General features: G+C 48.6%; 27 protein-coding genes (1 of these 27 only partly in view). 13 read left to right on the forward strand and 14 right to left on the reverse strand.

What is annotated here, in order from left to right; genetic code table 11:
- Both SH678x_RS02750 and SH678x_RS02755 read left to right on the forward strand, forming a co-directional pair.
- On the forward strand, nucleotides 1-833 hold the final stretch of the coding sequence (locus SH678x_RS02750) for a hypothetical protein (protein WP_496921353.1). The gene continues 1276 nt to the left of window position 1, outside the view; only the last 833 of its 2109 coding nucleotides appear in the window; its start codon lies off the left edge, out of view; the stop codon is at nucleotides 831-833.
- A gap of 21 nt (nucleotides 834-854) precedes the next feature.
- Nucleotides 855-1064 carry a hypothetical protein gene (locus tag SH678x_RS02755; protein WP_496921354.1) on the forward strand — a complete coding sequence of 70 codons (210 nt, stop codon included), beginning with the start codon at nucleotides 855-857 and terminating at the stop codon, nucleotides 1062-1064.
- A gap of 19 nt (nucleotides 1065-1083) precedes the next feature.
- Here SH678x_RS02755 and SH678x_RS02760 read toward each other — a convergent pair whose 3' ends face one another.
- Nucleotides 1084-1155, reverse strand: a complete 72-nt coding sequence (locus SH678x_RS02760) for a PEP-CTERM sorting domain-containing protein (RefSeq protein ID WP_496923052.1) — start codon at nucleotides 1153-1155, stop codon at nucleotides 1084-1086.
- A 711-nt stretch (nucleotides 1156-1866) separates the two neighbouring features.
- Between SH678x_RS02760 and SH678x_RS02765 the strand changes: the two genes are divergently transcribed.
- Nucleotides 1867-2598 carry a laminin B domain-containing protein gene (locus SH678x_RS02765; RefSeq protein WP_496921355.1) on the forward strand — a complete coding sequence of 244 codons (732 nt, stop codon included), beginning with the start codon at nucleotides 1867-1869 and terminating at the stop codon, nucleotides 2596-2598.
- 744 nt (nucleotides 2599-3342) lie between these two features.
- On the opposite strand, the gene SH678x_RS02770 is transcribed toward SH678x_RS02765, so the two are convergent.
- The 13 genes from SH678x_RS02770 to SH678x_RS02830 all read right to left on the reverse strand — a co-directional run bounded on the left by SH678x_RS02770 (nucleotide 3343) and on the right by SH678x_RS02830 (nucleotide 23339).
- Nucleotides 3343-4509: a C45 family autoproteolytic acyltransferase/hydrolase gene (locus SH678x_RS02770; protein WP_496921356.1), complete on the reverse strand. Its 1167-nt coding sequence runs from the start codon at nucleotides 4507-4509 to the stop codon at nucleotides 3343-3345.
- Between the two features lie 181 nt (nucleotides 4510-4690).
- Nucleotides 4691-5521 carry a phosphoenolpyruvate hydrolase family protein gene (locus tag SH678x_RS02775; protein ID WP_496921357.1) on the reverse strand — a complete coding sequence of 277 codons (831 nt, stop codon included), beginning with the start codon at nucleotides 5519-5521 and terminating at the stop codon, nucleotides 4691-4693.
- Between the two features lie 83 nt (nucleotides 5522-5604).
- Nucleotides 5605-6834, reverse strand: coding sequence for a Tm-1-like ATP-binding domain-containing protein (locus SH678x_RS02780; protein ID WP_496921358.1), 1230 nt, complete (start codon nucleotides 6832-6834; stop codon nucleotides 5605-5607).
- A gap of 388 nt (nucleotides 6835-7222) precedes the next feature.
- Complete coding sequence (locus SH678x_RS02785) at nucleotides 7223-9415, reverse strand: alpha-L-arabinofuranosidase family protein (RefSeq protein ID WP_496921359.1); 2193 nt, start codon at nucleotides 9413-9415, stop codon at nucleotides 7223-7225.
- Between the two features lie 62 nt (nucleotides 9416-9477).
- A complete protein-coding gene (locus SH678x_RS02790; protein WP_496921360.1) occupies nucleotides 9478-12879 on the reverse strand; it encodes a right-handed parallel beta-helix repeat-containing protein in 3402 nt (1133 codons plus the stop codon).
- A gap of 119 nt (nucleotides 12880-12998) precedes the next feature.
- A complete protein-coding gene (locus SH678x_RS02795) occupies nucleotides 12999-15299 on the reverse strand; it encodes a CehA/McbA family metallohydrolase (protein ID WP_496921361.1) in 2301 nt (766 codons plus the stop codon).
- Between the two features lie 27 nt (nucleotides 15300-15326).
- Nucleotides 15327-16715, reverse strand: coding sequence for an SGNH/GDSL hydrolase family protein (locus SH678x_RS02800; protein WP_496921362.1), 1389 nt, complete (start codon nucleotides 16713-16715; stop codon nucleotides 15327-15329).
- Nucleotides 16716-16729: 14 nt separating this feature from the next.
- On the reverse strand, nucleotides 16730-17242 hold the full coding sequence (locus tag SH678x_RS02805; RefSeq protein WP_496921363.1) for a peptidase associated/transthyretin-like domain-containing protein: 513 nt from the start codon (nucleotides 17240-17242) through the stop codon (nucleotides 16730-16732).
- 62 nt (nucleotides 17243-17304) lie between these two features.
- Nucleotides 17305-18369, reverse strand: coding sequence for a DUF1559 domain-containing protein (locus tag SH678x_RS02810; protein ID WP_496921364.1), 1065 nt, complete (start codon nucleotides 18367-18369; stop codon nucleotides 17305-17307).
- Nucleotides 18370-18517: 148 nt separating this feature from the next.
- Nucleotides 18518-19654 (reverse strand): hypothetical protein, encoded by a 1137-nt coding sequence (locus SH678x_RS02815; protein ID WP_496921365.1) that lies wholly within the window; start codon nucleotides 19652-19654, stop codon nucleotides 18518-18520.
- A gap of 174 nt (nucleotides 19655-19828) precedes the next feature.
- Nucleotides 19829-20728: a hypothetical protein gene (locus SH678x_RS02820; RefSeq protein ID WP_496921366.1), complete on the reverse strand. Its 900-nt coding sequence runs from the start codon at nucleotides 20726-20728 to the stop codon at nucleotides 19829-19831.
- A 158-nt stretch (nucleotides 20729-20886) separates the two neighbouring features.
- Complete coding sequence (locus SH678x_RS02825; protein WP_496921367.1) at nucleotides 20887-22818, reverse strand: lectin-like protein; 1932 nt, start codon at nucleotides 22816-22818, stop codon at nucleotides 20887-20889.
- A complete protein-coding gene (locus SH678x_RS02830; RefSeq protein WP_496921368.1) occupies nucleotides 22815-23339 on the reverse strand; it encodes a sigma-70 family RNA polymerase sigma factor in 525 nt (174 codons plus the stop codon). Before SH678x_RS02830 ends, SH678x_RS02825 begins: the two co-directional genes overlap by 4 nt.
- 453 nt (nucleotides 23340-23792) lie before the next feature.
- Here SH678x_RS02830 and SH678x_RS02835 point away from each other — a divergent pair, with 453 nt between their 5' ends.
- From SH678x_RS02835 to SH678x_RS02880, 10 genes are all read left to right on the forward strand, one after another.
- Nucleotides 23793-31031 carry a PQQ-dependent sugar dehydrogenase gene (locus tag SH678x_RS02835; RefSeq protein WP_496921369.1) on the forward strand — a complete coding sequence of 2413 codons (7239 nt, stop codon included), beginning with the start codon at nucleotides 23793-23795 and terminating at the stop codon, nucleotides 31029-31031.
- Nucleotides 31032-31035: 4 nt separating this feature from the next.
- Nucleotides 31036-34629: a PSD1 and planctomycete cytochrome C domain-containing protein gene (locus tag SH678x_RS02840; protein WP_496921370.1), complete on the forward strand. Its 3594-nt coding sequence runs from the start codon at nucleotides 31036-31038 to the stop codon at nucleotides 34627-34629.
- A gap of 24 nt (nucleotides 34630-34653) precedes the next feature.
- Nucleotides 34654-36096 carry a DUF1501 domain-containing protein gene (locus SH678x_RS02845; RefSeq protein WP_496921371.1) on the forward strand — a complete coding sequence of 481 codons (1443 nt, stop codon included), beginning with the start codon at nucleotides 34654-34656 and terminating at the stop codon, nucleotides 36094-36096.
- A 51-nt stretch (nucleotides 36097-36147) separates the two neighbouring features.
- Nucleotides 36148-41763 (forward strand): CehA/McbA family metallohydrolase, encoded by a 5616-nt coding sequence (locus SH678x_RS02850; protein ID WP_496921372.1) that lies wholly within the window; start codon nucleotides 36148-36150, stop codon nucleotides 41761-41763.
- A gap of 4 nt (nucleotides 41764-41767) precedes the next feature.
- On the forward strand, nucleotides 41768-44956 hold the full coding sequence (locus SH678x_RS02855; protein ID WP_496921373.1) for a CehA/McbA family metallohydrolase: 3189 nt from the start codon (nucleotides 41768-41770) through the stop codon (nucleotides 44954-44956).
- Nucleotides 44953-47727 (forward strand): glycoside hydrolase, encoded by a 2775-nt coding sequence (locus tag SH678x_RS02860; RefSeq protein WP_496921374.1) that lies wholly within the window; start codon nucleotides 44953-44955, stop codon nucleotides 47725-47727. The genes SH678x_RS02855 and SH678x_RS02860 overlap by 4 nt, the downstream gene beginning before the upstream one ends.
- 50 nt (nucleotides 47728-47777) lie before the next feature.
- Entirely contained in the window at nucleotides 47778-50939 is a 3162-nt protein-coding gene (locus tag SH678x_RS02865) for a 3-keto-alpha-glucoside-1,2-lyase-like domain-containing protein (protein ID WP_496921375.1), read from the forward strand.
- A 133-nt stretch (nucleotides 50940-51072) separates the two neighbouring features.
- Nucleotides 51073-52323 carry a Gfo/Idh/MocA family protein gene (locus SH678x_RS02870; RefSeq protein ID WP_496921376.1) on the forward strand — a complete coding sequence of 417 codons (1251 nt, stop codon included), beginning with the start codon at nucleotides 51073-51075 and terminating at the stop codon, nucleotides 52321-52323.
- A 30-nt stretch (nucleotides 52324-52353) separates the two neighbouring features.
- Entirely contained in the window at nucleotides 52354-55596 is a 3243-nt protein-coding gene (locus SH678x_RS02875) for an alpha-L-rhamnosidase (protein WP_496921377.1), read from the forward strand.
- A complete protein-coding gene (locus SH678x_RS02880; protein ID WP_496921378.1) occupies nucleotides 55593-57497 on the forward strand; it encodes a right-handed parallel beta-helix repeat-containing protein in 1905 nt (634 codons plus the stop codon). Before SH678x_RS02875 ends, SH678x_RS02880 begins: the two co-directional genes overlap by 4 nt.
- Nucleotides 57498-57671 lie beyond the last annotated feature (174 nt).

A 57671-nucleotide genomic window follows, 5' to 3' on the forward strand; every position in this document is an offset into this window, starting at 1 on the left:
ATTTTGTTGAGGATCACCCTCAATTGCTCGATTTCCTGTGTCATTTTCTTCGCTATGCCAAGAAGCACGGAGTCCCCACTGAGGGTGGTTGGAACGTCTATGTGACTGCCGCCAAGGTCATGCGTAAGTGGCCCGGCTGCAGCGGTTCCGGCTACAAAATCCGCCGTGACATTCTCGAAAGAATGGGATTGATCGTGCCCATCGAAAAAGAGTGGAAAACGAGGACTAAGCAAGGGCATTCGAGGCGTTATTTTCTGGCATGTTCTCCAGACTTGGCTCGGCAGGCCGATCAGCCGACTAAACAAACGGGAACATCTCAGCCTCACAGAGGTAGACAAGAAAGTATCAGTTCCAACAACTTACAGAGCGTGTCTCTGAATAATGACAGCTATAGAAGAAGGGATGAGAGAACATCCACAAGAAGAAGTGATCTGGAAGTGGAACAAAGAGAAAAATATGTAATTCAAACGCTTAGAACACAGGGTGATGCTAGTAACTCGTTCAGATCTGAATCGGATTCGTCTGAAACGACGTTGACTTATCATAGGTCAACTTGTTCCTCTCAATACGAGGAGTATCGACAGGCTCGACGCATGGCTTTGGGCATTGAACGACTGAACAGCGTTGCCGCAAGCAAGAGATCGTGTCCGAAAGCAGTTCCAGATTACGGCGAAGTCGATGTCGAAGGATTGAAGAAGACCAATTTAAGCCAGAAAGCCCAAGACTATTTTCAAGCACGGGGAAACCGGCCTGTGCAGACCGGCCTACCCCGTTGGGTTCAGCAAGAAATGGCCAAAGCGGGCGTTTCCCTGTGCTACCACGATCCCCCTTAATGCAGTGAGGTTTCAATCTTGATGTCTTATCAATCGAATTCCGTTCAAATGCAAGATCAAAATCCAAACGACGTTCCCGTGCCACAGCAGCGATGGATCAAGATTAACGTCGACGAGGAAGTGTTTCACCACGTGCACATTGTCGCTGCCCAATCTCGCATGCGGTTGGCTCGCTTCCTGAGGAAGTATCTGGCCGATGCAAAGCCGTATCCGACTCCTATCATTCCGTGAGTGCTCAGACTTAAAATGGCTAACGTATAGTTCGCCAAAATACAATCACAGTGCACAGAGATAACAACGCCAGTGATGTTGGCTCGGGAATGGTTGTGACCTGTCCCCGGTTATGAGCAGCAAATCAACCGCGAATGTAAAGAGGCTTCGCCAAGCAAGCTGCCGCCAAATCGCACCGCTGCATTTGAGTGACCCTGGAAATCCGGAATCAATGTCGCCGAGATCAATATCAAGATTCGTTGGCTGGCAGGCGAGATCCGATTTGCGATTAAAACCTGTAATACCTTTAGCCGTTCCTCGAAACTCCTCTTGACGCCCGTGCTAGCCTGAGGGTTTCCCTGCGAAAACTCAGGAGTACGAACGATGGCCAAGCGAGCGCGACCTCTATGTCAGAGCCCGAGGTATTCTGACGGCGACAATTCAATGTCCGGCGGCAGCCTATGGGTGAGACTTCCTGGTCCAGCTATCTCGCCATGCACCACCCGCCGCTGCGCTGCTTCCGGTCGATGGGAGCGATACTCCCTTCGGTGAATCTGGTATCAAATGTCGGTTCGTCCTGTGGGCCGAGGCCAAATCGAACACCCACGCGTCCGTGTCCGACAGGGCCCTAAAGCACGTTCAAATCACCTAACGAAGGCCGGGGCCCCCGTGCCCGTCAGTGGGGATTCGCATGGATCAACAGTCGATTTTTCCGGAAATTGATCGGTTTTGCATTGATAATCCTGTTGGGGCAGGATAGCCTCAAAGTCTATATCGCTTTGGATAACAAAGTAAAGTTTCTGCCAAAAGTGAGGTCACGCTTATGAACGCTCTTTTCGGGACTGGCCTCCGCGGAGCGGCTGCCGCCGCCATTATTACGACTTACTTCATGGGCACCTGTGCCAACGCCGACGTTACCAGCACATTTGACACCGACAAGGACGGCTGGACGGTCTTTCAGAACACCGCGACGGATTTCGATTGGATTGCCGTCGGAGGCAATCCGGCCGGACACATCGGCGCAACGGATAACACGGCCGATTGGGCGTACGTGCAGTCGCCGTCGAAGTACCTCATTCCCGCAGAATACGACGGGACGTTTTCGTTCGATCTTCGGGTCGATAACCTCAATCAGCCCGCCGGTTTTCCGGGTATCTTCAATGTGCGGGTCGGATTGCAGGGGGCCGGATTCACGCTCATCAATGAAGGCGCATTGCCAACAACATCCTGGACGAACTACAGCTTCACCCTGAACGAAACCTCTGCCGCCGGATGGCGTAAGTTTTCAAACCTCTCGCAAAACTATTCTCCTGCAGCGCCGCAGGCAACACATGCCGAAATGCATTCAGTGCTCGACGACCTGACACGCATCGTTATTGCGACCGATTACACCCTCGCCTCGTCGGACAGCAATGTTCCCGAAGTCGACCGGACGTACATTGACAACGTGCGACTCTCCACGATCCCCGAACCCGCAACACTCCTCCTCGTTTCCGTAGCGTTAGTCGCCTCATCGCTCATAGTTCGCAAGCGACAGCCATGTAGGATGGGTTGACTGCGCAGCGGCAACGCATCAAGTGGGTGAGCATCAACGGCGACGGGGTTTTTGCTCCGCGACCAAACCCATTCTACATCGCTCTTCTTGACCAGCCCCCTAACCCTGCCTTCGCGGATTGCACCATCGTCGGCGCGAGCTTGCCGAGATGGCGTGTGCTACTGTGCTTGCTCGCCGCGGTTGAACGTCTATCGGACTGGGCGTCGTGCGAGATATTACTCAAGGACAAGTCAATTGCTGTAGCAGTTCAGATCTGTAGCCGACGCGACCGCACAAGTCGCATCAAACCTTCGTTTGCCGGCACTGGTCATTGTAAGCCTCGAAACCGACATATCTTCGAATACCTTCGTTGCAAAACTGATTCTGAAAATCAAAACGCCATCAAACGTCGTTTCTGCCTCAGCTCAACGGGGCCTGGCGGCAAGTTGCTGGAGTCGCACTTCGAAGCTGCTACTCCTTTGGCGATTAACTGCCTAATGTGGGCGTGACCGGTGTAGCGATGTCACTGGCACTTGGCCGGATTCTCAAGAACTGCTCCATGGGTTATGAGAATCTGGAGGTGAAGACTAGCCATAGAATTTTAGGAGACTTAGGCCATGAAGAAGAGTCATTTAACAGATCAGCAGATAGCGTTTGCCGTGCAGCAAGCAGAGGCAGGTGTGGGGGTGGAATAGCTTTGCAAGGACTGGTAAAAAGTCCATGTGTAAGGGGAATTTCAAATTACACCGTGCCAGTCAGTCACGCTTAGGGTTTTCGGGCGAGTAAGTCCTTCAAGTTAAACGCGTGATACGGTTGTTCTGCCGCGGGCTGCCTGTCGTGGGTTGCGTTGGCCACCCAGAAACTTGTCGACCGCGGTTCAAACAGCGCGTTATGGAGATTGGATTTCATAGCTACCGGGCAATTCATCAGTCCAATCGCCTCGGCGGAGGTGATGTCGCCGTGAAGTTGTTCAATGCGATCGACGAGCCGATGGTAGCGGTCACCCGCTGAGAGAATGACAGCGTCTGCGATAGGTCTCGGCAAGCGAACATCGGCTTGTCCAGGGCGAATCGTGGCGAATGTGTTCCAGGAGGCCTCCAGGGCAACCGCTTCGTTTGTTTCGCCATCGGCGATCACGTAGAAATATTCACAGGTTCGCGGTTGGTCGCGAAATATTGCAATTGCGTCGTCAAGGTCGTCCGCAGATTCCAGGACCTGCCGTACGAGCAGGGCCATCGGTATACCATCCCAATGTCCCAAACCTTGCCCACCCATTTCTCCGATTGAGATCTGCTGCGAATTCATCCCTGTGACTGAGCCAACAAACCCTGCATAGGATACGTTCACAAACGGAATGCCCCCAGTTGGTTCGGCCACGATCAGGACAGCGTGTTCCTGCAGGCGCCAGTTGGTGGCGTAGTCGAGTACCCTCCCATGGTACAGTTTGCCCTCAGATGTGGCGGAGTTCATCACCGCGAACCCACTGCAGTGCATCAATTCTGGTATAAAGTTTCCGACTTCAAGATCTTGCAGGTCCAATCCTGAGCCTTCAGCGAGCCCTGCGAGTTCTTGGATGTATTTTTGGGGAACATGCTTCCGTTGAAATTCAACGATGCCACGGATGGTCGAATAGGGGGTAAAGTGGAAGGGACCCCACGCGTAGATGTGCTCTTCCTTCACGAGCTTCATCATATGAGCCATATTCTCTCGCACATGTTGTTTCAGCAACGTGCCGTGCTGATATCCCATCTCGTAGGGTGTCCCTTTGAGATGCAAGACGAAATAACCGTCGATTTCTTCCAACCAACCTTGGCCGCAATGCGCGAGAGTTTTGGCATGCGACCCTTCCATGGTGAATGCGAGTAGACAAAAGCCCCAGACCACAATCAGGAGAAAGTGAAATCGACTGTGGCGAAGTTGGTAGATTGACAAGGTTAGACTCCTCCAGAAGACGTCACTTCACTCCAGGAAATCTGGAGACAATTTAGTATCAGAATAGTATTTGATCAGACAGATTATCGAGATGAAATGCAAGCGATAACTATTATTGGTTTTGAGAAATTCATCATATCGGAATATGAAGCCCGTGTTAGTAATCGGAAGGTATGGACAACTACTTCGAAAGTTTTAACTTCATGAAGTCAACCACTTGCTTCTTGATTGCCTGCTCCGTTGGTAGTCGCTCCATGGAACTAGCACCGTAGAAGCCGTGGATATCGCAATGATCTAAGATATATTGAGCGTCTTGTGGCATGGCGATCGGCCCCCCATGACACAGTATGATCACATCGGAACGAATAGAGCGCCCAGCAGAGACGATGGCATTGATCCGATCCACGCAATCATTCAACTGCAGAGCCGACTCAGCACCAATGGCACCACCGGTGGTGAGACCCATATGAGCGACCAAGATATCGGCTCCCGCCCTGGTCATCGCCACGGCTTGTTCTTGGTCGAAAACATAGGGTGTTGTAAGCATGCCTAGTTGATGTGCAGCCGCGACACAGTCCACTTCTAACCCGTATCCCATCCCAGTCTCTTCCAGATTGGCTCGAAACTTTCCGTCGATCAACCCGACGGTTGGAAAGTTTTGGATTCCGGAGAACCCTAAATCAATTAATTCTTTAAGAAAATGATCGCGGAGCATAAACGGATCCACTGCACACACCCCCGCAATGACAGGCGTATGAGTCACAGTCGTAAGGACTTCGCGAGCCATCTCCTTAACAATTTCGTTGGCATTACCAAATGGGAGGAGACCTGATAGCGATCCTCGTCCCGCCATGCGATAGCGACCGGAGTTGTAAATCACGATCAAATCGATGCCACCTGCCTCTTCGCATTTTGCACTAATTCCAGTTCCAGCACCTCCACCCACAATCGGTTCCTTCCGGGCAATTTTAGAGCGTAAGCGGTTCAGAGTGAATTCACGAGAATTTCGCATATGTATCCTGTTCAATTTACGTGGAGCAGGGGACTAAATGTCGCACATCACTTTAGAGACCCCGAGTGCTTAACTTGATTGCTTTACGACAAACAGCTATTAATTTCCAAAAAATGCTCGACTAAAGCTTTTGAAAATTCAATGGAATTGATGTGATAAGGAAGCCGAATTAATTGACGATTTGAACTGATTTGAAGTCGTCGCTCTAACTCATGGAACAGAGCCTTGTCAACCTGAGGATCATAAAAGGGCTGGCCAGGGGCATCAAGCAATGAAACTCCTCCCTCTGGAATTAGCACACGCAAGGGAGTTGTAGAAGAATTCAATTTCTCCGCGATGAACGCCGCTATCCTAAGGTTTTCTTCAACGGTGGTCCTCATGAGTGTGACTTGAGCGTTATGAACATGAAGTTGTCGTTCGCGAAACTGAGACGGCACCGTTTCTATGGATCCGAAGTTCACCATATCCAAGGCCCCCAGACTAAGCACCAAGGGAATTTTGGCTTTGATTAACATCTCAAAGCGAAATGGACCACTGGGGAAAACGCCACCGACAATTTCGTCAGCGACTTCCGTCGTAGTGATATCTAGTACGCCTGTAATTAGTCCCGAAGCCACCAACTGCTCCATTGCCCGCCCCCCCGAACCTGTCGCATGAAAGACCAAGCAATCATAACCCTCCGATTCCAATTGCTTTCGGACTTGGTCGACACATGGCGTTGTAACACCAAACATAGTCATTCCAAGGGTTGGGCGGCTACGGGGTCGGGAATGGGGGCGCCGAGCCATACCGACCATCGCGTGGGCAGCATTGGCTAGCACAGTTTCAGATACCGAATTGAGTCCAGCCACATCGACCACAGAATGCATCATGATAATATCGCTACTGTCCACATAGGGGGCTACATTGCCGCTCGCTACCGTGGAGACCATCAGTTTTGGCAGACCAATGGGGAGAGCCCGCATGGCAGTAGTTATAAGTGAGGTTCCACCGCTGCCTCCCAAGCCAAGCACGCCGGACAACTTACCACTTGCCGATTCCTTCAGCAAAAATGATTTCAGTGCATTCGCCATCCTTGTAATTGCTTGTGCGCGATCTGTGTTTAATTCGGTTACAGCTGCCGTTTCTGCCAATTCTTCTCCCACAGCGAGGACCTCTTCGCGCGAGACGTCGGACTGAATTACAGGTGGATTCAGTGTACCCACGTCGACAGTCCTAACAGACACTCCAGCATCACATAACTGATCCCGAACAAAGGCTAATTCCGAGCCTTTGGTATCCATGGTACCTACAACATAGACACTTGCTGACATTTGGAAAGAGTCCTCACACTCAAAGCAGATCATCCGAGTTTGTGGTCAGACAGTTATGGATAGATGCTGGAAATGGGTTGAGACGATCTTGAGTTTTTGTGAAGTAATGCGATTTTATTGATAATTAAAAACTAATTATCAGTTCGCTCATGGTTGCGGAATAGATCGAGTCAGACGTAGGGAACTTCCGTTCATTTGAGGACATGCATTACAATTAGAATCTTACAATGAGCACTCATCCACCCTGTTGAATTTACAATCCCTGCATGGTAGTTGGGTCATGTCTTACCCTCATCAAAAGGCTAGAGGCCATGTCTTCAATTAGGAATTGCGATGTAATCTAGGAATTTTTGAGACTTGGACCGTAGCCTTTATTCTCGCAAAGTCTTTACTTGCAACTTAGTATCACCTGAGTGAATGACCACGGACCGACTTCCAACAAGTATGACTTGGCAGATTCCAGACCCACCTTCTCCAGGTCCCGCCTAATTTCCGTTGGCTGAGTAAGTGTATTCATTTCGAACGGCCCCGAGGCTGAGAGAGTCGTCTTCTCACCTTTGGAAAAGTCTCGCTTGAGCTGTTGCAAGTCAAAGTTTGACTTTTGTGAGTCTTGAGTACGATTGAGCACATAAATTACTAAGTGCTTTTGCTCACGATCCCAGGCAGCAGAGACCTGGAAATTGTCATCGAATCGGGCCTTGTAGCCTTTGAACTGCAAGGGCCAAGCCGCTGGAGAATGTGAAAGCTCGCGCATTGCCACTCCTGCCGCTGTTAAAAATACTCCCTCTTTTGGAGTTTCGAACACGCATTGGCTATGTGTGTTTGCGAGATTATTGAAGATCACAAAATCGATCTCGCCGCCAAGTCGCTGATAGGCCATGTAATCCATTAGGACCTTCATAGCGTAGTACCACTTGCTGAACATATAAGACTTCGTAAAACCACTTTCAGATTGAATGCGGTTCTGAACATCGGGAAACTGCTCGTAAAATAGCTTTTCCGTTTCGCAGTACACCAGCGATGTTCCGTGGGTGGCATTGAAACTTCGGAGATGCCCAATCATTCGTTCAAGATAAGAAAATTCGCTGGGGCCACGATCAGCGAGAAAATCAATATGCTCACCAGCAATCTCCAACATCTGGGGCACATAGTCCTGGAAATGTAAGCGGGGACTACCGTCCTGGTTTAATCTTTCACCGTAGGTGACTAGCCCCAACTTGATCGTCGGGTCCACCTTCTTCATGGCTTGGCTATAAGTGACGGCAGCACGTGCATACTCTTCTGGCTCAAACCAGCGATGCACCTCGTTATCAAGTTCCCAATACTTGATTCCAAAAGGTTCCTGATAGCCATGCGAAGCACGGAGATCAGCCAGCGGATGCTCGCCGGCGGTCAGATTACAATAAGCGACCAACTCAGCGGCACGGTTTGCACCTTCCTGTACGTCGCGAAATAATTGAAAGTTGTACCCGTGCTTTCCAGGAGGCGCCCCGTTTTCTCCAAAATACCATTCATAATCGGGCTTGTTAGGATGATGTACGTTAACGCAGTACATCATCTCAGCGCCAATTCTTTGAGACAGCATCGCTAACTCGGCTGTCCCTACATCGTTGTAATTCTGCCCACCCCAAAAATAAGACGGCTGCGGCTTTCGCTCGCCAGCTGGGCCAACACCGTCACGCCAATTGTAAAAGGAAGCAAAACAGCCACCGGGAAATCGCATCACACCAGGCCGTATGTCTGCGAGTGGAGCCAAAATGTCAGTGCGCCAACCATGAAAATTTTCTACTGGCATGAAAGAAAAATCGTCGACCTCCAGCGAGCTACTCGGCGGTAACCAAATCGCGAGCGTTGCCCAGCCGTCAAATGATCTATTCGTGAGCGATACAGTTTTTTCCGTCCAGTCTGATGAGATCTCTCCCAGCGGTATTTGTATGATAGGCCTGTCCCATTTGCCCGTCGCATAAAGCCGTAACTCTGCGCCCATCAACTTTTTTGAGCAGCGAAACTTGCCTCGGAATTTGTAAGTTGTGCCAGGTCGAAGTAATTTCCCTTCTTGAGCAAGTCCCCCCGAAGCTGAAGTCTGACGATTCTCGACAAGTAGGTATTGGCTACCATGCCCTGAGCCACCCGCGTGAGTAGTCAGTTGGACATCGCCCGTGGAATTTTCTTGAACGAGAAAGCTCGACTGATCATCAATCGGCAAAATACCCCCAATACCAGGCGCGGCGAACCAGGGATTATGCTCGTAGCCGGAGTGGTACCAATCCTCGCCACGCCAATCTGTCTTGTAACCTTGAGCCGGATCGCCTGGCTTGTTCCATAGATCGAACCATTCCACACTGATAGATTTGTAAGGCGTGAATGGTTCGAAGCTGCGATTAAAGAGCATCTCGCTCCACATAGGTTCGACTTGCAGGCCGTATCCTAACTCGATGAAATTCCCGTAGAGACGTGGGCTGATCGGCTTTGGAGCCAGAAGCTCATCCGTAACTACGAATTCGTGGGATGCTCCCCAGATGCAAACAGGAATACCCCAACCGACATACAAGAAGAGTAGGATTGAGAATCGAGATAACATGCGGAGAACCTTCCGGTTCAGAATTGTGGTCAAAATCTCGGGGCCTGCATCAGTCAATACTTTTAGACAAGCTTAACATCAAAGGCCGCGTCCAATATTTCCAAAGAATCTGAATCTTCAATAGCAAACTGATCGATCACAGAATCACTAGCCGAGAAGTTTGTCTCTGACGCAAACGCTAGTTGACTAGAATCGTTTCTCGATATGTTTGTTGCAGCCATTACGGCAGCATCATCACGATCTAGTTCCTCAAATAGGACATCACTGCTTTCTAACGCATGCCGTTGTCCAGTGGAGAAGCTCAGAAAGACGCTGGAAGAGAGACTGGTGTTTGTGCTCTCCTCGCCGGCAAGAAGCGTTGCTGCAGGGGGTGGGAGCTCATCGCTCGTAATTGCAGATAGCGGAGGGGTTGTGGAGTATTGATTCTGCCAAATGATAAGATCAGCGCTATCGACGTTTCCATCATTGTCTGCATCGCCGGTAGCCTTGGTTCCTGTCCCTACCGCTCCATACCCTCGCTGCCAAGTCAGGAAATCGCGGCCATCGATATCTCCGTCCGAATCGAAATCGGCTGAGTCCGGCTCCGGGGCTGGGATTATGTATTGAATTGTCAAAGTCGGTCGAAATGCAGCAGTAGAGTGATTCGAGGTCGCATAAGACATGTAGTCCGCGACGCCATCGTTGTCGTCGTCATTCTGGTAGCGAATACGGAACTGTGTCTTGCCCGTGAGATTGATGAAATCGTTGTCAGGGCTTTCCAATCGACTATAGATCGTCTGTTGATCGGAATATGCGGGCCAGGCAAACTTCGAAACTGCCAACTTGGTGGCTGACGCTTCCCAATCGGTTGAGACGAGCGCGTCAGTACCAAAGCCGGGAGTGGCAAGGTCGACCAAAATGTCGCCGAACTGCGAGTTTGCTACACCGATGGGTATGCTCCCCGATGGGTTGCCGATGCGCGTGATGCCTATGGTAGCCTGGGTAACGATTGCATTGTCGGGTAGCGACGAAGTATCGAAAGACAGGAACTGACGATAAGCTCGATTACTGGAATCGTCGCCTAGCCGGAAGGTCGTGCTGCTGGAGCTGATGGTCCCACCGACACCACTATTTTGGGCAGATTCAAGAATATGGCCATCCTCCGCGGAAATCGATGTGTAAACTACTTCGGTGGGATCAGGGGATGGCCCCGGTGGAGGCGATTGATTGATATCATCGCTGTCCGTCAACCGAATAAAATCAATTGCCATGCTAGAACCAGCGACCACGGTCGGGTCGATGCGAACTTGTGTAATTATTCCCTTAGCACCCGCTTCATCCAGATTCACGAAGTAATCATGCATGTTGCCGTCGGGCGTAATTGGCACATACACGCTTTTGGCTTCGTTCCAGACACCGTCAGTCTCAGTGACCCAGAAGACCTGGGCGAAGCTGCCAGCGGTTTGGCTCATGCGAACCCAAAAATAGGGAGTCTGGGTGCTGTTGACCCAAGTAGGAGGCGATTGCACGTACGGGTCCGAATTCGCGCTCTGTCCCATCAAGGCACCACCTGTCACTTGAGGGTTACTCCAGTGATTGAAGCCGTTCCAACCTTCCAGATCACCGTTGGTGTTGAAATTCCACCAAGTAGGCCGATTCTTGACGGCTGCATAGTCTAGCTGGCGATTATTCGTAATCGTGAATCCATTCCAGTTTGAATTGGTGGCAGAGAGAAAGCCGATATCAGAGTCGCCACGATAGATACCGTTATTGGAAATCGTTCCTGTATTAGCAGCAAGACTGCCTTGAATTTCGCTATTGATCGTATTGTTCCAAGGGTCGCGGGCGTTGTTATAAAAGACGTTATCTGTAATTGTGAGATTCGTATTCGGTCCATCCGTGCTCAGGATGAGTAGGGCGGCCCCGTCATTGGTATGAATCGTGTTGTGACGGAAGATAATGTTCTCGTTGTTGCCTTCAAAATCCATACCGCTTCCATCGCCGGCTTGTCCTCTATCAAGAAGAGAAAACTCACAATCCTCAATCACTAAGTTCTTCGATGATTGAGCAAAACCCATCGTCAATCCAGACCATGTGTCCTTTCCGCCGCCCCCGATAGCATGGACACGTCTCACTATCCCACCGTCGACATAGAAGAGTTGAAAGCTACCATTAAGACAATTCGTAGCAAGGCAATCTTCCATCAGAAAATTAGTGATGCGACTCTTGTATATTCCTGGGTAATACCACCCAGTACCGAATAGAACGCCAATATTGTCGGCTGTTATGTTACGAACTGTTAGATTGTTGAGACGCGTTGCAAACTCAGCTGAGTTCCACGGTTGCCCACCCACCCATATTCCAGCCGACCAGGAGAATTCAAAGTTATGCATGCTGGGATCGAGTGTCGCGTCGGGAAAATCGCGAAAGTTACAGTTTTCAACTGTCACATTAGTGCTACCAGAATCGGTCCACTCGTAACGCAGGTAGATGCCCAGCTTGGATTGCTCTACATCAATATTGTTGATGTTGACGAAACTTGCGTTGTTCCAGGTCACCCCTACGCCATTGACAATATCGTTCGGTCGAATTATTGGATTTGCACCAGCACCGTAGCTACTGAGAACGATAGGTGTCAAAGATGTGCCTTTACCACGTATGTTGAGTTGCTCAGTAAAAGTGTCACCGGCCTTCAGCAAGACCCGCTCTCCAGGCAGGAGAGATTTGTAAGCCGCGAGACTGCTAAAATCACTCCAGGGAGTCTCTGCGGAAAACCCATCGTTCGAGTCGCTGCCGCCAGAACTACTAATGTAAAAATCGTGGACCGTATCGTCGATGGTAAGACGCACATTGTCGATAGCTAGTCGAGAACCACCGATGTAAATTTGGGTACCCCGTCCAACAAAGGAAGCAAATTCCGCGCTATTAAATGAGACGGTCACAGTCGACCATTGACCTGCTGGCAACTCGAAATCTTCCCGGCTCGCGTTCCAGCTAGGGTGATATACAGCGGTTCCCAAGTTGGTAAAGCCAATAGATTCTTGAAGATAAATTTCCGCTCGATTTGTTCCTGACGCAAGCGGAAATAAATCAAGAGTCAAGAAATACCGCGTGTTAGCGGCAATTGTGGGCCCAGCGCGGAACATGGTCCAGTTATCAAGATCAGCCCAAGCAAATTGTTCTCCTTCGGGAGCCGGCGAGGCAGGAACCCAAGGGGCCTCGAACGTGGTTCCAATACCTCCTGTTTGCCCCCAATTATTTATACCGGCAAAAAAGCTATTGGCCTCCGAAAGTTCCGGTGACTCGAACCCAGCATTCGTCATTGGATAATTGACGATCGCTAAGAGTCGCCTATCTTCCAACATTTCAAAAAATGAGAATTTTCTTAGTTGCAGAGCTTTATTAGAGCCGCGAGATGATATCTCGATAGATGAATTTTCTTTGAAAAGATCGATGAGCTTGAGCAGGAACTGTTTGCGCGACATGGTATCCCTTAGTTTGTCGAGAATCTCGGTTGATTGTCTGGTGTCAATTAATATCTTGGTGCGTTCTCGCAACGAATACATTTTCTTTAGTTAATGCCACAACTTAGCTGATTAGGGAACTACTTAACTTGACTTGGGATGGCCTCTGAGGCATCGAGTTGAATGTGGTGGTCGGCATGATTTCGTTTCATTCTTTCGGTGCTGAGAGTCTGTGACAATCTCGCATAATAATTTCTGGCGTTCGCAATGCGCTCTCTAACTGGACCTGCCTGTCGAGCATTCAGGGCGTTCCAATAATCCAAAGGATTTGGACTGTTACTCATGACTGCTTCCGAATCGCTCAGGGCCTGTTCGATCTCATCGAGTGAAGCCACTTGTTCAGCAATTAATCGTTCTGCGAGTTCTGGATCCCAATGTCGATAACCAGGGCGTGAGACATAAATTGGTGTTGTGTGCGCTTCGGAGCCATCTCGACCAACAGCATGGGCTGCGAGCCAGCAGCCATAACCGGGCTCAAGCATAGTATTAATTTCTAATTCTGTTTGGTTAGAACTATCTGCTATGACTTCTTGATACGTTTCTCCGAATCGCACTAATCGCAAACGCACGGGAGCCGATGCACCAGTAAGTCCGTCCGCTTTTACAGATACTTGCAATGGGGCATCGCTATCGCCCACGTCAATTTCCTCGCCTGGGAGAGCATCGTTCACTCGAAAATCCAACATTGGACCGGTAGTAACAAAAGACTTACCGGCTCGTAAACTTTCGAACCAGTTGTCTGGATTGAACGAGTCTTGAGTACCAGTGTAGGCGTAAACGCGTACTGCTCCGATAGTGCCGCCGTAGGGCGTATCCGCACCTGCAGAGGCCGTCATTCGAAAACCCAAATTGAGCATATCGTAATAGAGATCTGTCCCTAGGTTAGCCTGCATGATGCTGTTGAAATCAACGATTTCAAGCGGTGTGAAGAGCGCCATTTGGCGATTGACAAAACATGCGTTAGCACCCATATGTGTGTGGCCGTACAGACCTCCTTGGCTGTGGATCTCGTTGGCAACCCAATCGTTCTGCAAATACTGATTCAAGTCGCGGACCCGACTTTTTAGGTTCAGGCCGATCACATGGCCTAGCACGGAGCGAGGATCTTCTTGGCCAGGAACCAGCCAATGATCCTTGTAGTGAACGCGAAATTCCGGGCCGAAACCGCGTTGTGCGTAATAGGTGCGCTTCTCATCTCCCATTTCCAGAATGTTGGCAACGTGTATGTCTACTGCTCGGGTGTAATCGAGTAACTTCTCAGCATCTTCACTGCTGGTGAGACGTGAGTGAACGTGATCATCTCCAGAGTACCAGCCGCGGTCGGGCATATTCGTCCAGCGCCGAAGTTGAAACTTATGCCGAGACCACTTGCCAGATTCAATTTGAATGTCTCTCTGAATGGGTTCATACTCAATCCCATGAAGGATACGCATTTCCCAATCGCCTGCCGGGAGAACTGTTTCCAATTTGCGAGGAACGATCCAATATCGTCCACGATTGTCTCCAGGCAAGAAAAACATGTAGCCCCGGCCAAGTTGTGATAAATGCGGAACCACATCATTCAAGAGTGGTCGCAGATCTACAGAACCAGGTGGTTCCCAGAGCTGTTTGCCATGTTTCGACTGGAGCCTCATCAGAACCGGCGTAGGCTGGCCATTCTCGTCAAAGACCTCCACGGCCAAGTTTCCCCAAGGCTTAGTGAGGAATGTAAAACCGTGCCAATGATTTGGCTGACTTTGACCTTCTTCTTGAAAAGCAATTTGTGAAAAAGTTGTTTCAGCGGGTAACTGCTCCATTTTCAAGAGAAGATACGTAATGCCTTCGGATGCTATAGGGACTGTAAAAGGAGAATTAAGCTGTTCGGCTGTAAGATCCCAAGTCTTCACCACAAAGCTGGTCGGGCCATCGCCAGTGACCACCTTTACCAGCAGTAAATTGACTTGAGGGTCAAGATGTATAGGCGTATCAGGATCATGTGTTAGTCGACCTTTACGGAAGTCGAGTTCGATCGCCTTTTTCGACATCCCTAGCAACTTGGTCAATTCCTGTTCAGCTTGCCAGCGTTGATACTCAGCCAACTTCAAACTGCCCCCATCACCATGGTCCCATTGAAGGTGATCCATCTGTCTTAGTCTAGATTCGAGTGCATCTAAAACTTGCATTTCCTCGGTGATAAATTGATTTCGCAAATGCTCGACAACCTGGCGAGCAAACTCGACCGAGCCGCGCATGGGTGGCTGTACCTTGGCTAGCTCTTCCGCGGAAGGTTGGTCGCGTACAATCTCATGCGCTATTGCCGTCAAGCAAAAGTTCAACAAAGCCGATGCAGCCATGCTGACAAGAACAAGGTATTTCAAATGTAAGTATTGAAACTTAGGCATGAGAGATTTTATCTATGAGATATAAAACTAGCTGGGAAGATAACCTTCGAATCGAATCAACAAGTCATCACCTCCTCGGTAAGAAGGTGGCTTTGGATCTAGCCATTCCACTAATTCCTGTTTAATAGCAAATGCAAAAAAGTGATTGCCCTGAGGATTATAGTGGCCTATGTAATAGCGATCGACATATTGCTTAGCATCCATTTGGAAAGTGCGAAATTCGCTCAGGTGTTTTTCTACAGTATCTATAAATGAGATGTTTTGCTCGACAAGAAAGTCATGTAATGCTTGTGAGTGCCACTCAACATGATTGGGATTGCTGACAGGATTGCCAGCGCAGTGGTGCCAGACCGAGCCTGCTGGATGACTCAACAGGACAAAGAGCTTCTTATCTCTTGCGGCCAAAAACTTCCTGAGTTCTTCTAATAGTTTGATCGTGACACGAGTGGCATAAGCATGGTGTAGTTGTCCCACAGTTTTCAGAGTTGATTCTGGATCGCTGAGATTGAGACCAGAAAATTGAATGGCGGAAGCCATGCGATCCAATGGTTCTTTGTTGAGAACATTACCATAGCGCTGAGCGGCCAAGACATGCACTATTTCATCATCTTGGAAAGTCTCGTAAACGAAGTCTGGATCACACAGTTGATAAAGAGATTCAGGTGTGGGACAGAGATTGCGTTTCTCGATCAAATCACCATTTTCTGGATCCAAGCGGGCATAATCCCACGGGTTAGCATGGAACATCTCCCCCGCCATGTTTTCAGCGACCTCAGGGGGGAACGATAACCAGCGCCAAGCCATGATACTTCGTAAATGGTCATCGCCCCATATGTTGAGAACGACATAAGGAGCACCCTGTGCGGTTGATTCGATATCGAGCAATCGTTGATAGGCCTGGTAGACGCCGTATCCTCCGATGCCATAATTGCGAATCGGTTCGCAGAAGTGAGCGGCCAAGACTTCTTGCCAAGTCTCCCCATCGCTAACTTGGTGACCTTGTGTAAAACTGTCGCCATACGTGTTGATGCGGCATGGATCTTCGGAGAAATTTACTTGGTGGCGTTGTCCTGCATTTTCGTATCGACCTATAGTAAAACAGCCATCAACTCCGTCCCGCATGAAGGTATTACGTAGCAAATATCCATATTCAGGATGAAACTTGGCCCAGACGCGTGCCTTGGGATCAAGAAAACGATCGACCCACTCCTTTTTTAGGACTGCCCCACTCAGTAATTCTTGCACAGAGTCTTTTTGAGCAGTTACTGGAGGCCTCCCGAGCAAACTCGTTGTCGCAAACCCGCAAGATCCCGCCACAACGGTCGCGACACCAGTGTCGAGAAATTTACGCCGAGATAAATTCGTGCCGAGGGAAGCAAACGATGTTGATTCGTCTTGGTTGGAGGGTGAAGACATGACGACAAGGTTCTCTACTTGACTTCACTGCTCAGAACGAATTCATACTTCAATTGATCGTGAGACACTTCGCATTTGAGAGGCGTCGTACCAGGGTCTGAGTAAACTTCAGGAATTGTAGTCCGCACACGCTTTCCTCGTTTTGGAGCCTGCTGTAAATGTGACATAGAAGACATACGTGCTAGAGTCTTAGGGTCACTTAAATCAGGCTCCTCCTCAGTAAAAGTCATCGCATTTTCAGGTGCCTTGACCACCACCACCCTGTAGGTTCCGGGCAGAACACCGTCGAGAGGTTTGAATGTTGTGAGTTGAGCAACTCCCTGATCGTCAGTCAGACCGAATGAGGCTCGGCCTTCTTTTGTACTTTGTCGAATGAACGTTATTGATGCTTGTTGTAAAGGTTTACCATCAAAGATAAAGCTAGGCTCGATGGGAACAGTCCCCTTTGATTCACAACCCAGCACGATCAGCAGCAATCCATATATCTGCCAAGGTACGATGCGGTTTTTGATAAACTGTTCCCTCATCAATTTGCTTCCCTTCGATTACATTTTTCTTGCAATGAATCAAAACTCATAGCCGCAGTAGATTAAAACGGTGATTCCGCAAAAACTTGTCCATCATCCTTCGTTCCCACAAGTTGGTAGGTGCGGAAGTCCACGGACTCGCTGATATAAGCAACGGCGCCGTCCACCATTAAGAAATTCACACCTCCCGGATGAAAGGATTCGAAGCCCATCGTGACGTGGAAGTTATACCTGTAAAACTGTGGACCGGGTTTATCAGAGCACTTATTCACATTTGGTTCGACAGGCCAATTGATGGAAGCCAAAGTTCCGGCATGGGCGGTCCCTGTATCGTTCCCAGCCCAGTACTTCTTCAGTATCTGAGCGTTATCATAGGTATGAGCTGACCTATCAACGATTGTCTCGCCAACGAACAGTGTATTTGAAGTGCCGTCTGGGACATCCTTGATCTTGACATTGTGAAAGCCAACGCGGCTGAACATGCCCGTGAGAGGACACATTACATCGTCTCCTCCTGGCGCCGAGCCAGCGCAAAATCCTGCGTCGATGAAAGGTACGATAATCCCAAGCGATTCCAGTTTGAGGTCAAATATCTGGCCACTAAAACCGCAAGTAGAAGGAAGTGTAGCAGGACCGATATTGCCGGAATAATTAAAGAATGGATCCCCTACCGCGAATCCATCGCTCGGGCATCTTCCTATGGGTATCGTAGGAAGAATTTCTCCGTTACGAATGACATTGACCCATTGACCTATGGGATCGTACTTGCTCGGGTCATCCAAATTGGGTACTTGCTCGTACAGCGCTTGCTGTTCAATAAAAGGAAGTATACGTACGACCCACGAACCATGATCGTCTTGCCATTCGTTACCTGCCTGCGGGTTCCCAGAAAACTTGTCGTGTTGGAGGGACCAACCATTAGTACCTCCTCGTGGGAAGCTTTTAAAGGTGTCGTGGTAGTTGTGTAACGCGACCCCATATTGCTTGAGATGGCTGATACACTGTGCTCTTCGAGCTGCTTCGCGAGCCGCTTGCACTGCTGGGAGCAAAAGCGCGACCAACACACCGATGATGGCGATCACCACCAATAATTCCACTAACGTGAAAGCACGCCGTAGCAGTTTCATGGCATTGAGATCCTTACTAACAGGCAGCTGATTTGAGCCGGCTGCCACCACCCCCAGATATTAAAACCCCGCATCGTCGGGAGGGAGAGATCCCGACGATGCGTTCACTAAAGAATACGCTTGTTCAGCAGTCTTGGACTGACTTGAATCATGGTTTCCGTCGATCACGACCACTCATGAGCATTCCTAAACTACCAAAGAGCGTTAACAATACTGCATTAGGTTCGGGGACTGTAACCGCCGACAACAGACCGCCATTGTAGGCATCTTGCCATTCACTTAGGTCGGTGGCACTAAAGGCAATTGGTGACTCTCCTCGTTGCCACGCGAGGAAGTCTCGACCGTCAACATCGTCGTCGCCATCGAAGTCGCCGGGAATGGTAGGTGGGAACGCTGGTGCTGCGTAAACCACAAGATTATCCAAGGTATGGGTTGCTAAACCATTGCCAGCAAGGTTTCGATTGGCAAACAAAGTGATAAAGTTGTCGGTATAGCCACCATCGGGTTTGGAATACGAGAAAACTGGTACGGAATTGATCGACACGGAGATATCGGTTGAGCCAACCCCATTCCAAGGATCACCGTCAACAGGGTCATTAATATCGATTTGAATACTGGCCGTTCCTAAGCCAGCTGGATTGGGAACGACGTTGCCGACAATATCTATGCCATCCCAAAACTGTAGGTAATTGGGTACAGGATTCCCGTTAATATCATTAGGCGCACAGCAGGTAGTCTCTACCATATTCATACTAAAAAACGGCCCATCCGTTCCTTCACCTTGAGCAGCTTGCTGATTTTCGCTGTCAATCAAAGTTCGGTGGCCGCCAATCGTAATGCCACCGGTGAGGAAACTGAAGTCACCAACAAAAGTCGAACCGATGTCCATGTCGAACGTAACCCGCTTACCGACAATTCCATCGAGGGTAGTCCCTTTGAAGTTATGATCCGGGGAAATCATAGTTGTATAGGCGAAAACAGGTGGACCAATGAATGGATTGCCATCACCAGCTAACAAGAGCGGTTGGCCAGCATTGGTAGCTGCACTGATAGTTTGGTGATGATAATCATTGGTGACATCCCCTTTGATGCCAACGTAATCGATTGGCGCTAGTGCGCCACTTTGCCGAGTGGCTGTTTCAAGATTCAAGTTGAGTGAATCAGCACTGACTGTAAACCCATCCGTGAATACAGGAGTGTATTGAGCCATAGCCCTACCAGCGCTTGTCGCGAGTAAGATAACTAGCAGCCAAGCGGCTCGATGAATTAAGAAACTGAGTTTCATAACAATACCTTTACTGAAGAAAAGTCATATTGCGGATGTCAACAGGAAATGTCTGCCTTGCGGCAACAGTGACGTCTGCCCCGACGTCGCAGTGGTAAATGATCTTGCTCACATACCGAGTTGCCGCAAGGCACACACAGAACAACTAGGAGTACTCCAGAACGAAACCATTGATTAAGCGAAGCGTCTTCTTGAGCAAATCGCTAACATCCCTAAGCACCCCAATATGGCGGTCGTTGGCTCAGGAATGACTCCTGCAGGCAACGAATAGACGGTGAGGTTGTCTACCGTATGTGTCGTTAGGCCGTTGCTTACCAAATTCCGATCACCGGAGAATGTGAGGATATTGTCAACATAACCACCGCCACCCTTGGTGTAGCTGCCCACTAACGCTGCATTGACATAGACGTCGATTGTCGTGGAACCAACACCATCCCAGGGGTTGCCATCAACCAAGTCATCAATATCTATTTGCACACTCATAGACCCGGCTCCCGCCGGATTTGGTAGGAGATTGCCAACTAATGTATTACCATCATAGAACTGCACAAAATTTCCAAATCCACTGGAATTGTCTTCCACAAAACGGATACCGAAATGTGGAGTGTTCTGATCCAACATCACTAAAGGACTACTAGCTCCGAGGCTAATGCCGGCGTTAATATAGGTTCCAGGTCCACCGAATTGTGCAGCTACATCCATATCGAAGGTAATACACTTGCCCAAGATTTCCCCCCCAATCAATCCTTTGAAGTTGTAATTGGGTGTGATTAAAGTTGGTGCCGCAAATACGGGTGGTGGAACAGGAATTCCAGCGTCACTGGCTATTAAAAGCGGTCCAAACCCCAATTGATGATGGTAATCGACCTGAGGCACGTTCGAGAGATAGTTGACAGGGATCAAAGGTCCCCCTTGTCGCGGGCTACCAATTTCGAAATCTAAATCCATCACGGCCGTACTTACATCAAAACTGTCATAGAATACGGGCGTACCTGCCGCCTGTATTCTCTGACTCATCAGCAATCCGAAGAAGATTGCTACCAGTAGACACAAGTCACAAAGTAGTCGCTTCATTAGTCCCCCACCTTCCATTAGATAAGTATCACAGAAGTCATTCTCGTACAAAGAACACCTTTGCTGGATTCTGTGAAAAAACTGAGAACGTTAAGGAAAAGTTATTCTCGAACCACTGGTAGTCTTTCTGCCCGAAAGAGGCTACCAATAACAAGCCATCAATCACTCTTTTTGGTTGACCCGTCGGAAGAGTCGATCGCATACTCCACGATATAACCAAACCAACCTGCGGGCAGCACATCACTAGAAATTGCCTGCATCCTCCAGCCGTCTGGCCAGGAACGGGAGGCATCCCAGCAAAACATGCCGTAAACTAAATCCGTCGGCAAATTCGGGACATCGATCTCCAAATTTCCCACAGGCTCACCTGTTATCCACTCCAATTTGCCCTGCAATAAGCTGCCAGTTAATCCAATCATGTTCTGAGGAATGCCGCACACACGTAGGATATTATTAGTAACAAATTCTCGCTCTTCAGGTGTCTCCAGTGTGAGAAGATGTCCTGATACTCCCAAATAACTAGAGTTTGTTGCACGCTGACTAATCGTAGGCCAATCGCTTGACTCGAGCGAAAGTACCAGACGATAAGCATGTCCGCTACCGCCTTCTTCTTTTGTCCAAAAGATAGGTTCTTGAGCAACTGAGCGATGTTGTAACGCATCAACGGTTGGCTCAAATTCGACCAAATATGTTGAAACCCGCTCGTGGATACTATCTGTACTTAGATCGTTCCAAGCCCAGGACTGCTTATCCGGAAAGCGAGTGAACATGCCATAATCTTCCCCACCATGCCAATCCGCTTCGCGAAAGTTATCAGGCTGTTGCACCGGCCAACTGGCCCAATTGGCGTATTCGAATGGTTCACCAGTAATCCAGCGAAACTCACCTTCTCGCAGCACATCAGTCAGCCCAATCCAGATTCCGCGAGTTGAAAGATCTTGGATAAAATTTTTGATCAAAAATTCGTCTTCACGATCCGAGGTGATCGTAACTAGATGTCCCTGCATGCCACGATGAAATGAATTCGAGGCAAGCCAAGCCGCTTCATGCCATGTAACGGGTTTATCTCTGACGACAAATTGATAATAGTGGCCGTTGCCGCCCTCAGAAGCTTTCCAGAGTAAAGGTTCAGCAATTCGAGTGGCAAGGTTTCCAAACGGCGCAGTGGAAAATTCTACTTGATCGCCAATTCCACCCTGCTGAGTTATTCGGCGGGCTTGCCGATCCAGCAATTTGAGCTTCCTAGGGGAATTTGGCATATCTTTAGATTCATGATAGTGAAGATCAACCTGGCCGCGGAAAACATGCAACTCCGTTGCCCCCGACGCATCGGCAACGACGCCAAACTCGGTACCTTGGTCAACTAGTTTAGAAGTCGGAGTGAGGATAGTGAAACCCACTGCAGATGGGGGAATATGTGCAACAAGCTTGCCATGTTCGAGAAAGACGGAACGCGTTGAATCCAATCGTAACTTTGCAGGTCCAGCAAGAATCAACTTCGCGCCAGAATCAAACACTAATTCAGCTTCTCCACCTGCCAACCTTATTTGACCGGTCTTTATCCGAGCGCTTACGTCAATCGGTTGTCCCGACCCATTCCAAACGGCCTCGGTAGCTTCGCGCAAGGTGGCAACAAATAACAATTTAGAACCATTGGCATTATCAGTCGGCAAATCCGATATAGTAAGTTTCGAGGCTCTGGAGCCATCGGATGATGCGAAGAAATTAAGCATAGCAGCGATAAATATGCATGCACACAAAGCTGCCACAATAAGTCCAGGTCCCCGTAAGCGGTACTCATTTTTCTGGCTAGAATGCTTATCCCCGACTTTAGTAAGTTGCGAGGATTTGATGTCCAATAGCAAATCCGCATCAGGGGAACGCGAGGTCGGCTCGCCCGTTCGAAAACGCCAAATAAGCTTTGCATTCACATGAAGATAAGCCAGGTACAACTCTCGCAGTTCGGCATGATCAGAAAGTAGGATCTCAAGGCGACTGCGATCAGCTTCGCTGATTGATTGGTCGCAGACTTGGTTTGCCAAGTCGATTAAATCTTCACGGACGTGTTCATCCAGAGGATCGATTTTCATGCTAACTCACTAGTCAATCGCTTTTCGATGCACTCGACAAGAATTTTACGAATTCGATGGAGACGCATGTAAATGGCGGGCACTGTACTCCCCAGTGACTCGGCAACAGCCTTGGTTCCGTTGGGACCCAAGTAGCATTGTTCCAGCAAATGCCTCTGTTTTGACGCCAGCTGGTTAAGACAGTAACTGAGGGCATCTGTTCTAGACTCAAGATCTTCGTCATCTATTTCGGTTGCCAGAATTTCGATCACGGGCTCAGAAAGATGCACGTTGCGGCGTTCACTCCGACGCAGGAAATTACGCACTTCGTTCAATGCAATCCCCCTGGCCCAAGGAAGAAATGCTCGGTTTACGTCATATTGATCCCACTTCTGCCAGAGAATGAGTGAGGTCCTTTGCAACACATCCTCAGCGTCATCCCGGTGTGGCAACAAAATTGCAATGTAGCCGTATAGCCTCCCCTGATTCTCGATGAATTCACGAGCAAAATCATCCTGAGGGCTTATATTAGCATTCGACATCGATCTTTCTGTCCCTTATGCGACTGCATTAGCTCGTAACTGCGATACTTGACCCGCTCACATTTCGTGTTACTTAGGGGGACTTTAACGAGAAAATTACAGAGAAATTACACAGATCGTTCTAAGTGCTTGCTTGGCAACACTTTACAGAGTGAGATTAGCCGTGCTTCGAAAACGTCTTTCGGAGATATCCAGGAGCGTCAGCCCATAACTGTCTCGAAGACATACTCAATAGCCAAACATATCAACTTTTTATCGTTAATTCTTCACAGCACAACACGAAAGGTTGCAAGCAGGCATCCTGACATGTTTTCGAGCAATTGGCGGGTGCAATATCAATAAACTATCTGAGTGGATCCAATGCCTGTATGTAAATATCCTAATCGAGGGCCGGTAAAAAGTTATCCAGACAAGCTATCGAGACTAACTAGGTTTGTCTGGCTATTGGTAGGATTGGCAATCCATTTTTGGGATTTCAATTCTAATTGCCGAGTTTACTCTCAACTCTCTTTTGAGGGCGGTGTATTTCATCGCGCTACGAATACTGGCATTGAGGGTGGAAACGTCGACTCGGGAGGGGCGATTTTTCTCTTTGTGCGCAACAATGGGTCGACTCCAGAGACGTTCACCAACGCAAACATCACCTTAAATGGCAGTGCTGCCAGTTCTTTTGGAAGTTATGACTGGTCGCGTGTTTGGCCGCTGACAATCGAACCAGGAGAAATGGCAACGCTCACTCTGAAGGGAAATGCATCACCCTTCCAAGAGGGCAATTCAATCAATCTAGGATTGCATGCTAACTCTGGAGCCTCGGTCAGCGTGCCGAATTTTTCTTTGACCACACCCAAGTTACGCGTGGGCAATGTGGTCCCCAGCCAAGACCTCAGCAAATCCTACGTCTATCTTAGGAATGACGATGCCGTCAGCTACTCGATTGACGATCTGTTTCTGAATGAGAACGTCACCGGCCAAAGCCGCTTTGTCGGCGGCAATACACTCATTGCTCCTAACAGCATCAAGATTATTGAAGTGGATCATGGTTCACCCCAAGCTCTGCTGAAACCATTAGCAGTGAGAGTTGCCGCGCGACGCACCGACAACAATCTAGCGATTCTCACGGGCGCTCCGGTACGGCTCACGGAACCCAACCTTCCCACCGGCACCTGGGGCAGTTCGCTGACCAACAACGAAGAGGTAATCGAACAAGCCCGTTTACAATATGGCCACTCTCTATCGGTGACCAGCACTTTTCCGCGCCTGCTTGATGCCCGAAACGAGAAACACTTTATTCAAGGATTGGTGATCGACGCTCTCGACTTCCCCTCGACGGGAAGCAATCAATGGGATCTGAATACCGTCTCGTCGCTGGGCCAGCAAGCACCACTGTTCAGCTTTCCGCCCATCTTACAGTCACAGGCGAATAACCCGAGTATTGCCGCCTGGTTAGTCGAAGATGAGCCGGACCTTTCCTCCAACCAAGCCAATCGTAATCCGCAGGCAATGTGGCGTCTCAACGAGACGTTTTGGCGTAACTCTGAAAAGCCAACCACGATGAATATGGCCTTCGAGAAATACAGTCAGCGATATGGATTGATTTCTGACCACCCCACCATAGATCACTACATGCAATATGCTCCGCTCAACTATGGAGGCATCTTTACGACTTATCATATCGACGAGGCACTTCGATATGCAGAATCGATGAAGGAAAATGTGGAACCTCTGCGGATGTGGTGGACTCCGCAAGGTGTATCACCCGGCACTTGGGGTACGCAACCGACGGACTGGGGAATAGCCGTCCAGTTTTGGAGTGCCCTGATGGGTGGTTCCAAAGGATTGGTTGGTTTCAAGTACAGCGACGTCGAATCGACTACTCCGATCCAACATGCTCGGCAGGAAGATTTGCACCATGAATTGCAGATCGTCCGCAACCTAGTGCTCTACGGTGAAACGATTGACAATACGACAATCAACAAGCCGCGTACGGATGTCGAAGCACGGTCGATTATCAGCGAGCATGCGTTGCTTTTGCCGGTAGTCAATCTGACAGGCCAGCAAACAACAGTTTTTGGTATTAAGCAGACACCCACATTCAATCTGGTAGACAATGTCAGTGTCAGCCTCTCGGTTCCTGATTGGATCAACATTCAGCAAGTCCGTCGCGTAACCAAGGATGGACTCTTGGACGACGTAAACTACACAGCGAACGGACAACAGCTAACGATCAACATCAGCTCTTTGCGGGATACTGAAGCATTTTTGATATCCGAATTCGACACACAGACTCCAGAGCGAGTCACTACTCTGCGATTAGCGCGACGTGATTCGGCTGACCCCAACTACACACCCACTCCCGCGGGAATGGATTTCCTTTCTTGGCAAGAGCCGTTCGACAACTTCGGCATCCACGGTTACAAGGTATTTGCCGATGGTGTGCAGATTGGCGACGTACCTACTCCAGCTTTCAATCAATTCACATTTGATCCTACAAAAACATACTCGGTGCAACCTTATGATGCCTCTGGAAATCTTGGAGCGGTCAGTAATTTGCTTGGCAACATGCCGATTCCACGCGCGGGAACTCCTGAAAATCGTGTTGTCTACAACGAATTACTTGCCAGTCGTTTTGCGGTCATCAATCGACCCTTGGTTGCGAATTGGGGTTCCGGAGTCCAAGCAAGTGGCAACTGGGGCACCGCAGGAGATAAAGTTCACATCGCTGATCTCAATGGCGATCGTATCGACGATTTGGTTGTCCTGCGGCCAGTCGATGTGGGCAACGGCCTTCAATGGCAGATGTCAACTTCTTACTCCTATTCGGGTGCTGGTGGTGTGCTATTTCCTGGACTTGCGGGTCGAATAAATCAGTCCATTGATTTCACGGCTACTGAAGAGGTACTTTTCGGTGACATTGATGGTGATGGCATCGACGACCCTGTGGCCGCAGACAGGACTGATGCTGGTATCTTTTGGAGATCGTTTCTGAGCAACAATCAGGTAGGATTTGCGGGCACGAACCAAAATTCCCAGCAGATTGCCGGTCAGCCCTTTGGAGTCGATGGACTCGACACGATACTACTTGGCGACATGAACGGAGACGGTATTGATGATCGAGTAATTCATCGCTTATGGACCAATGGAACTGGAGGTAATGCCCGTCATGTTTTCGTTGACTATAGTGAGGCCGGGCAATTCGGCGATGGCTACATCGATGATGCTGCAATTATTGGCATAGGTACCGATGATGTCATGATCTCGGATGTCAATGGAGATGGCTATGAGGACTTGGTAGGAATTCGAAAACAGGGATCGACTTATCAAACGTACGCCTACTATACCTCGGCGTCTGGGTTGCCGGTCAACACTCCGGCTTCGCCGCAGTTGTCTGACTTCGCAGGAGTTGGGAACCCTCTCTTGGGAGAGAAGGTTCTGTTCGGTCGGTTCAACATTGCACCGGGAGGTTTAGCTGCTGACTTTAATCAAGATGGTAGTGTTGATGCAAATGACCTCATCATTTGGCAGTCCAACTATGGACTGAGTGCCGCCAACAAAGTTCAGGGCGATGCCAATGGCGATCAACTCGTGAATGGGAAAGACTTTCTTCTTTGGCAGCGCAGCGTTGGTAGTAGCCTGAATAGTTTTAGCTCCATCAAATCAGTGCCTGAGCCAAGGAGCTTAGGCATGGTGAGCATCGGTGTGATGTTACTCTACTTTCAAACGAGATCTTTTCGGCATTGCTCAATCAAAGGACGTACTGCTCAAGAGACTAGAAAAACAATATTGCTCACCCATAGATTCAAGTACTGTCTAAGTTGTTTATGCTTGTTAACGGCATTGTCGCTTTCGGCCGAAAAGTCTATCGCCGCTGATTCGGAGATCGACTCAGAACGATTCGAGAAACAAGTTCTGGTTACTGCCGCAACAGATCCGATGCAGATGCAAGTGCAGAAGAACGGCGACATTTACTTCGTAGAACGGCATGGTGATGTCAAGCGTTATAATGCAAAGACAAATCAAGTTGAGCTTCTAGGACATATACCTGTCGGAGTATTTGTCGAAGTTGGTCTGATGGGAATGGCACTTTCTCATGACTTTGAGAGTACAGGTTTTGTTTACCTATTTTTTTGCCCAGCGGAGAAGAGGGCTTCTTTGCGTCTGAGTCGTTTTCAAATAGCAGATTCAAAACTTCTTTATGATTCAGAAAAAGTTCTTCTTGAGTATCGCATAGACCAGAAGGAGGCCGTCCACATGGGCGGAGGTTTGTGGATGACTTCTGACGGTGATCTTTTTATTGGTACCGGTGACAACACAGTACCTATCGCAGAGTTGCCGTTAGATCAAACGTTAGGCAATGAGTATCGAGATGCCATGCGAACAAGTGCAAATTCGCAAGATCTCAGGGGCAAAATTCTGCGAATACATCCAGAACAGGACGGTACCTATTCGATACCTTCTGGCAACTTGTTTACTGATGTTTCTGCAGGCTGTCCTGAGATATATGCGATGGGCTGTCGTAACCCATTCCGAATAAGTTACGACGAAATCGAGGGGCAGCTTTATTGGGGTGATGTAGGCCCCAACATTTCCATGCAAGTAGAAATTGGTCCTGAAGGCTACGACGAATTTAACCGCACGAAGGAGCCGGGTAATTTTGGCTGGCCCATGTTTATCGGCGCTAATGAGGCATACCGCAACTACGATTTTGCCAAGGCTCAGTTAGGCGATCCTTTTCAGGCTGAGAAACCTCTGAATACTTCCAGGAATAACACGGGCTTGAAGCAATTGCCTCCTGCTAAGCCTGCTTTCCTCTGGTACCCCAGTACAGCTTCTTCAATTTTTCCAGAGCTGGGAAGTGGAGGTAGGTCTGCGATGGCTGGCCCGATCTACCGTGAGCTGCCTAGTTTTGACCCTGTTCTTAAGCTTCCTGAAGCATATTCAGGAAGACTATTCATTCACGACTGGACCAGAAACTGGATCAAAACGGTAGCCTTTAGTCAAGAAGGTAACGTGTTAGATATTTTTCCTTTTATGTCGGGAACCAATTTTCGAAAGCCCATGCAGATTCAAGTTGCTGCAGATGGAACATTGTATGTCATGGAATTTGGTGATAAATGGATCGGCAATCGCGATTCGCAGATATCACGTATTGTCTATAGAAGGGGTAATAGACCTCCTATAGCAAATTTGACCGCATCGAAACTTCATGGCAAAGAGCCACTTACTGTGAATTTTGATGCAAGTTCATCGAGAGATAGGGATCCTGGGGATGAGTTGAAATTTTTGTGGAAGGTAGATGGAAAACAGATTGTAGCTCTCCGTGGCTCCCAACTCACCCAGACATTTACGTCTCAGGGTTTACACTTCGTAGAACTGCTTGTGACCGACCAAATGGGCGCACAAGCAGTAGCTCGCAAGACTGTGAGCGTCGGTAATTCATCACCCCGCGTAGAAATATCAAGTCCAGGTGACGGAGCTTTCTTTGAATGGGGAGAACTTATTAAATATAAGATTACCGTTGAAGATGAAGAAGATGGCAGTACCGAGAATCACGCAATATCTGAGGGGCTAGTATCACTTCGTGCAAATTATCGACAGCGTAAAGACAATTTCAATTCAGATTCATATATTCATCCAGGCCTGGCTTTGATGAAGAAAACTACATGCTTTTCATGTCACACAACCGGAGCGACATCTGCAGGACCAGCCTATGAGAGGGTCGCGCGTCAGTATACCAACAATCCAACAAATGTAGAACAACTTGCAAATAAGATCATTAGCGGAGGCTCTGGGAAATGGGGTGCCACTATGATGCCACCTCATCCGCAACACAAACTCGAAGAAGCAAGACTTATGGTTGAGTGGATACTTGGCCTTGCCGTTGACCGTTCGCAGCAAGTGGTTGGTGGAACCTCAGGTGTGATTCAAGCTCCCGATGAGCCAATAGATCCGCGAGCCAGTGGAGGGCTACTTGAACTAGAAGCAACGTATGATGACCGAGGTCATGGCTTGGCAAAATCGACTACAGGTCGAGATATCTGTGTACTCCACGCAAAGCGCAAGAAACTATCTTTCTTTGATCAATTTCAAAACGTAGATATTGTTGAGGTGTTTGAAGGGCAGATTGGTGCCGTTGGCTACTTTCAAAATGAGAGCATTGCCATCCTCGAGAATGTAAATCTTGCTGATATCGAGAAGATATCGTTTCATCTTGCTAGCTTAAGCGACACACCTGCAAGTATTGAATTGAGGCTGGACGATGCGAAAGGAATTCTTCTCGGGACTGTCCAACTCAATATCGCTGAGTGGCCAACGAATAAGTTTCATGAGATCGAGACAGTAATTTCTAATGTTCAAGGAGTGCATAATCTATTCGTTGTTGTTAGAGCTCAGGGAGCACTAAGTTATCCAGCGGTTGCAATTGAGTCACTGCAGTTCCTTGAGGGCCAAGAGAAACAATCGCTTGTCACGAAAGCCACTTTAATTCCTATTTCTTTAGAACATGAGAGTTCTCTTTCTTCTGGTCGAAAGTGCTGTGACATAATTTCAAAACTCTTTAACCAAATTCCCGAGGCGATTGCCGTTGTCTCCCCGGAAGACAACTATCCAGCCGATCATCGAATCATTGCCAATTCGAATATTGTCGTTTTCTGTGGGAATGACACGGCCCTTAGATCGCCTGAGAATCCACAAACTTTACGTGCCGATGTTTCAGAGAGAGTAGATTTTTTGCAGAGCTTGGGCGTTGGAGTATTCATTCTTCATCTGAATCGAGGCATAACTTCCGATCAGATAGACGAGAGTAATGCGACATCTAAATTGGCTTTAGGCTCCGTCCCTGGTCAAGAGCATCATGAACTTCTCGCAGGCTGGCAGGAGTGTACTTGGGAATTAGGATTACCGGAACAAACGAATTTATATAACTCTCTCTCTCCCTTGTTATGTTTAGGCGATCCTTCGTCGCAACACGGCGTGGCTTGGATTCAAGATCCTTCTGATCGTGGTCGGAGTCTTGCCTTTTTCTTGGATTCAGAATTAAGCAGTCTACGCTCCGAGCCTATCCGCCAGCTATTCGTGAACGCTCTGTTCTGGTTGGCTCGAAGGCCTCCGCCCACGCATAGAATTGATGTGTGGTTAGACCCATTTCTTTTGAAGTCCCCAAGAAAATTCGTTAAGGCATGGACAGTTGAAGATTTGGCTTCCGATTTAGAGAAGCCTTCTGAAAAAGGATCACCAATTCGCGGCGAAATGCTATTTCGGGAAGGAAGTTGCGCAGCATGCCACAGTCTAGGCGGCCAAGCCAAAACTATAGGGCCAGATTTAGCCGAATTCCGTCAGCACTTGGTGAATTCAATGAGTGGGGAAATGGCGCTCTTGAATGAGATTGTTAATCCCTCTTTAAAGGTTGACCCTCAGTACCGCATCAAACAAGTCGTACTTGATTCTGGGCTTACAGCGTCGGGTTTGCTGGTATCCGAGACTGACACATGCATTGAAATAATCTCAGACCCTTTGAATCCACAAACTATTCAACGAATTTCTAAATCTGAAATCTTGGAATTACTTGAATCACCGAATTCAATTATGCCTTCTGGATTATTGAACAATTTTGAGCGTCAAGAAATCCTTGATTTGCTCTCCTATTTGAGCGGTTTTTTGAAAACGGACAAAGTTATCGACAATAGTGGAAGTTGATTCGATGAAGCTATTCAGTCTATTGCACCAAATAATTTTTTATTATGTCGACCTAACACGTCGCCATGCTCGCTCGGAATCAGCATTGCATTTGATTTCACAAATAATCTGCTGCTTTTTATTGATCCCTCCAGTCACTTATTCTTTTGCAGTAACAACTCATCAGTCTTCTTCCCAGGTCAGTTTTTCTAAGGAAATTCGCCCCATTCTGTCTGCAAAATGCTTTATTTGCCACGGCCCAGATGAGAGCAGTCGTGAAGCAGACTTGCGACTTGACCTTCCTGAAGCCGCTTATGCAGACCGTGGAGGATATGTGGCCTTAGCCCCTGGAGATTTAGAGAAGAGTGAATTTTATAGGCGCATTGTCGCACAAGATGAAACCGAAAGAATGCCCCCTGCAGACAGCGGTAAGGCTCTATCATCCAAGGAGATTGAGCTACTACAAGCCTGGATCGAGTCAGGTGCCCAGTATCAAGAACATTGGTCATTTGCAGCACCACAGAAACATAGTTTGCCAAAGATTCGAATGATAGATTGGCCTATCAATGAGATCGATCATTTTGTTCTCTCACGATTGGAAGCGAATGGACTTGAGCCGTCTAAGGAGGCGGATAAGTATGCTTTGGTGAGGCGCGTGTTCCTCGATCTGATAGGTCTGCCACCTACTCCTGTGGAAGCAGACGCTTTTGTTCAAGATAAAAGCTCAGATGCTTATGATCGTCTCGTCGAACGTCTATTGGCTTCGCCACATTACGGCGAACGCTGGGCGCGACCTTGGCTAGACTTAGCGCGCTATTCCGATACAAAAGGCTATGAAAAAGACATGCCTCGGACTATGTGGCCCTATCGCGATTGGGTCATTGATGCTCTCAATGCGGATATGCCCTTCGACCAATTTACTATTGAACAGATCGCAGGCGATATGCTCCCGGATGCCCAGACAAGTCAGCGAGTTGCAGCGGGCTTCCATCGAAATACGATGACCAACGAAGAGGGCGGGATTGACCCACAAGAATTTCGCTTTCAAGCAGTAGTTGATCGTGTTGCAACCACTGGGGCTACTTGGCTTGGGTTGACTACTGGATGCGCCCAATGCCACACCCACAAATACGACCCGCTAACCCACACCGAATATTATGGCCTGTTCGCTTTTTTGAATAATGCAGACGAGGTAGAACAAGAAATATCTTTACTGGAAATTGCGAAACAGCGATCGGCGATCGAGGCCGAAATTCAGGCGATAGAATCTGACCTCGCCAATCAGTTCCCTATTCGTGAAGACGATACGAAAGCTTCGCCGCAGAACTCACAAACTCTAGAAGAAAAACGTGCGTCGTCACTCCAGTCGGCATACAACGATTGGCTGGAAGCACAAGAAGCCAAGTTAGTAACTTGGAACCCGGTTACTCCGCTTGAGTACAGCTCAAATTTGCCCACCATGGAAGTCCTGGAAGATGGTTCAATCCTGGTGAGTGGGGACACTACCAAGAACGATATCTTCAAGCTTCGCTTTCAACTGGGGGGTACCCCCATCACAGCCATCCGACTGGAAGCCATTCCTGATCCTCGGCTTCCTAACGAAGGTCCAGGTCGACAGGAGATTCTCGATGAAAAAGCCAAGGGAAAAGGAAACTTTTTCCTCAGCGAAACTTTGATCAGGGCAGTACCGCGGGATAACTCTACGCAAATAAAAGCAAAATTGTTGCCCATGAAGGAGGCAACGGCCACATACGCACCTCCCGGGCTCACGGCACAGCTCGCGATCGACGGCAAATACGACACGGGCTGGACAACATATGGGCGTATTGGAGAGCAGCACTCAGCCGTTTTCCGGTTGAAGGAAGCTATTTGCTTGTCCAAGGATCAATTACTGGAAGTTGAACTCCAACACGAGAACTTTTATCCCGCATCTTTGGGTCGGTTCCGCATATCAGTGACCTCAGACACGGCCCCTCAATCAACTAATCTAACAAGCGAAATCGAAGCGATTTTGCACAAGTCCCCAGCTTCTCGATCGAGCCAAGAACTGCAGGCCATGCTGAAGCACTTCCTGCTGACAACTCCTGAGCTCAAGGAGCATCAGGACCGGATTTTAGAGCTTAAGCAGAGTCTGCCCTTATTCCCAAAGGCCCTGACATTTCAGGAACGATCGCAGAACCCTCGTGTGACTCATCGTCATCATCGAGGCGAGTACCTACAGCCTAAAGAGGTTGTATCACCTACTGTGCCTGAAGTATTGCATGACCTGAAAAGTGCAGGAACTCCAAATAGACTAGACTTCGCCCGTTGGTTGGTCTCGCGAGAGAATCCTCTCGTAGCACGTGTTGTCATGAATCGTCAGTGGCAACTGATCTTCGGTCAGGGACTTGTGCGTACAAGTGAAGACTTCGGCTATCAAGGTGCATACCCCACGCACCCCGAGCTCTTGGATTGGCTTGCTGTTGAATTCATGGACTGCGGCTGGTCACTCAAGCACATGCATCGATTGATTGTCACGAGTGCAACCTATCGTCAGTCAGCGGTCGCTTCTACGGACAGAATAGAACGTGACCCAGAGAACAAATACTTGTCGCGTGGCCCTCGGTTTCGGGTTGAGGCAGAGATGGTGCGGGATATCCTCCTGGCTGCTGCGGGACAACTTAGTTCCAAACTTAAGGGACCGAGTGTCTATCCACCTCAGCCGCCCGGAATCACTGAGGCCGCTTACCAACCCATGCCCTGGGTCGTCAGCCGGGGCGAAGATCGCTATCGACGTGGGCTGTACACTTTCAACAAGCGGACTGCCCCCTATGCTGCGTTTGGTCTTTATGATGCTCCTAGCGGTGAAGCTTGTGTGCCTCGTCGTTCGCGTTCGAACACGCCACTCCAAGCGCTCGCTATGCTCAATGATGTCGTAATCATGGAGGCGGCGCGTCATTTGGCAAACTCGACCCTACAAGTCTACGGAGTAGGCGACCGCGATATTGCCAGCGAGATGTTCCGCAGGTGTGTTACCAGAAGTCCAAATGATGTGGAGCTGAGTCGCATATCCACCTTTTATCAGCAGCAATTAAAACGATTGAGAGCGAATCCCGATCAAACGTTTTCCGTGCTGAATTCAGGTCCTTCGCAAATTTGGAATTCTTCTGAGGGCATGACAGACTGGGTGACGCGTGCTAATTGTCAAGCTCGCATAATCGATTCTGTCTGGGAAGTGGTAAGCGAAGGTGAAGATCCAATCCTGGGAGTAAAACATTCAGCTCCACCTGGTAATTACACACTTAATGTCAATGCTAAATTTGGAACCACTGGGGTCGCTGAGATTTATTGGACTACCAAGAACGAGGCTGAGGAATCTGTAGAACGGCGTGTTGTCTTCCAGCCAGAATTCAACGAGTGGCGGAATTATTCGGTCGCTTTTCAGGCTCCAGAGGGTCTGGAGTCCTTGAGGCTCGATGTGGGGCAGTCCGCCGGGAGTGTTGAGATTCGTGAAATCAAACTCGACTTTGGGGATGGTTTGTTCCAGTTATCCTCCAGTGTTGATCCCCAGCGGTTAGCTGCTTGGACGCTGGTTGCTCGGGCACTTTTCAATCTTGACGAAACAATTACCAAGCCATGACCTAATCGAGATACCGTTAATTCCATGATTTCTTTCATAGACTACCAACAACAACTCACGCGACGTTATTTCTTCAAGCAAACCGGCTTAGGTCTGGGCGGCATGGCATTGAGTTCATTGCTAGCATCAGAACTACCCGCAGCAGATCAAGCAAAGATGCCGGCCACTTCTGGATTAGCTCCACGAGAACCACACTTTGCTCCCCGTGCGAAGTCGGTGATTTTTCTATTTATGGAGGGAGCACCTAGCCAGCTCGACCTTTTCGACTACAAACCCAAGCTCGAGGCACTCGCCGGTAAGCCGATTCCACCCAGCTTAATTAAAGACCAACGTTATGCATTTATTCGTCCTGACGCGGCAGTGCTTGCTCCACAATATCCTTTTGCTAAGCACGGGCAATGTGGTGCCGAACTTTCAAGTATGCTACCGCATCTAGCGAAAGTCGTCGACGAGATTACCTTGGTGAAGTCGATGCACACGGACCAATTCAATCATGCACCGGCTCAAATATTTCTTAACACCGGTAGCCCCATACCAGGGCGTCCCAGCATGGGCTCTTGGGCTCTATATGGTCTTGGAGCAGCGGCCGAGGATTTGCCAGCTTTCGTCGTCATGTCCACGGGAGGCGGGACCAGCGGAGGAGCTGCGAATTGGTCCAATGGTTTTCTTCCGGGTATCTACGCCGGTGTACAATTTCGGTCAGCAGGAGACCCAATTTTATTCGCGTCGAACCCTCCTGGGATTGACAGCGAGATTCAACGAGAAACGATCAATCTGGTTAATGACCTCAATCAAGAACGACTATTTACAGTTGGTGACAGCGATATCTCCACGCGTATTAAAGCTTATGAAACCGCTTTTCTCATGCAATCTCGCGCACCGGAGTTGATGGATTTTTCATCCGAGTCGCAGGACATTCTAAAGATGTATGGTGTCACTCCAGGAGCTGCTTCATTCGCCAATAATTGCTTGTTAGCACGTAGGCTAGTCGAGCGTGGTGTGCGTTTTGTGAACATCTACCATCGCGGCTGGGACCACCATAGCGACGTGGCAGGTGGACTCAAGAAGGAATGTGGCGCGACAGACCAAGCAGCGGCTGCGCTGGTTGCGGACTTAAAGCAGCGCGGGATGTTAGAAGATACGCTCGTAGTTTGGGGTGGGGAATTTGGTCGCACACCCATGGTGGAGTCCAGTGCAGCGTTAAGTCGCTCACTGGGTCGTGATCACCATCCCCAGGCATTTACCATGTGGCTAGCCGGAGGAGGGATCAAGGCCGGATTGACTTTAGGAGCCACTGACGAACTTGGATTCAACGTCGTCGACGACCCAGTCCATATACATGACTTACAGGCAACGATTCTGCATCTTTTAGGTTTAGATCACAAACGACTGACTTTTACTTACCAGGGGCGGCCCTTCCGACTCACCGATGTACATGGGAAAGTCGTAGAAAAGATATTGGCATAAAGCCTTACAACTGCCTGAATACATAACCTCTTTCGAAGGTATACCACGACCATGTTTTACAACGAAATTCGGACTAAGCTTGTTTTTTTTAACACTGTTGTGGCCTTGCTATCTTCCATAATTGCTTTGCCTTCAAATTTCCTGCTAGCTCATCACGATGAATATTTGCCGCGAGAAGTCGTACAGGCCAAACCGGATTCAAGTCCCAAAGCCTTGGTGAAGGATGATACGGACGATCGCCACGAAGTGACTGAGGTGGATCGTCAAGAGGCATTTTTTAGTTCTGAACTATTACTTCACTTGGCACTTCATGCCCCGACTAAGTCACAAGTAGAGGCAGTCAGTCTCGCTGAAGCGGAGCATCGCTTCGTCAATAAAGTCCCTGGCTCACTTGACGTTAGATCACTCGAGAAGCTTCGTGCTGAATTCCATAATCGACTGAGACAAGAATACGCGACAAGTGAATTAAGATGGACGGACAAGCACTTGGAAGCTGTTAAGCAAGAACCAGTTTCTCTCGCAGTAGGATTAAGCCGACAAGTCTTACTGCTGATCAACAACGACACAGCTCAGGCAATCGACTTGTTCGCAAAGCAAGCAAGCGACACCACTGCGCAGGAAACTTATTATACGATCCCGCCTCAGCACTCACAGCTTCTGCCAGTTGCGCTCGTTGCTCAGGCTGAGTCGATTCGATCGATTGAGATTGAAGTAGTTACGAAATCTGCACGGCAAATTGCTCGTAGAGTTACGCTACCAGTCGCAACTACTCTCCCCGCAACTCTCAGAGGGAAGATCTACGAAAAGGACCGTAAAATCACCTGGCCTGGGCGTGTTTATGTTGAATGTAGTGATGGGATTTATCGTCCTGGGAAAAAACATGCAGGCAATAAAACTTTGCGCGAAAAGCAATTGCTCCAGTTTTGGGACCAAGGTCGCTACTACCAACTTCCCTTCTTTTATAGCGATGGCACCTTCGAGCTCAAAGTGCCTGCAGGTCCTACTGCGATCAAGCTCGAACGAGGGTTCGAGCACGAGGTAGTAGAAATTTCCGTAGACCTCAAACCCGGCGAGGCACGAGAGATTCAGCTCACTTCAGGTCGACTCGTTGACATGCGATCTCAAGGTTGGATCTCAGGTGACACCCACATTCATTGGGTCACGAACCAATGGAATGTTGACTTGCCCTTAGACTTGCTGTCGACGATTCAACGTGCAGAAGATCTTCGGGTCGCCAATAATCTAACGTTGTTGCAACGGGGCCCCACGCAAGCATTTATTAATCCCCAACAAGCACCAATGGGCACCGTCGCAGCCCATTCGGATCTAGAGTACCACCTTGAAATGGGCGAAGAGTATCGCAACGAAAATCTCTATGGCCACCTGTGTTTTCTCAACCTTGACTGGCTTGTCATGCCGATCGGTACTGGAGCAATCATCGCGGGTCCTGACACACTCGACTATCCCATCAACAAGACGGCGATCCTAGCATGTCGCGAACAAGGTGGTATCTCCTGTGAAGCTCATGGTTTAGGTGGAAATAAAGATGTTCCGACAAACGTGGTGCATGAGCTTACAGATTCACTCGATCAAATTGAGCCAGATGACTATTACGATTTTCTCGACTGCGGATTTCATTTACCCCTTACCAATGGCAGTGATCATCCCGCGCGAGTGGTTGGTTGTGCGCGGGCTTATGTACATGTTGACGGAGATTTTAGCTACGAAAAATGGATTGAAGGTATTCGTGAGTGTCGCACCTTTACGACTTCGGGCCCCCTTTTGTTTCTGACAGTGAACGGAGCTAACATCGGCGAGACGGTTCGGTGCTCAGCGATAGACGAATTGAAAATTCATTCTAAGGTTCTTTCGCGATATCCTATCGGGAATTTAGAGATTATTTCAAATGGCAAAGTATTAAAGAAGGTTCATATCTCTGACACAGAGGCTGAAATTGATTTCACTTTGCCTGCTGGTGAAAGCCGCTGGATCGTGGCCCGCTGCTCGCCGAACGATAAGTTCAATGCGATCTGGACACCCAACGTGGCACATACAAGCGCTATCTATGTCGAAGTTGATGGCCAGGAACGCTTCGTTCCTGAGAAAGCGAAATTGTGGATCAGCCGCTTGCGACAGCACATTCGTGACATCCAAGGTAAAGGTCGGTTCGCTAACGATCAGCAGATGCAAGAAGCAATAGACTACGTGGAGGCGGGAATCAAGCTCTACGAAAAGAAGATCAGCGCCACTGCACAGCAAGTTGCCACTCAGAGTGATGTGATTAGCACGAATACATCCGGCGTTTCAGTAGAATCGCCTACCTCTCCGAAGAAAATTTTACTAATTGCTGCGCCACTCGATCATGAGTGGGCCACGCATATGTATCGACAAGGATGCGAACTTTTAGCTGCTTGTCTAAATCAGACTCCCGGAGTTGAGGCGAAGGTATGTGACGACGACAATTGGCCAAGTGACCCTCGGATGTTGGAAAATTTAAGTGCTTTGGTTTTCTATTCTCCGCCAGCTGGAGATACGCTTCTCGGCTCGAAACATCGCAAAGACGTCTTGCAGTTGCTTAAGGGAGATGTAGGTTTAACCGCTATTCATTGGGCGACTGGTACTAGGGACGACAAATTCGGTCCAGAATATCTAGATCTCCTTGGTGGTTGGTTTAGCTTCTCACATAGCGGCCTGAAGATCGACAAAGGCTTGCTCAATCAAGTTGCTCCTGAGCACCCAATTTGTAATGGTTGGAAGCCATTTGAGCTACGGGACGAGTTTTACCTTAATCTCAAGTTTGCTCCTTCTGCCGTGCCGGTTCTGCAAGTCGAGGTCGACGGAAATGACCAGACAGTTGCTTGGGCGTACGAACGTCCAGACTCCCATGGACGCAGTTTTGGAACAACACTCGCTCATTTTCACGACAATTTTTCCATTCCTTCTTTTCGACGTCTGATTGTCAACGGCATACTTTGGTCTGCACAGGTCGATGTTCCCGGAGAGGGCTCTTCTGTCGAACTCTCCGAGGATCAGATCGCATTACCTCCTCAAGCATCCAGCACAGAATCCGAAGCTGCAACACGTAATTGGCCTGTTGTTGAAACTGTTGACTCCCAGCCACTGCTCGTGCAAGTGAGTCGTTTGAGTGAGGCGTTGGATTACATCGGGAATCCGCTGTCCGCAGCGGTAAAGCGAGAGCTAGAGCAACTTGTCGAGACAGACAATCCTCAAGCAGTTGCTGCCAAAATACAAGAGTTATTGGACCCGTTGTGTTTAGCTGCCGTGCAATTGGAGGAGGGCACTCTGACTGTCGCTTCAAGATCCGCTCCCAGCAACTTAGTCGAGCAAGGTTGGCGAACCTATCTGGTGAAGGTTGCCAACCGATCTGGGCAGACCGAGCGTCTCCATGTGGAGAGTCCCAATGCCCGTTCCATGCCGCATGCCAAACAAGAGGACATTGCCGCTCGCTGGTTGGGCTTATCGATGTATGACGGCCGCCCAATGCAAGCCAATCTCAGTGGTTTGGAACTTGAGTACCGAATTATTCAGCTCTATGCACGAGACCCAGGTCCAGCCAATGCGACTCTTGAATTTAGTATTGACACCAAACAAGGCCAGCGTGGTCGCCAGATTCGGGAATGGCGTTTCGATCTAGGGACCGACGGCTGGAAGTCTTTGAATCAATCTGAAGTGTCCACTCGCGATGGCTCGTTACATGTCGTAGCAACAGGCGACGATGGATTCATAGGAGCAGAAGTTGGAGATGCAACGGGAAACTTGGTTTTACGTTTTTGGGCAGAAACCGCTGATTCCGGAGTGGGGCAGATCTTCTGGTGGACTGAAGAGCGACCTGAGCCGGATGCCTCACGAATGGTTACCTTCCCTCTCGTTCCGGGAGCGGCACATCAGTATGAATTTGAACTTCCAGTTGAAGGAGTGCTAGCTGGTATTCGTATTGATCCTAATGGCAAACCAGGGAAAACTCGTTTTGATTGGATAGATTTATCATATGCTCATCGGCGTGGAGAAACCTGGGAAAGTATCCCTGTAAGTTTCCAGGTTGAGAAGGCAACCCCGATTCATCTACGAATCCATGATAAGCCTGGCATTCCAGCTGTAGTGGCTTTGGAAATACGTGATCACCTAAATCGAGTTTATCCGGAACAATCCAAGCGTCTTGCTCCAGATTTCTTCTTTCACCCTCAAATATATCGGGAAGATGGAGAGACGATCCACCTTCCTCCGGGTAAGTACACTGTGCGCACTCGACGAGGCCCGCACTCGATTCCTGAGACGCGTGAATTTCAGGTTGGTGAGTCTCCGCAAGAATGGAATTTTCACGTTAGACGGTGGTTCGACCCCACAGAACATGGCTGGTGGTCTGGTGATCATCACATACACGCTGCAGGATGTTTGCATTATCAAAATCCCACACAAGGAGTTTTTCCAGCAGACATGTTACGTCAGACCATGGGAGAGGATCTCCACATTGGATGCTGTCTCAACTGGGGGCCTAGTTTTGATTTTCAAAAACAATTCTTCACTGGGGATGTAGACCGTGTTTCGAGATATCCTTATTTATTACGTTACGATGTCGAGGTCTCTGGCTTTGGATCACATGCTTCAGGGCACTTGAATCTTTTACGACTGCAAGAACAAATCTATCCAGGTGGGGACTCCAAGCTTCACTGGCCAACCTTGGGACTTAATACGCTACGGTGGGCTAAGAAGCAGGGCGCAATTTGTGGACCCGCCCATTCTGGTAATGGACTCACTAATCACGTGGGACGCTTAGAGGACCAGACTGACGGGCCTCATGGATTACCTCACTTCAACATTCCTGCCTTCGATGGCATCGGTGCCTGTGAATACATTGTCGACGTCACACATGAGTTACCTGGACCCACCGGTTCTCCCATACCTGCCATCGACTTTATTTCAACTATGGATACTCCTCGGCAAGACGAACTGAACATGTGGTACCACACTTTGAATTGTGGCTATCGAGTGCGCGCGAGTGGCGAAACAGACTTCCCCTGCATGAGTGGTGAGCGAGTTGGGTTTGGACGAGTATACGTGAAAGTCGATGGAGAATTGAATTTCGACGATTGGATACAAGGAATCCAGGATGGACGTAGTTATGTCAGCGACGGACAAGCTCATGTGATTGATTTCTCTGCCCGCGTACAAGGAGATCCCGATTATCTTGGTGTCGGTGAAAGAACGAGCGAGCTATCTGGTTCGGGTACCATCACATTCGAGTGTCGAGCTAAGTGCGCGGCCCAGATTAATTCAGCGCTCGAAGAAGGGCTCTCGGATAAAACTGTCGAAGTGGAACTTATCGCGAATGGATATCCGGTAGCGAAAACGCACATCAAGGCCGATGGCAGTCTGCAAGAAGTGCAATTTACCGTTGAAGTTGCCAAAAGCAGCTGGCTAGCGTTACGAATCCACCCTCATGCTCATAGCAATCCGTTTTTTGTCATCGTCGACGGAAAGCCGATTCGTGCCACTCGAGCTAGCGCGGAATGGTGTTTACGCTGCGTTGAACAATGCTGGAAAGAAAAGCAACGCACTTACGATCTTGATGAACAGGCTGATGCGAGAGCAGCCTACGAACATGCCCGCAAAGCCTATCAAGCGATAGCAGCAGAATGTAAGGAGTAGTGAGTTGTCAATAACTTCGTTGAGCCTTGATAAAGGCAACCAGGGAACTATTCGAGCAATGGTATGCGGGCTAGTCTTAGCCTGGCATTTAGTCGCTGCTGCACAAGAAGTATGCACCGATGAAAATTGCCATCACCTTGATCCGTCTGTAACTGTACCAACTGACCAAGTCGAGCAACTGATGGCAACAGTTGCGAAATACGATCTAGCACTTGCTCGCAAGTTGGGCAGGCAGCTTACCACCGTTTCAAAGACTTCGCGAGAAGTGCTCGACCAATACACACTTCTAGAAGTCTCAATAAATCCCGAATCGCGCGTGAAGGTAGATCCTGGACAAGCTCTGCCCCGTTTGAAAACTGGCAAATGGAGCACATTTCTGCTGAAGATCCAAAATCTGGCAGGCGTAACTGCTCCATTACGTGTCAGCAGTCCTCAGATTAAGACCAGCGATTTAGCCATAGATGATAACTTCGCCACAAAAAGATGGCTTGAGGTGGAATTGCCCCCCATGCCTCCAATGGGATCAACGCTTTCTGGCACCATACTAGAATACCGAATCATTCGCGTAAGAACCCAAGAAATTGGCAAACGTTCAACTGTTCTTTCATTCGATGTGGGGCAAGGCACGGCGGATTTAGGGTTTCGTAGCGATGTCATGTTAACTTTTGATTGCACGGTACCAGTCGATCATCGAAGCACGTCGCAAGTCTCACAGGCGAGTCACTCTATCGGTGATAGTCAACTCACCAATTCCCGTATTCCAGCTAGCGAAGCTGAATTGCGACAGTGGTTGGAGAATATGATTTGGTACCATGAGTACTCCTTGGCGGAAATACAAAAGGCTATAGGACTAACTGAATCAGAAATTTTGGCGGCAACGAAGAAATTCGGTATCTCAGCGGAAAATAAGCCGGTCCGTGACTCCGATGCAACTCTCCTGGTAGTACCTTACCCAGGAGGAAGACACCCGCGAGTCGGTTTCCTTGAAGGTGCAATCGATCCGCAGCGCGAGACAAAGGTGAGCGTGTTCACACCTTGGGACCCTGAGAGCTACGTGGTAGTCGACGTGCCCGAGGCGATTTTTTCAAATCTTGGCCTCACCTACCTAGCTCATACTCACGTTCCTACTCTTTGGGATTTAGCAAATATCAAGCTGCCTCCGCTGGAGTGGGACATACTTCCTGACGGATCACTGCGATCCGAACGTACATTACCCAATCAGATCACTTTCGGAGCGAAGGTTGTCCCACACACTGACTCTGTCCTCATGGAGCTTTGGTTGCGAAACGGAACAGATCAAAAGCTCAGCGATTTGCGTGTTCAAAATTGCGCCATGTTGAAAATGGCTAAGGGTTTTGAAGCACAAACTAACGACAACAAGGTCTTTTGGGGACCCTATGCTGCGTGTCGGAATGAGGCCGGGGATCGCTGGATCATTACGGCCTGGGATCCCGTCCAACGAGTTTGGGGAAATCATGACTGCCCTTGCTTGCATTCTGACCCTCAATTTCCTGATTGCGCTCCAGGAGAAACTCAGCATTTACGTGGTTGGCTTTCTTTTTTTGAGGGTACCAATATTTATCAAGAATTTGTCAGGATCGAACGTACGAATTGGCGACGCTCCAAGCCAAACAAAAATAGTCTCACTGCTGTCACGGGGATCGTACTCGATAAAGAATCAGGGCTACCTCTTCCATCGCGGGTCCATATCCAAGGAAGCGACGAGCAATGGCATCTTGTCGAGTCGGTAGGAGGTCAAGCTGTTTCATACGAAAGGACCAAGGCCCACCTCCCAAATAGCCCCGAGGTCCATACCTCGCTATCAGCAGACCCGTTTGTTGTTTATTTGGAGCCTGGCAAATATCAATTCCGTATTGAAAGGGGCAAAGAGTATTTTCCTATAGAACAACATGTGGAGGTTGGCACAGAGCCTCTATCTCTTGAGTTTCCGTTGTCGAGGTGGATCAATTTGGCAGAGCAGGGTTGGTACTCTGGCGATGTCCATGTGCACCGCTCGTTGGATGAACTGCCTATAGCTATGTTGGCAGAAGATCTCAATGTCGCAATGCCACTAACCTACTGGGTGACAAAAGGCGAATTGCCCCCAATTGCAGCTGCCCGCTCCGATGAGGTACCGAAAAACCAACGCATAGCGGTTGATGCCACGCACGTTATTCATGCCATGAATACTGAATACGAAATCTTTACCATGGGGGAGCGAAATCATAACTTGGGCGCTGTATTAATACTAAATCATAAAGAACCATTCGCTCTAGGCGCCCCCCCCGTGGGTCCGATCTCTAATTTGGCCCGACAACAAGGTGCCTTAATAGACCTCGAAAAGCATTCATGGCCCTGGTCTCTCATGCTTGTTCCTGTGATGCAGGTCGATCTGTTTGAGTTGTCCAACAATCATGTGTGGCAAACAAATTTTGGCTTTACAGAATGGACTAAAGACAAAATTCCGGAGTTCATGCACATTGAGCGCGATGCCGATGGGTTTACCGAAAACGGCTGGATTCAATTCGGCATGCAAACGTACTATGCGCTTCTAAATTGCGGATTTCGCTTACGCGTGTCAGCAGGCACCGCCTCTGGTGTCCATCCCGTACCACTCGGATTCGGGCGCGTGTATGTGAACGTGCCTGAGGATTTTAATTACGATGCTTGGATCGCAGGACTTAATGCGGGTCATAGCTTCGTCACCACCGGACCGTTCCTTGATATCCGACACAATGGCTCATTGCCAGGCGTAACCTTAGCATCAAGTGCTCAGGGTACAGCTGACGTGTCAGTTACGGGTATTGCCTCGAGCCAGCATCCACTAGATCGAATTGAGATCATAGTTAATGGCCAGATCTACGAGACAATTACACCTCAAAACAAATCTCGCCCTTTGGGGGGCTTTGAGAGTTCCGTCAATTGTCACGTCAAGCAAGGAAAGAGTTGCTGGATCGCGGTGCGATGTTTCGAACGCCACTCTAAAGAACGAGTCCGCTTTGCACATACCAATCCAGTCTTCGTAGACATTCCTGGTAAACCTCTCCGTCCCCGCCGAGCTGAGGTCGGCTATTTCATCCAGCGCATGGAAGAAGAGTTGCTTAGCAATCGTGATGTACTTAATTCAGCAACACTCGCTGAGTATCAAAAGGCTTTGAGTGTCTATCAGGAAATCGCGGAGACAGCCGAATGAGAAGTCTTTTTTTATTTTTACTGTGCCTGACTAATATTGATTCAGAACTGTTTGTGCATTCTTGCCAAGCAACTGAACAAGCAGCACAGGAAATGGCACTTTTTAGCAAGCCAGATATTCCGTGTGAAGCACTTAATTGTGAATTGACAACCGACGGAGTGACCGCCGTCATTCACACAAGCGAAAAGGATGCGATCTTAACTTTCGATTTCGCAGCTCAATCTGGGAAGTCCGTCCTGCAAGGTCCTTGCGAGCTGCATTTCCGAATGAGGACCAAATTTCCAGCGGATCTTGGCGATTACATCGTCTATTGGATGCTGGAAGGAGGGACTGATTGGACCCACTTCGAAAGAATACCACTCTATCCGGATGGCGAGTGGCACGAATTCAGAATTCCTTTGGCTGGAACAGGAGTCGTCAAATCCCTCCGGCTGTCATTCGGCGCGTATGCTCATGACATCGAGATTTCCGAGGCACGCATCGTTAATAACATTCAGAAGCTACCAGAGGCACTGGCGGCTCAAAAGTCAACAATGCCGACCGAACTGGCTATTTTCTCTCAAAGGCTTGCATGCCATCTCAATTGCCAGGATCACACTTACCGCATCCAAGATCACTTAACTGGTAGAATTTGGCAGAGCATGAGTGTATCTCCTTGGCTCACGTTGATTAGTGCCGAACTGATAGACGATCAATCATTACGACTTCAGCTTTTCGACAGATTCTCGGGCCAGTTGGTCCGAGCCGCAGTAAGTATCGTTGACAATCAAGAGATCAAGTTCTCAATCGCACCCAGTCACGCTTCTCAACCACTATACTCCGCAAGCCGTTTTCCACCACGATTCGCAAGCGATTACCAGCATGGACAGTTTGTTTTCTGTGATCGATCTTGTGGTGTGCTATTAGATCAGAGAGACGCGACTTACGCGCATTGGCCGCTCCGTGTTTACGGCAACACTCATTGCCTTGATATGCCATGGGTAGGGATGTTTGACGATGAGCGTAGCGACGGAGCGATGCTCCTCGTGGAAACGCCGGCTGATGCGGAAGTAGCATTCGTAAAACATGCTGATGGGCGTCATTGGCCTGAAGTGCGATGGCTTCCCACGCTAGATACTTTTGGATACGAAAGAATTGCTTCTTATCGATTTACAACTTCTGGGCGACACGTTCAGCTTGCTCAAGAATATCGATTATACCTCCAGAAGCACGGTCGTTGGAAAACATTGCGGGAGAAGGCTCTGGAAAAACCTCATATCGAGCGTCTACGCGGAGCAGCTTCACTCTGGGGTGCGCGGGAGAACATCAACTTTATTCATGAAACGCGTCCACTTGGTATCAAGCAAGGTATTGTAGGTAACTCTCGTGAACCGGAAGAAGTGGCACTGCTAAATAGGCTAGGTTATCTTACGGGAAGGTATGATAGCTATACCGATATCCTTGAGGGTCCACTGGGTTTTCAGAAAGATAACGTCGAAAAAGCTGCTATTAGGCCACGCCCAGGGGGTTCGCCAAAGCATGGTTGGAAGCTTCGTAGTGGACAACAAATGTATTGGCGGTCCTCTGCGAGTTGGCTTAATGCTGCCGAAAGCTATGTCCCTCAAGAATTGGCAACGGTGCCTTACAATTCTCGCTTCATCGATGTCGCCGCGGCCGCAGATTTGTTTGAAGATTACCATCCTGAACATACCCTCGATCGACGGGAAGATCTTGCCAATCGTCGGGCCTTATTTAAGAGTATGAACGAGCATGGCCTTGTCTTAGGGACTGAACATGGAAATGACTGGGTTGTCGACTTAGTTGAATATCTTGAGGGTGGCATGAGCGGCCCGTTCTGGTGGTCGTGTTGGCCCGCAGGTTATTTAGACCCACCTACACGTGAGCAACTTTCTGAAAATTATCTAAAGTTTGGCATGGGCTACGCGAATAGAGTGCCCTTGTGGGAGCTAGTTTTTCATGACTGTGCAATCAATACTTGGTATTGGGGGGACACGGCAGGTTTAATCTATCGCGCAGCGCCAGAACTTGCCGATCGAAAAGACCTCTTCAATATTCTGTATGGGACACCACCCCTGATTTGGATGAATGATACGGGTTATAAATGGCCCGAAGATGCACAACGTTTGTTGCGTACTTATCACGATACATGCCCGCTGCATGAAGTCGTTGCGTTTGAGCAATTGACCAATCACGAGTTTCTATCACCAGACAGAGCAGTTCAACGCACTCGATTTGCGAATGGAACCGTCGCAATTGTCAACTTTGCAGACGAGCCGCGCGATGTGACTGTTAGTAAAGAAGTAATCACCCTTGCACCACGAGGCTATCATGTTACTGGCCCGGGGATCACACAATCTCGCACATGGGTTAACGGTAAGGCCCACACAGTAATTTCAAAACAGGGCTATCTAACCGTCGCTGGGCCGGGCGACGTTGCTATCGAAAACATCAAAACAGCAGGCCGTATCACCTCGATGCGTGTTGATGACAATCGCTGGAATCTCTTTATTGAGCCCGATCACACATGTCAGATGAATGTTTCTTATCTGACCGGATGGACTCCAAACGAAGTGATACGCTTACACCTCATGGATGAGATCGGCACCGTTGGCAAAGAGTTAGCGATTGCTGATGCGAATGGTACCATGGAATTCAAGTCGTCACCTGAGAACTGGCGCTTTGCCCTCTTACGCGAATCACCGCAAATACCAACGCCTATCAGTGCTGTACCTGTAATTTCCTCTGCTTTGGTTGAGAACGAGACGAACTAGTAACACACAGTTCTTGAGTTTTGCTGCAAATTTTGAGAAGTGGACATTGAATGAATTATTCTCATCAACTGTTGATTGCCTCAAGAGTCATAAGCCTGCAGAAGGTGAATTATTTTTGTCGCTTGGCTTTGGCTGTTGTGCTTGGGATGGTCTTGCCCTGTCATGCGAAAAATTCATTTCCGCCAGCGACCAACTGGCAGGGCCAATGGATTAGTGTCGTCGGTGCAAGTAAACCCAATACTTGGATCTGCTTTCGAAAGAGTTTTTTGCTGGGTGACAAACCCAGTACTGCTTTCGCTCGGATTGCTTGCGACAGTAAATATTGGCTGTGGATCAACGGTCAGTTAGTCGTTTTTGAAGGCCAACTTAAACGCGGTCCAACGCCACATGATACTTACTTCGACCGAGTCGAATTGTCTAAGTATCTTCGCAAAGGAGAGAATCAGGTCGCAGTGCTCGTCTGTCATTTCGGAAGACATGGATATTCACATAACTCGTCTGGAAAGGCAGCACTATTGTTTGAAGCTGATTTAGGAGAACAGAAATTACTTAGCGATGAATCGTGGCTTGCTCGAGTTCACCCTGCATTTGGAACAACCGATCCACCTCTGGATAATGTCCGTCCACCCGAAGCGAACTTACGTTTTGATGCAAGACATGATCTCGGCGAATGGTATCAACATGAGTATGACGATTCATCCTGGGGGCCAGCCATGAGTTTTGGCCAGCCACCAATTGCTCCTTGGAATCAACTCTACCAGAGACCAATCCCTCTGTGGAAAGATTCAGGGTTAATCGAATACACAAATTCCCCAAAAATACCTGAGATAAGTGATGGGCAGCCGATTAAATGCCAACTGCCACACAATTGCCATGTCTCACCCTATCTCAAAGTCTCTGCGACTGCGGGCCAAGTTGTCGGCATCAGTAGTGACATTCAAGAACTTTATGGAAAACTACCACTGGTAGAAATACATCGCCATGAGTATGTGACACGAGATGGCGTTCAAGAATTTGAACTTCCGAGTTGGCTAAACGGACATGAAATCCACTACGCTATTCCACCAGGAATCAAGATTCTAGCTTTAAAATATCGCGAAACTGGGTATGACACCGAATTTGTCGGCCATTTCCACTGCGATGATGAGCGACTCAATCAACTTTGGCAAGAGTCTTGTCGAACGTTATATGTGACTATGCGAGATACATACATGGATTGCCCCGATCGCGAACGGGCTCAATGGTGGGGCGATGCCGTGAACGAACTCGGTGAGGCTTTTTATGTATTCGAGACGGAACGCGCCCCTCTCTTGGCAAAGAAGGCGATCTACGAACTTACTCGTTGGCAGCGAGAGGATGGAACACTCTATTCGCCCGTGCCTTCGGGTCTACGCCGGCCAGGACTGATCTATCCACTCGATGGCTCATGGGATCAAGAACTACCCCAGCAGATGCTTGCCAGCATAAGTTGGTATGGATTCTGGACTTATTACTGGTACACCGGTGATCAAGCAACGATCCGTGATGCTTATCCGTCGGTGAGGCGCTATTTGGAACTCTGGAAGCTAGGTGATGACGGACTCGTGATTCATCGTGCCGGAGGCTGGGATTGGACAGACTGGGGCCAAAACATCGACACACCTGTTGTCGAGAATGCATGGCTGTATTTAGCTCTGAAAGGTGCCGTAGAGCTTGCACGCTTGACCGGTAATTTCCAAGATATTCCCGGTTATGAAGCAACGATGACGAGGATAGCAGAGAACTATAATTCTAATTTTTGGCAAGGCCATGAGTATCGCTCTCCAGGGTACCAGGGGGCTACTGATGACCGCGCACAAGCGATGGCTGTTGTGGCTGGGCTGGCAAATTCTGATTACTATCCATCGATTACCAAGGTGCTGACCAAAGAGCAACATGCCAGTCCTTATCTTGAGAAATACGTACTGGAAGCTTTGTTGATAATGAACGAACCTGCGATTGCCTGCGAACGCATGAAAAGTCGCTACGCACGCATGTTGACGGATGATCAGACGACTCTATGGGAAACTTTCGAAGAGATGGAACTCCCGGGTTTTGGTTCCCTCGGATACGGAACCTACAATCACGCTTGGTCTGGTGGCCCTTTGACAATCTTGAGTCAATATATTGCCGGAGTAACGCCCACTAAGCCAGCTTTTGAAAGCTATCAGGTACTGCCTCAGTTGGGAAACCTCAAACAATTGACCGCCAAAGTGCCTACCCGTTATGGGAACATAGAATTAGAAATGCATAGAACAAGAACTTCTCCATTTAATCTTCGCTTGACTTCTCCTAACCATACGGATGGTACGGTTGGTATACCCAAGATATATTTACCCATGCACGCCTCAATAAAGGTCAATGGAGCAGTAGTCTGGCAAGATGGTAATGTATTAAAAACAGACGCCCCGGTGAGTCTGGTAAGTCAAGATGACAAATACCTGAGATTTAAGATCCCGGCGGGAACCTGGGAATTTGAAGTCGCGGAGTTCACAGAACATGCAGGTCCTAATGAACTTAGTAAGAAAGAACGAAAGCTGGGTTTTCAATCCTTATTCAACGGGAGAGATTTAGCAAATTGGCAACACACTGGGAATTGGGTTGTGAATGAGGAGGCGATCTATCGGCAAGGTCCTGGTGGCGGAATTACCTTAAAAGATCAGGAATTTCCTACTGATTTTGATCTGCGATTTGATTGGAAAGTTGTCAAGGGATCTAACAATGGAGTTTACTATCGTCCCGGCCAATACGAATATCAAATATTGGACAATCAAAATCATGTAGACGGAAAAAATCCTCGAACCAGTGCCGCTTCACTATATTTTTGTATGGCCCCGTCGCATGACGCCACCAATCCAGTAGGAGAGTGGAACACAGCTCGGATCATCTGCCAGGATACAATCATTCAGCACTGGCTAAACGATGTGAAGGTCGTCGATTTTGACTATTCCGATCCTCAATGGACCGCCAACGTAGAACTGTTAAGTAAGCGTGGAGGCAATCTGGAGGCCAGAGGTGGTCACTTGCAGCTCCAAGACCATGGGGACCCGGTTTGGTATCGCAATATTAAGCTTCGTAAGATTGATTCCAAAGAACCCTTGGATCACACCACTGTTCGCCCTGCGAAAATTCCTGCGGCAGCTCTTGAGCATGAACAGCAGATTCTCGATTCAATGAAAGAATCCTCTCCGTGAAGCTGTGTCTACACCCTGCATTAAGCACTATAGTGAAATGATTAAAAAGCGAATATTGGAAAAGCGACCGATTGCTCGTCGACAATTCTTGAAAAGAACATTAGCCTCAACTAGCATCTTGACAAGTTGGCCCTTGATTAATTCCTTGTCCGGGCAAAGTTTACCAGACCTCATCGATCAGATGACAGCGGCAATAGTTGGTGCTGGTGGAATAGCAAAGTTCCACGCTGCGAATCATTTGCAGCCCTTCTTCAATATCAAAGCCATCTGTGATGTCGACATTTCTCGCGCTCAATCCTTCAATTCCGAGTTCGCAGCAGGTCAAGCTACAGTTTGTCAAGATTACCAAGAGATATTGGATAGAGACGATATTGACGTCTTGATAATCTGCACACCAGATCACTGGCATACCAAGATCACTTTGGATGCGTTACGTAGCGGGAAAGATGTTTACTGTGAGAAACCTCTAACACTAACTGTGGCTGAGGGCCGCTTGCTCAGAAAAGAATTAAGTAAAACGGACCGCATAGTGCAGGTGGGTACACAGCAGCGCAGCGATCCCAATTTCCAGACAGCAGTTGCTTTGGCTCACACGGGAAGATGCGGCATGGTAAAGCGGATTACTGCTGCGATCGGAGGAGGGCCCGTGGGTGGGCCTTTCCATACGACTCAGCCCCCGCAGGAGCTTGACTGGAATCAGTGGCTTGGCCAATCTCCACAGATGCCATACATTCCAGAGCGATGTCACGGAAACTTTCGCTGGTGGTACGAATACTCCGGCGGCAAGATGACCGACTGGGGTGCCCATCACATAGATATTGCTCAGTGGGCACTGGGGCTTGACCAAGCAAGGCGAGTGCTTATCGAACCAATTGAGGTGAGTCACCCGGTGCCTCTTGTTGATGGCATGCCCACAGATACATCAAGTTTCAATACGGCAACAAGTTTCCTAGTGCGATGTGAATTCGGTAACGGGTCAGAATTGATCATTCGTGATAACGCAAACGATCTGGGATTTGAAAATGGCCTTCTTTTCGAATGCGAAGAGGGGCGATACTTTGTCAATCGGGAAAGACTTTCAGGCAAGCCGATTGAACAACTCGAACACGACCCGTTGTCTGCCGCTAGTCTTAGCAAGTTGCGCAAAGAGAAAAAGGTCATGAATCACATGGCTAATTTCTACTGGAGTTGCCGCGAGCGTACTTCGCCTATCTCAGATGTCGAAAGCCATCTTATTTCTCTTGATATTTGTCATTTAGTCAATATAGCGATGCGGCTTGGGCGTACACTCCAGTGGGATCCTTCTATCGGAAGAATTCAAAATGATGAAGAGGCGAATGCATGGTTATCGCGATCTCAGCGCGAAGGCTTTGAGATTGAATAAACTCAACAGCAAATTGGGAAAAATGTACCCATGAATATGAATATTTTACTGTCAATCAGCCTTCTACTTTCCTTAGTTTCTATGGTTTTGGAGGGTAAGAGGACGACTGCGAGAGCGGAAGTTCCTGATTGTGCAATTACAGAACCACGCTGCGAATATCATAACGAACCTCTGGGAATTGATGTCCTTAGGCCTCGCTTGAGTTGGATTATAGCATCAGAGAGGCGCGGCATCCGACAAGCTGCTTATCAGATATTGGTCGCTTCTAGCGATCAGTTATTAGATAGAGATCAAGGCGACTTGTGGGATACCGGTAAGGTCATCAGTGACAGTACTTCTGCAATCGAATACGCAGGGATGCCGCTGACTACGGATCAAGCATGTTACTGGAAAGTGCGCGTATGGGACAGCGAAGGAAATTTATCTGATTGGAGTAAGACTACCAAGTGGACTATGGGTATGTTGAGTCCAGAAGATTGGCAGGCTACATGGATAGGGTACGATGCTGAGCGAAAGCCTCAAGTCAGCGAGGCGCCTCTAGGCACTGCTCATTGGATATGCTCCTCAACAGATGATCCCGGAGAAATCTCTTCAGGAAATCGGCTGTATGTTGCCCGTTTTGAGCTACCCAATGATGCTGTCATAGACGACGCGGAAGTACTTGCGATAGCAGATGACAAGCTCTGGATGGCAATCAACGAGAAGATGCTTATCCACGGAGAACCCGGTTGGAAGAAAGTCAAGCCTGTAGCAGTCACTGAAGTCCTCAAACCGGGAAAAAATGAGCTGCGTTTTAACGTTCTCAACGAACGAAAAGGGCACTCAGGCTTGCTGGTACGTATGACAATTAAACTCAGTAATGGCCAATCTATCTTGATAAACTCTGATGACAGCTGGCATTGTGTCGGGTCTCCCGGTGAACATTGGCCCTCCGAAAAAATACAAAACACTCAGCTGCAGCCCTGCCAAAAGATCGGTTTATATGGGTGTAAACCATGGGGTAAAACTCGTGTCGAACAATTATTTCTCCCACCAACAACACTGCTGAGGAAAGAGTTTGTTGTTGAAAAGCCAGTTGCATCCGCCATGCTCTATGTCACAGCATTGGGAAACTGTGAGCCTCGCATGAATGGGAAATTGGTTTCAGAAGAATTTTTCACGCCTGGTTGGACTGATTATTCCAAACGCGTCTATTATCGCTGCTATGATGTTACTCATCTATTACAAACCGGAGAGAATGCCCTTGGCGCAGTGCTGGCTGATGGATGGTTCAGTGGATACATAGGCTGGGGCAGAAATAGAAATCATTATGGAGATCAGCCGCGCTTGCGTATGCAATTAAATCTCACTTACCAGGATGGTACGTCCGACAGATTTGGAACCAGTGACGAATGGCGAGCTTCTTTAGGACCAACCCGTGAGGCAGACTTTCTCATGGGCGAGACGTTCGATGCTCGACTCAAGCTGAGCGATTGGGATAAACCTGGATTTTCTGACACCGATTGGCAAAAAGTTGATGTGGGTTCAAAAGTCCTGCCCGTTATGCAATCTCACCCTGGCCCGGCAGTTGTCGAAGTTAAAGAGTTCACTCCTGTAACAATTACTGAAGCTCAATCTAGCATTTATGTCTGTGATTTCGGGCAGAATTTTGCCGGCATCGTCAGACTGCGTGTTAATGGCCAGCCAGGACAGAAGATCCGGCTACGCTTCGCTGAAAGATTGAATCCTGATGGGACACTCTACACGACGAATCTTCGTGGCGCAAGATCCACGGACACCTACATCTGTGCAGGTAATGGTACGGAAGTTTGGCAACCGCGTTTCACATTTCATGGTTTCCAATACGTCGAAATAACGGGGCTGACCGAGCCACCAGACAAGGAGACGATCACCGGCATAGCTCTCAGTAGTGATACCCCACGAGCTGGAAGGTTCGAATGTTCCGATCCAACTCTCAATCAGTTACATAACAACATCTATTGGACCCAGCGGGCGAATTTTATCGATGTACCCACGGATTGCCCACAGCGCGACGAGCGGTTGGGTTGGACTGGCGATGCGCAAGTCTATGTCGCTACGGCAACGCTGAATGCTGATGTTCACACATTCTTTAACAAGTGGTTGGTTGATTTGGCGGACGCACAGCGTAAAGATGGGCAGTTTCCTGCGGTAGCACCACTCAAGGTCGCCGATGACGATGGTGGACCAGCTTGGTCGGATGCCGGAGTTGTTTGTCCATGGACAATCTACCAAGTCTATGACGATCGTCGCCTACTACTTCGACAATATCCGTCGATGAAGCGTTTCGTGGAATTCTGCCGTCAGCGCAGTCTGGATGGTTGCTTACCTCCCGCAGAGTTCCATTGCTTTGGTGATTGGCTAAGTATCAACGCCGACACACCAAGAGAAGTAATCTACACCGCTTACTTTGCCTACAGCACACAGCTTGTTGCTCAAGCGGCAGCGATTCTCGGTAAAGCAGAGGACGCAGCGCTTTATCAGCAATGGTTGCGAGAGATTAAGAATGCTTTCCAGAAAGCCTATGTCGACTCTGATGGTCGGATACATGGAAATACACAGTGTGTGTATGTTCTGGCACTAGCTTACGATTTACTAACAGAAAAACAAGCACACCAAGCAGCTGAGCACTTAGTCGCAGATATTGAACGTCGAGATTTTCATCTTTCAACAGGTTTCGTCGGCACGAAAGACTTGATGTTAGTGCTTGCAAAGATTGGCCGAAACGATCTTGCATATCGATTGATTCAAAATGAAACCTTTCCGTCGTGGGGTTTCTCTATTAAACATGGTGCTACAAGTATCTGGGAACGCTGGGATGGCTGGACCCCCGAAAAGGGATTTCAAGACCCAGGCATGAACTCTTTTGCTCATTACTCCTTCGGGGCCGTGTATCAGTGGATGTTTGAAAACATTGGAGGGATAACGCGAATAGAACCTGGCTACAAGAAATTTCTTATTACCCCACACGCGGGAGGAAATTTAGCTTGGGCGAAAACAGACTATTTCAGCATACATGGCCGTATTAGGTCACACTGGAAGCAGGACAAAAGCGGCTTTCATCTAGTTGTTGAAGTTCCTGGGAACACAACAGCACAGGTACAAATTCCCGCGGATTCGCTTGAAGCAGTCTATGAAGGTGGGAAGCCGGTTGAAGTAGCCGAAGGAGTCAGTGTAATCGATTATCGGCTAGGCAAAGCAATTCTCCAGATTGGATCAGGCAAATACAATTTCCTAGCTAAAGCAGTTGAATGACTATCTACAAACTTCTGTGCTTTACAGTCATCGCAATCAATACCTCCATGGCACTCTATGTGAGTGGCTCTGACGAAGGCCCGATTAATGCTGGCGACTTCGGCTTGGGGACACTCACGCCTGGGGACGACGCCACGCCGATATTCCGCCGTGCGCTCGAAGCCTGTCATGAACGCGGTATCAAATCTTTAGTTATACCTCCAGGAGAATGGCATCTCTATCCTGACCATGCTTTTGAAAAGAACCTAGCCGTCGCGAATAACGATTCGGGAGTTAAGCGGATAGTGTTTCTTTTGGATCATACTGAGGGATTTAATCTTATTGGAGAGGGAGCCAAACTCGTTTGTCACAGTCAAATGATACCTGTAAGTGCTGACGAGGCCACCAAGCTAAGACTCAAGGGGTTTAGCATCGATTGGCATAGACCATTTAACTTTCAGGCCCGCGTAGTCGCGGTTCATCCAGATATTAATGCTTTCGATGTCCAGGTCCACGACGAAGTCGTTTATGAACTTCGCGGCAGTCGTTTAATTTTTCGTGAGAAGACAAGCGTCTCTTCTCAGGCTTGGAAGGAATGGGCCCCCCCCACTGCAGACCAAGTTGTCTGGGAACACAACCTGCAATGGAATATGTGGTTTGATGGCGACACTGGTCATCCTGTGGTAGGAGAGCATCAATGGGCCATGGAGCCAGAACCACGAGTAGAAGAACTGCAATCCGGTATTCTTCGTATCCATGACTCGACCAAAATAATGCCGCGCATTGGCTGGATTTTAACTGTGAATGGCATGGGCTACCCCAATCGGACTTCACCAGCTATTCGCATCGCTAATTCGCAAGACCTACTAATCGAAGATGTAACAATTCACCATGCAGGAGGTATGGGAGTGATTGTCCAGCGGACAGAGGATGCCTTATTGAGGCGTGTCCAAGTCTTGTTGCCTTCAGGAAAAAATCGCATCGTTACGACGACAGCTGACGCCACGCATTTCAATGGTTGCCGTGGCGAAATTCTCCTCGAAGACTGTCTGTTTGAGAATATGCTCGACGATGCTACGAACGTCCATGGCTGCTTCGTGCAGGTTCAAGAGCAGTTAGGCCCTAGAACGGTACTATGTCGACGGATGCACAGTCAGCAGCGCGGACTCATAGTCGCTGCTGCTGGTGACCGTGTGCGTTTTGTAAACAGTTCAGACTTACAACCGTACGGTGATGCTTCGGTAGTTTCCGTTCGAGAGTTAAACTCAGACCTATTTGAGGTGACGCTTGACGAGCTGCCTGACGAGAGCCTAACTCTGCCTTTGGGGCTTTATAATCTTACATGGCAACCAAATCTCACAGTCCGCCGATGCACTGTACGGAACAATCGCGCAAGAACAATGCTCATCGCTACCGAAGGTCACGTCCTGGTAGAAGACAATCATTTCGCTTATTCCTCGATGGCAGGGATTCAATTTGAAGGTGAAAATAGCTTCTGGTGGGAATCTGGCCCAGTACGTAACGTATTGATTCGGCGAAATGTGTTCCATAATAATGCGGGAGAAGTCTTGCGAATTGCACCACAAATTGACGCAAAGCGTTATCCCAATTCACTCTATCATGGCGGAATACGTTTTGAAGAAAATGTTATTACGGCTACTCATCGCCGGATTGTTGAGGGAACTGCGGTCGATGGGCTCGTTTTACGTGGAAATAAAATCTCGCTTAAGGACGGTGTATCTAGTGAAGACATAGTTACCCCGTCATTTTTGTTCAGGTCTGGACGCAATATAGTTATTGAAAATAATACTTACGCTGGTTCGCCACCACTCACAGTGAGTTTTGATAATCCATCTGCTCGGCCGACATTAATCGGCAATCAAGGAATAGTTTTAGCAACAGAACGCAGTACCGATGAATAGTCTGCAGAGATTTGATTATGGATTTCTTTGGGCAAACTTTGGCTAGCTTCAAACATCAAAGATTAGTTACTAAACAACAGATCTTCCGACAAGAGTACATTTGCCTTAGAAAAAAGGGTGCGAACCAAAATAGTTGATATTTACTTTATTCTTATTCTCGGAAAGTTGCCAGCA

The sequence above is a fragment of the Bythopirellula superficialaquae genome (genome assembly GCF_059632245.1).

What these genes read in the sequence shown, in the direction of transcription:
- SH678x_RS02845 (WP_496921371.1), top strand. Translation starts at nt 34,654, where the DNA reads ATGATTTCTTTCATAGACTACCAACAACAACTCACGCGACGTTATTTC.
- SH678x_RS02790 (WP_496921360.1), bottom strand. Translation starts at nt 12,879, where the DNA reads ATGTCGCGCAAACAGTTCCTGCTCAAGCTCATCGATCTTTTCAAAGAA.
- SH678x_RS02880 (WP_496921378.1), top strand. Translation starts at nt 55,593, where the DNA reads ATGACTATCTACAAACTTCTGTGCTTTACAGTCATCGCAATCAATACC.
- SH678x_RS02840 (WP_496921370.1), top strand. Translation starts at nt 31,036, where the DNA reads ATGAAGCTATTCAGTCTATTGCACCAAATAATTTTTTATTATGTCGAC.
- SH678x_RS02860 (WP_496921374.1), top strand. Translation starts at nt 44,953, where the DNA reads ATGAGAAGTCTTTTTTTATTTTTACTGTGCCTGACTAATATTGATTCA.
- SH678x_RS02865 (WP_496921375.1), top strand. Translation starts at nt 47,778, where the DNA reads ATGAATTATTCTCATCAACTGTTGATTGCCTCAAGAGTCATAAGCCTG.
- SH678x_RS02795 (WP_496921361.1), bottom strand. Translation starts at nt 15,299, where the DNA reads ATGCCTAAGTTTCAATACTTACATTTGAAATACCTTGTTCTTGTCAGC.
- SH678x_RS02805 (WP_496921363.1), bottom strand. Translation starts at nt 17,242, where the DNA reads ATGAGGGAACAGTTTATCAAAAACCGCATCGTACCTTGGCAGATATAT.
- SH678x_RS02765 (WP_496921355.1), top strand. Translation starts at nt 1,867, where the DNA reads ATGAACGCTCTTTTCGGGACTGGCCTCCGCGGAGCGGCTGCCGCCGCC.
- SH678x_RS02850 (WP_496921372.1), top strand. Translation starts at nt 36,148, where the DNA reads ATGTTTTACAACGAAATTCGGACTAAGCTTGTTTTTTTTAACACTGTT.
- SH678x_RS02780 (WP_496921358.1), bottom strand. Translation starts at nt 6,834, where the DNA reads ATGTCAGCAAGTGTCTATGTTGTAGGTACCATGGATACCAAAGGCTCG.
- SH678x_RS02815 (WP_496921365.1), bottom strand. Translation starts at nt 19,654, where the DNA reads ATGAAACTCAGTTTCTTAATTCATCGAGCCGCTTGGCTGCTAGTTATC.
- SH678x_RS02810 (WP_496921364.1), bottom strand. Translation starts at nt 18,369, where the DNA reads ATGAAACTGCTACGGCGTGCTTTCACGTTAGTGGAATTATTGGTGGTG.
- SH678x_RS02875 (WP_496921377.1), top strand. Translation starts at nt 52,354, where the DNA reads ATGAATATGAATATTTTACTGTCAATCAGCCTTCTACTTTCCTTAGTT.
- SH678x_RS02825 (WP_496921367.1), bottom strand. Translation starts at nt 22,818, where the DNA reads ATGAAAATCGATCCTCTGGATGAACACGTCCGTGAAGATTTAATCGAC.
- SH678x_RS02820 (WP_496921366.1), bottom strand. Translation starts at nt 20,728, where the DNA reads ATGAAGCGACTACTTTGTGACTTGTGTCTACTGGTAGCAATCTTCTTC.
- SH678x_RS02800 (WP_496921362.1), bottom strand. Translation starts at nt 16,715, where the DNA reads ATGTCTTCACCCTCCAACCAAGACGAATCAACATCGTTTGCTTCCCTC.
- SH678x_RS02785 (WP_496921359.1), bottom strand. Translation starts at nt 9,415, where the DNA reads ATGTTATCTCGATTCTCAATCCTACTCTTCTTGTATGTCGGTTGGGGT.
- SH678x_RS02755 (WP_496921354.1), top strand. Translation starts at nt 855, where the DNA reads ATGTCTTATCAATCGAATTCCGTTCAAATGCAAGATCAAAATCCAAAC.
- SH678x_RS02775 (WP_496921357.1), bottom strand. Translation starts at nt 5,521, where the DNA reads ATGCGAAATTCTCGTGAATTCACTCTGAACCGCTTACGCTCTAAAATT.
- SH678x_RS02830 (WP_496921368.1), bottom strand. Translation starts at nt 23,339, where the DNA reads ATGTCGAATGCTAATATAAGCCCTCAGGATGATTTTGCTCGTGAATTC.